The organism is Micromonospora echinospora, assembly GCF_900091495.1.
Lineage (GTDB): Bacteria > Actinomycetota > Actinomycetes > Mycobacteriales > Micromonosporaceae > Micromonospora > Micromonospora echinospora.
In genome coordinates this window covers 2,566,505-2,622,604 of sequence record NZ_LT607413.1, presented here as the reverse complement: position 1 = coordinate 2,622,604, position 56,100 = coordinate 2,566,505, and the positions used below count along the sequence as shown (strand labels likewise).

54 protein-coding genes, 2 tRNA genes, 1 other RNA gene and 2 pseudogenes (2 of these 59 only partly in view) are annotated in these 56,100 nt (G+C 70.6%); 30 read left to right on the top strand and 29 right to left on the bottom strand.

Translation table 11 applies throughout. The annotated features are described in order from the left end of the window. On the top strand, positions 1-249 hold the end of the coding sequence (locus tag GA0070618_RS11980) for a metallophosphoesterase (protein ID WP_088981700.1). It extends 645 nt beyond the left edge of the window; the window shows 249 of its 894 coding nt (coding positions 646-894); its start codon lies off the left edge, out of view; the stop codon is at positions 247-249. A gap of 98 nt (positions 250-347) precedes the next feature. Beyond that, positions 348-424 (top strand) — tRNA-Pro (locus tag GA0070618_RS11975). 71 nt (positions 425-495) lie between these two features. Here the strand turns inward: GA0070618_RS11975 and GA0070618_RS11970 are convergent. The 3 genes and pseudogenes from GA0070618_RS11970 to GA0070618_RS11960 all read right to left on the bottom strand — a co-directional run. Beyond that, positions 496-675, bottom strand: a pseudogene (locus GA0070618_RS11970) (site-specific integrase); the annotation flags it as partial. Positions 676-897: 222 nt separating this feature from the next. Beyond that, complete coding sequence (locus tag GA0070618_RS11965) at positions 898-1,128, bottom strand: hypothetical protein (RefSeq protein ID WP_088981698.1); 231 nt, start codon at positions 1,126-1,128, stop codon at positions 898-900. A gap of 469 nt (positions 1,129-1,597) precedes the next feature. Next, on the bottom strand, positions 1,598-2,677 hold the full coding sequence (locus GA0070618_RS11960) for a helix-turn-helix domain-containing protein (RefSeq protein ID WP_088981697.1): 1,080 nt from the start codon (positions 2,675-2,677) through the stop codon (positions 1,598-1,600). 343 nt (positions 2,678-3,020) lie between these two features. Between GA0070618_RS11960 and GA0070618_RS11955 the strand changes: the two genes are divergently transcribed. Beyond that, entirely contained in the window at positions 3,021-4,223 is a 1,203-nt protein-coding gene (locus GA0070618_RS11955) for a helix-turn-helix domain-containing protein (RefSeq protein ID WP_231931714.1), read from the top strand. A 2-nt stretch (positions 4,224-4,225) separates the two neighbouring features. After that, a complete protein-coding gene (locus GA0070618_RS11950; protein ID WP_088981696.1) occupies positions 4,226-4,465 on the top strand; it encodes a hypothetical protein in 240 nt (79 codons plus the stop codon). Between the two features lie 154 nt (positions 4,466-4,619). Here the strand turns inward: GA0070618_RS11950 and GA0070618_RS11945 are convergent, their stop codons facing one another. Beyond that, positions 4,620-4,904, bottom strand: a complete 285-nt coding sequence (locus tag GA0070618_RS11945; RefSeq protein ID WP_231931713.1) for a tyrosine-type recombinase/integrase — start codon at positions 4,902-4,904, stop codon at positions 4,620-4,622. Positions 4,905-5,335: 431 nt separating this feature from the next. On the opposite strand from GA0070618_RS11945, the gene GA0070618_RS33445 reads away from it, so the two are divergent. Further along, positions 5,336-6,640, top strand: a complete 1,305-nt coding sequence (locus tag GA0070618_RS33445) for a hypothetical protein (protein WP_143740335.1) — start codon at positions 5,336-5,338, stop codon at positions 6,638-6,640. Positions 6,641-6,803: 163 nt separating this feature from the next. Here GA0070618_RS33445 and GA0070618_RS35525 read toward each other — a convergent pair whose 3' ends face one another. Further along, positions 6,804-7,097 carry a helix-turn-helix domain-containing protein gene (locus GA0070618_RS35525; RefSeq protein WP_197701753.1) on the bottom strand — a complete coding sequence of 98 codons (294 nt, stop codon included), beginning with the start codon at positions 7,095-7,097 and terminating at the stop codon, positions 6,804-6,806. Between the two features lie 407 nt (positions 7,098-7,504). Beyond that, on the bottom strand, positions 7,505-8,497 hold the full coding sequence (locus GA0070618_RS11930; protein WP_088981695.1) for an aldo/keto reductase: 993 nt from the start codon (positions 8,495-8,497) through the stop codon (positions 7,505-7,507). 122 nt (positions 8,498-8,619) lie between these two features. On the opposite strand from GA0070618_RS11930, the gene GA0070618_RS11925 reads away from it, so the two are divergent. Together GA0070618_RS11925 and GA0070618_RS11920 are read left to right on the top strand one after the other, a co-directional pair. Then, the gene (locus GA0070618_RS11925) at positions 8,620-9,240 is read left to right on the top strand and encodes a TetR family transcriptional regulator (protein ID WP_088981694.1); all 621 of its coding nucleotides are present in this window, start codon (positions 8,620-8,622) and stop codon (positions 9,238-9,240) included. A gap of 324 nt (positions 9,241-9,564) precedes the next feature. Beyond that, positions 9,565-10,119, top strand: coding sequence for a hypothetical protein (locus GA0070618_RS11920; protein ID WP_143740334.1), 555 nt, complete (start codon positions 9,565-9,567; stop codon positions 10,117-10,119). A 62-nt stretch (positions 10,120-10,181) separates the two neighbouring features. Here GA0070618_RS11920 and GA0070618_RS11915 read toward each other — a convergent pair whose 3' ends face one another. The 3 genes from GA0070618_RS11915 to GA0070618_RS11905 all read right to left on the bottom strand — a co-directional run bounded on the left by GA0070618_RS11915 (position 10,182) and on the right by GA0070618_RS11905 (position 12,192). After that, complete coding sequence (locus GA0070618_RS11915; protein ID WP_088981692.1) at positions 10,182-10,943, bottom strand: hypothetical protein; 762 nt, start codon at positions 10,941-10,943, stop codon at positions 10,182-10,184. After that, positions 10,940-11,491 (bottom strand): RNA polymerase sigma factor, encoded by a 552-nt coding sequence (locus tag GA0070618_RS11910; protein ID WP_197701752.1) that lies wholly within the window; start codon positions 11,489-11,491, stop codon positions 10,940-10,942. Before GA0070618_RS11910 ends, GA0070618_RS11915 begins: the two co-directional genes overlap by 4 nt. 260 nt (positions 11,492-11,751) lie before the next feature. Continuing rightward, the gene (locus tag GA0070618_RS11905) at positions 11,752-12,192 is read right to left on the bottom strand and encodes a hypothetical protein (protein ID WP_088981691.1); all 441 of its coding nucleotides are present in this window, start codon (positions 12,190-12,192) and stop codon (positions 11,752-11,754) included. A gap of 169 nt (positions 12,193-12,361) precedes the next feature. On the opposite strand from GA0070618_RS11905, the gene GA0070618_RS11900 reads away from it, so the two are divergent. After that, positions 12,362-12,955: a hypothetical protein gene (locus GA0070618_RS11900; protein ID WP_088981690.1), complete on the top strand. Its 594-nt coding sequence runs from the start codon at positions 12,362-12,364 to the stop codon at positions 12,953-12,955. Between the two features lie 130 nt (positions 12,956-13,085). Beyond that, entirely contained in the window at positions 13,086-14,993 is a 1,908-nt protein-coding gene (locus tag GA0070618_RS11895) for a hypothetical protein (RefSeq protein ID WP_088981689.1), read from the top strand. A gap of 114 nt (positions 14,994-15,107) precedes the next feature. On the opposite strand, the gene GA0070618_RS11890 is transcribed toward GA0070618_RS11895, so the two are convergent. Continuing rightward, entirely contained in the window at positions 15,108-16,817 is a 1,710-nt protein-coding gene (locus GA0070618_RS11890) for a bifunctional metallophosphatase/5'-nucleotidase (RefSeq protein ID WP_088981688.1), read from the bottom strand. Between the two features lie 324 nt (positions 16,818-17,141). Between GA0070618_RS11890 and GA0070618_RS11885 the strand changes: the two genes are divergently transcribed. Continuing rightward, entirely contained in the window at positions 17,142-17,939 is a 798-nt protein-coding gene (locus GA0070618_RS11885) for an alpha/beta fold hydrolase (protein WP_197701751.1), read from the top strand. 131 nt (positions 17,940-18,070) lie between these two features. Here the strand turns inward: GA0070618_RS11885 and GA0070618_RS11880 are convergent, their stop codons facing one another. Beyond that, the gene (locus tag GA0070618_RS11880; RefSeq protein WP_088981687.1) at positions 18,071-18,271 is read right to left on the bottom strand and encodes a hypothetical protein; all 201 of its coding nucleotides are present in this window, start codon (positions 18,269-18,271) and stop codon (positions 18,071-18,073) included. Between the two features lie 483 nt (positions 18,272-18,754). After that, positions 18,755-19,417 (bottom strand): histone deacetylase, encoded by a 663-nt coding sequence (locus GA0070618_RS11875; RefSeq protein WP_231931712.1) that lies wholly within the window; start codon positions 19,415-19,417, stop codon positions 18,755-18,757. 156 nt (positions 19,418-19,573) lie between these two features. On the opposite strand from GA0070618_RS11875, the gene GA0070618_RS11870 reads away from it, so the two are divergent. Then, positions 19,574-20,995 carry a GGDEF domain-containing protein gene (locus GA0070618_RS11870; RefSeq protein WP_088985469.1) on the top strand — a complete coding sequence of 474 codons (1,422 nt, stop codon included), beginning with the start codon at positions 19,574-19,576 and terminating at the stop codon, positions 20,993-20,995. 192 nt (positions 20,996-21,187) lie between these two features. Here the strand turns inward: GA0070618_RS11870 and GA0070618_RS11865 are convergent, their stop codons facing one another. Both GA0070618_RS11865 and GA0070618_RS11860 read right to left on the bottom strand, forming a co-directional pair. After that, positions 21,188-22,249 carry an aspartate-semialdehyde dehydrogenase gene (locus tag GA0070618_RS11865; protein ID WP_088981686.1) on the bottom strand — a complete coding sequence of 354 codons (1,062 nt, stop codon included), beginning with the start codon at positions 22,247-22,249 and terminating at the stop codon, positions 21,188-21,190. A gap of 5 nt (positions 22,250-22,254) precedes the next feature. Continuing rightward, positions 22,255-23,520: an aspartate kinase gene (locus GA0070618_RS11860; RefSeq protein WP_088981685.1), complete on the bottom strand. Its 1,266-nt coding sequence runs from the start codon at positions 23,518-23,520 to the stop codon at positions 22,255-22,257. 232 nt (positions 23,521-23,752) lie between these two features. Here GA0070618_RS11860 and GA0070618_RS11855 point away from each other — a divergent pair, with 232 nt between their 5' ends. The 3 genes from GA0070618_RS11855 to leuA all read left to right on the top strand — a co-directional run bounded on the left by GA0070618_RS11855 (position 23,753) and on the right by leuA (position 27,397). Beyond that, complete coding sequence (locus tag GA0070618_RS11855) at positions 23,753-24,571, top strand: hypothetical protein (RefSeq protein WP_231931711.1); 819 nt, start codon at positions 23,753-23,755, stop codon at positions 24,569-24,571. Positions 24,572-24,654: 83 nt separating this feature from the next. Next, positions 24,655-25,314 carry a nitroreductase family protein gene (locus tag GA0070618_RS11850; RefSeq protein ID WP_088981684.1) on the top strand — a complete coding sequence of 220 codons (660 nt, stop codon included), beginning with the start codon at positions 24,655-24,657 and terminating at the stop codon, positions 25,312-25,314. Between the two features lie 391 nt (positions 25,315-25,705). Beyond that, the gene (leuA, locus tag GA0070618_RS11845; RefSeq protein WP_088985467.1) at positions 25,706-27,397 is read left to right on the top strand and encodes a 2-isopropylmalate synthase; all 1,692 of its coding nucleotides are present in this window, start codon (positions 25,706-25,708) and stop codon (positions 27,395-27,397) included. Between the two features lie 226 nt (positions 27,398-27,623). On the opposite strand, the gene GA0070618_RS11840 is transcribed toward leuA, so the two are convergent. After that, positions 27,624-29,099 carry an MFS transporter gene (locus GA0070618_RS11840; RefSeq protein ID WP_088981683.1) on the bottom strand — a complete coding sequence of 492 codons (1,476 nt, stop codon included), beginning with the start codon at positions 29,097-29,099 and terminating at the stop codon, positions 27,624-27,626. Between the two features lie 142 nt (positions 29,100-29,241). Between GA0070618_RS11840 and GA0070618_RS11835 the strand changes: the two genes are divergently transcribed. Continuing rightward, a complete protein-coding gene (locus GA0070618_RS11835; RefSeq protein ID WP_414467578.1) occupies positions 29,242-29,853 on the top strand; it encodes an HNH endonuclease family protein in 612 nt (203 codons plus the stop codon). Further along, positions 29,844-30,233: a hypothetical protein gene (locus GA0070618_RS11830; protein WP_088981681.1), complete on the top strand. Its 390-nt coding sequence runs from the start codon at positions 29,844-29,846 to the stop codon at positions 30,231-30,233. Before GA0070618_RS11835 ends, GA0070618_RS11830 begins: the two co-directional genes overlap by 10 nt. Before the next feature lie 133 nt (positions 30,234-30,366). Here GA0070618_RS11830 and GA0070618_RS11825 read toward each other — a convergent pair whose 3' ends face one another. From GA0070618_RS11825 to GA0070618_RS11795, 7 genes are all read right to left on the bottom strand, one after another. Then, positions 30,367-31,470, bottom strand: a complete 1,104-nt coding sequence (locus GA0070618_RS11825) for an ABC transporter ATP-binding protein (RefSeq protein ID WP_088981680.1) — start codon at positions 31,468-31,470, stop codon at positions 30,367-30,369. Continuing rightward, the gene (locus GA0070618_RS11820; protein ID WP_088981679.1) at positions 31,467-32,489 is read right to left on the bottom strand and encodes an ABC transporter ATP-binding protein; all 1,023 of its coding nucleotides are present in this window, start codon (positions 32,487-32,489) and stop codon (positions 31,467-31,469) included. Before GA0070618_RS11820 ends, GA0070618_RS11825 begins: the two co-directional genes overlap by 4 nt. Before the next feature lie 71 nt (positions 32,490-32,560). Next, a complete protein-coding gene (locus tag GA0070618_RS11815; protein WP_088981678.1) occupies positions 32,561-33,532 on the bottom strand; it encodes an ABC transporter permease in 972 nt (323 codons plus the stop codon). Continuing rightward, a complete protein-coding gene (locus GA0070618_RS11810; RefSeq protein ID WP_088981677.1) occupies positions 33,529-34,533 on the bottom strand; it encodes an ABC transporter permease in 1,005 nt (334 codons plus the stop codon). Before GA0070618_RS11810 ends, GA0070618_RS11815 begins: the two co-directional genes overlap by 4 nt. Before the next feature lie 74 nt (positions 34,534-34,607). Further along, positions 34,608-36,272, bottom strand: coding sequence for an ABC transporter substrate-binding protein (locus tag GA0070618_RS11805; RefSeq protein ID WP_088981676.1), 1,665 nt, complete (start codon positions 36,270-36,272; stop codon positions 34,608-34,610). A 319-nt stretch (positions 36,273-36,591) separates the two neighbouring features. After that, positions 36,592-37,185 (bottom strand): recombination mediator RecR, encoded by a 594-nt coding sequence (gene recR / locus GA0070618_RS11800; protein WP_088981675.1) that lies wholly within the window; start codon positions 37,183-37,185, stop codon positions 36,592-36,594. Between the two features lie 8 nt (positions 37,186-37,193). Next, entirely contained in the window at positions 37,194-37,502 is a 309-nt protein-coding gene (locus GA0070618_RS11795; RefSeq protein WP_222433135.1) for a YbaB/EbfC family nucleoid-associated protein, read from the bottom strand. A gap of 159 nt (positions 37,503-37,661) precedes the next feature. Between GA0070618_RS11795 and GA0070618_RS11790 the strand changes: the two genes are divergently transcribed. Further along, a complete protein-coding gene (locus GA0070618_RS11790; protein ID WP_088981674.1) occupies positions 37,662-38,717 on the top strand; it encodes a DUF2332 domain-containing protein in 1,056 nt (351 codons plus the stop codon). A 63-nt stretch (positions 38,718-38,780) separates the two neighbouring features. Here GA0070618_RS11790 and GA0070618_RS11785 read toward each other — a convergent pair whose 3' ends face one another. Continuing rightward, positions 38,781-41,270 (bottom strand): DNA polymerase III subunit gamma and tau, encoded by a 2,490-nt coding sequence (locus GA0070618_RS11785; protein ID WP_088981673.1) that lies wholly within the window; start codon positions 41,268-41,270, stop codon positions 38,781-38,783. A gap of 111 nt (positions 41,271-41,381) precedes the next feature. Then, an RNA gene (ffs, locus tag GA0070618_RS11780) (signal recognition particle sRNA small type) lies at positions 41,382-41,471 on the bottom strand. An 81-nt stretch (positions 41,472-41,552) separates the two neighbouring features. Between ffs and GA0070618_RS11775 the strand changes: the two genes are divergently transcribed. Next, positions 41,553-41,637: transfer RNA gene (locus GA0070618_RS11775), tRNA-Ser, on the top strand. Between the two features lie 139 nt (positions 41,638-41,776). Here the strand turns inward: GA0070618_RS11775 and GA0070618_RS11770 are convergent. The 3 genes from GA0070618_RS11770 to GA0070618_RS34680 all read right to left on the bottom strand — a co-directional run bounded on the left by GA0070618_RS11770 (position 41,777) and on the right by GA0070618_RS34680 (position 43,743). Next, the gene (locus GA0070618_RS11770) at positions 41,777-42,028 is read right to left on the bottom strand and encodes a hypothetical protein (protein WP_088981672.1); all 252 of its coding nucleotides are present in this window, start codon (positions 42,026-42,028) and stop codon (positions 41,777-41,779) included. After that, positions 42,028-43,215, bottom strand: a complete 1,188-nt coding sequence (locus GA0070618_RS11765) for a helix-turn-helix domain-containing protein (protein WP_088981671.1) — start codon at positions 43,213-43,215, stop codon at positions 42,028-42,030. The genes GA0070618_RS11770 and GA0070618_RS11765 overlap by 1 nt, the downstream gene beginning before the upstream one ends. A 225-nt stretch (positions 43,216-43,440) precedes the next feature. Continuing rightward, positions 43,441-43,743, bottom strand: a complete 303-nt coding sequence (locus tag GA0070618_RS34680) for a DivIVA domain-containing protein (RefSeq protein WP_414467604.1) — start codon at positions 43,741-43,743, stop codon at positions 43,441-43,443. Positions 43,744-43,981: 238 nt separating this feature from the next. On the opposite strand from GA0070618_RS34680, the gene GA0070618_RS11750 reads away from it, so the two are divergent. Together GA0070618_RS11750 and GA0070618_RS35520 are read left to right on the top strand one after the other, a co-directional pair. Beyond that, positions 43,982-44,164 carry a hypothetical protein gene (locus tag GA0070618_RS11750; protein ID WP_088985465.1) on the top strand — a complete coding sequence of 61 codons (183 nt, stop codon included), beginning with the start codon at positions 43,982-43,984 and terminating at the stop codon, positions 44,162-44,164. A 128-nt stretch (positions 44,165-44,292) separates the two neighbouring features. Continuing rightward, positions 44,293-44,759: pseudogene (locus tag GA0070618_RS35520) on the top strand (DUF5956 family protein). 328 nt (positions 44,760-45,087) lie between these two features. On the opposite strand, the gene GA0070618_RS11740 reads toward GA0070618_RS35520, so the two are convergent. Further along, complete coding sequence (locus tag GA0070618_RS11740; RefSeq protein WP_231931709.1) at positions 45,088-46,368, bottom strand: DUF418 domain-containing protein; 1,281 nt, start codon at positions 46,366-46,368, stop codon at positions 45,088-45,090. A 106-nt stretch (positions 46,369-46,474) separates the two neighbouring features. Here GA0070618_RS11740 and GA0070618_RS11735 point away from each other — a divergent pair, with 106 nt between their 5' ends. Beyond that, entirely contained in the window at positions 46,475-47,212 is a 738-nt protein-coding gene (locus tag GA0070618_RS11735; protein ID WP_197701750.1) for a TetR/AcrR family transcriptional regulator, read from the top strand. Positions 47,213-47,346: 134 nt separating this feature from the next. Here the strand turns inward: GA0070618_RS11735 and GA0070618_RS11730 are convergent, their stop codons facing one another. Next, the gene (locus tag GA0070618_RS11730; RefSeq protein ID WP_088981666.1) at positions 47,347-49,116 is read right to left on the bottom strand and encodes an NAD(P)/FAD-dependent oxidoreductase; all 1,770 of its coding nucleotides are present in this window, start codon (positions 49,114-49,116) and stop codon (positions 47,347-47,349) included. Positions 49,117-49,461: 345 nt separating this feature from the next. On the opposite strand from GA0070618_RS11730, the gene GA0070618_RS11725 reads away from it, so the two are divergent. The 9 genes from GA0070618_RS11725 to GA0070618_RS11685 all read left to right on the top strand — a co-directional run. Next, positions 49,462-50,430, top strand: coding sequence for an NAD-dependent epimerase/dehydratase family protein (locus GA0070618_RS11725; protein WP_088981665.1), 969 nt, complete (start codon positions 49,462-49,464; stop codon positions 50,428-50,430). Between the two features lie 207 nt (positions 50,431-50,637). Next, positions 50,638-51,252, top strand: a complete 615-nt coding sequence (locus GA0070618_RS11720; RefSeq protein ID WP_088981664.1) for a hypothetical protein — start codon at positions 50,638-50,640, stop codon at positions 51,250-51,252. Positions 51,253-51,284: 32 nt separating this feature from the next. Beyond that, on the top strand, positions 51,285-51,785 hold the full coding sequence (locus GA0070618_RS11715) for a hypothetical protein (protein ID WP_088985463.1): 501 nt from the start codon (positions 51,285-51,287) through the stop codon (positions 51,783-51,785). 208 nt (positions 51,786-51,993) lie between these two features. Continuing rightward, the gene (locus tag GA0070618_RS11710) at positions 51,994-52,605 is read left to right on the top strand and encodes a GNAT family N-acetyltransferase (RefSeq protein ID WP_088985462.1); all 612 of its coding nucleotides are present in this window, start codon (positions 51,994-51,996) and stop codon (positions 52,603-52,605) included. Positions 52,606-52,710: 105 nt separating this feature from the next. Continuing rightward, the gene (locus tag GA0070618_RS11705; RefSeq protein WP_088981663.1) at positions 52,711-53,229 is read left to right on the top strand and encodes a ribbon-helix-helix protein, CopG family; all 519 of its coding nucleotides are present in this window, start codon (positions 52,711-52,713) and stop codon (positions 53,227-53,229) included. 76 nt (positions 53,230-53,305) lie between these two features. Beyond that, entirely contained in the window at positions 53,306-54,154 is an 849-nt protein-coding gene (locus GA0070618_RS11700) for a DUF4097 family beta strand repeat-containing protein (protein ID WP_088981662.1), read from the top strand. 23 nt (positions 54,155-54,177) lie between these two features. Next, complete coding sequence (locus GA0070618_RS11695; protein WP_088981661.1) at positions 54,178-55,134, top strand: ATP-binding cassette domain-containing protein; 957 nt, start codon at positions 54,178-54,180, stop codon at positions 55,132-55,134. Further along, positions 55,131-55,922: an ABC transporter permease gene (locus tag GA0070618_RS11690; RefSeq protein WP_088981660.1), complete on the top strand. Its 792-nt coding sequence runs from the start codon at positions 55,131-55,133 to the stop codon at positions 55,920-55,922. The genes GA0070618_RS11695 and GA0070618_RS11690 overlap by 4 nt, the downstream gene beginning before the upstream one ends. Before the next feature lie 145 nt (positions 55,923-56,067). After that, on the top strand, positions 56,068-56,100 hold the beginning of the coding sequence (locus GA0070618_RS11685) for a hypothetical protein (RefSeq protein ID WP_088981659.1). It continues 675 nt past the right edge of the window; 33 of the gene's 708 nt are visible here — the first part of the coding sequence; its start codon is at positions 56,068-56,070; its stop codon lies beyond the right edge, outside the window.

The following is a 56,100-nucleotide window of genomic DNA, read 5'->3' as shown; positions in this document are numbered from 1 at the left end:
GAGATGGCCGCCGACGGCTTCGACCTGCTGCTGGCCGGACACACCCACGGCGGGCAGGTCTGCGTACCGGGAGTGGGGGCTCTGGTGACCAACTGCGAGCTGCCCCGCAGCATGGCCAAGGGCCTGCACCGCTGGCCCGGCTCCGACTCGTGGCTGCACGTCTCGGCCGGTCTGGGCACCCACCCGACCGCCCCGGTCCGGTTCGCCTGCCGCCCGGAGGCGAGCATCCTCACCCTGATTCCCCGCTGATCCGACACCTGCGCCGACGCTGACCGGAGGCCGAGGCGGGCACGGGGGTACCGAGTTTGATCCCCGGGGCGGGTGGGCTAGTATTTGTCCGCACGCCTCGGGGTGTGGCGCAGCTTGGTAGCGCGCTTCGTTCGGGACGAAGAGGTCGTCGGTTCGAATCCGGCCACCCCGACCAGGTAAGAGGGCACATCCTATCGACGGATGTGCCCTCAGTGCATTGGTACAGCAGTCGAGTACAGCAACGGGTCAGCGCAGGCTCTCACCGAGGCGCTTGAGCGCGTCGCGGGTGGCGTCCGAGGACGCCTGCGAGTAGATCTCCATCGTCACCGACACCTCCGCGTGCCGGAGCACCTGCATGATGACGCGCGGGTGCACGTCCAGGTCGACGAGCAGGGTCGCGCAGGTACGCCGGGCATCGTGCACGGACCCCGACACGCCCGGTCTGGTCGCGGTCGTTCTTCCTCGCGCTCCGCCACTGTGGCGGTGTCCGCCGGGGGCGCGGTCCGTGACACGAGAACCGACTCAGGCTGTTCCGGCAGCGCCCGTACAAGCGTCAAGGTCCGCTTGACGTGGCGGACCGGGCGGCCCGCTCCGCGTAGGGCGGGTCGGCGGCAGGCAGTGAGGATGGCAGCAGAAAGCGGGAGGCGGTCAGGCCCACCACTTCGGATACCACCTCAGAACCTCTTCCGCAGACTTCGGCGGCTTAGACTCCCTTTCCCGCCAAGCGGCAATGGCAGTCGGGCCCTGAAACACCAGCAGCCCGGCGAGGAGGAGTAGCGACGTGGCCGTATCGGGCCAGCCCAGCAACAACCCGACACCCGACGCAAGCCAGAGCAGGAACCCCACGATCTGCGTCATCCGGAGAAGCGGGCGCTTCATGCCTGCAAGTCTACGTTTGATCGACAAGGAGGCCGAGTCCCCGGCGCCGGCAGCGGCGTACGGGATGGCAGCAGACGCAGGGGGCGCGTGCAGCGAACGTGCAACCAACGACGGCGATCAAGGCTCAAGAGCGGCGGCTTAGGGGTTCAAGCCCCAGCCTGACTGGGAGCCGTGCCCGATCCGTGCCCGATACAGCGGTCAGCATCGGCCAGCGGAGGTCCGCCGCAGCGCTTGGCCGCCGCGTCCATGCTCCCGTGACCAGGTGGCACGACGCCCGTAGGCCCCGACTGAAACCGATTCCCAAGCTGACAGTCGGGGTGGGTAGCCGCGAGGCAGCGAGAAGGCAGCGCGAGCGTCAACGAGGGTCGGCCTTGAACGTGAACGGATGACGCCCGGTGCCTGCTCATCGACGTTGGTCGCCACCAGTTGGCAGCAGTCGACAGGGCGAGACCGCATCCCCCCAGCGGGGTCAGGCTGGCTTGCGTGCCGCCCTCTCGACTTCTTGCAGCACCAGTCCGAGGGTTTGCGAGCGGCGGTCTGCTGGCAGTGTTGCCCAGGCCCGTCGGGCATACGCGAGTCCTCCGGATCGGTCCCCGGACTTGGCCATCATGAGGGCGCGGTGTAGCTCGATGTGGGTGGCGAACCGGGTCAGTGCTGGCGGTCGGAGTCGGTCGGCGTCGGTCTGGGCGTGCTCGCCGGGGCCGATCATGCCGAGTCGGGCGTAGAGCATCGAGCGAAAGGTGGCCATGCGCCAGGCGGGTACGGCGGCGTCGGAGATTTCGCCGTCTGGTGAGGCTGTCTGGTCAAAGACGCGTCGTGCGTCTTCGTCGGCGGCGACAGCACCGGCGATGTCGCTTCGCCCGGCGGCGACGTGTGCGCGGGCCATCAGCGCCTGAAGGCGTCCGAGCGACGGCCGGTCGGACAGGGCGATTGCCTCGTCGGCGTACCGTTTGGCGACGGGTAGGGCCGCGCCTTCGTAGGCCAGGGCGATGGCGGCCCGGCCGCGTACCCAGACCCGTACAGCGAGGTCGTCGGAGCGGTCGGCGGCGATCCGGGCGGTGTCGTACCAGCCGATCGCCTCGGTCGGATCCTTGGTCGTCTTGCCGTAGGTAGTGAGTGCGCGGGCGGCGGTCGCCCACATCGTCGGTGAGTCGAGCTGCTGTTGCAGGACGACGAGGTCACCGGCGAGCCTGGTCTGAAGGCTGTCCGCGCCGATCTCCATGTAGTCGCGGCCGTACTGGTCGACCCGGTCGCGCCAGCGGTCCTCGCTGTCCCGTCGGCCGGCGAGGGCGGCGGTGAATCCGGATCGGATCAGCTCGTTGGCGGCGATCGGGCCGATGGTGGCGGCTTGGAGAAGGTGCCTGCGTCTCACGTCCGGGTCTCCCAACGCTCGCGCGTAGGCGAGCACGATGTCCGGCGTCGCGGTCCGGCGTCCCGCCTCGACGTTGCTCAGGTGCGATGCCGAGTAGCAGGTACGGGCCGCGATGGAGGCCAGCGTTACGCCGGCTTCAGTACGAGCCTGCCTCAGTTGTGCGCTGAGGTCATCCATCGGAGCCCCCGTGAAAGGTCCTGAAAGCATCGAGCCACTTCCGAGCGTAGTCGTGGGGTCACAAGAGTAGATCCCAGACGCGGCCGGCGCGGCTGGTGTGACACCGGGCCTGGTTGCGTCGACAGCCGGGCGTGGCGGCATCGGTCCTTCCAAGAGCAGTGTCGCCGCGCCCCCTCTTCGGCGGAGGCGGGAATGAGCGACGACGTTCCGGACCAACCTAGGGGCGAGCAGATCCAGCGGGCGGAACGGGAAGCGGCACGGCAGCGGATCCTCGCGCAGGCCGAGGCGGATCGAATACCGGCCGAGGAGACGGATCGGGCGGTGCCGGATCGGCGGTGGCGTCGTGGACAGAAGTGATCTTCTGCCGGTCGGTCGTCGGGTGGCGTACTGGCGGGGGCGGCGGAAGCTCTCCCAGCAGGTATTGGCTGATCGGCTGGGTAAGTCGAAGAGTTGGGTGGACAAGGTCGAGCGGGGTGTTCGCTCGCTGGACAAGGTGTCGACACTCCAGCACATCGCCGCCGTCCTGCGGATCGACACGGCGGTGCTCCTCGGCCGGGACGTCCAGCCAGCCGGGGTGACCAAGCGCGTCGAGGGTGTGGAGCGGATCCGGGCGGCTCTGTCGACGTACGAGATCGCATTGGAACGACCGGCAGCCCGCCGCCCTGTGCTGCCGGCCGACGGGCTGGCGCGGGAGGTCGCCCATGCGTGGACCACCTTCCAGCACGCCCGCTACCCACAGGTCGTCGACCTCGTGCCGCAGTTGTTGGCCGACGCGCAGCGCATCCACGCCCAGAATCCCGGCGTGGGTCGGGTGCCGCTGGTGGAGGCTTACCGGGTAACGGCATCGCTGCTGGTGAAGCTCGGTGCCCCCGACGTGGCCTGGCTGGCGGTCGACCGGGCCATGATTGCCGCTACCGGTGATCGGGCGTCGGTGGCTGCCGGAGCGGTGCAGCTCGGTCAGGTGCTGCGCGAGTCCGGGCGGGCAAGGGTGGCGAAGTCGGTGGTGCTGGCCGCCGCGTACCGGATCGCCCCGCCCGTGATCGAGTACGGCACCCCGGCTGAGCTGTCCCTCTGCGGGACCCTGCTGGTTCAGGCCGCCTTGGCCGCCGCCTGCGTCGGGGATGACCGAACCGCCGTCGAGCTGATCGACGAGGCCGCCGAGATGGCGGCGCGAGTGGGGGAAGGCCACGATCACTACCGCACCGGGTTTGGGCCGACGGCGGTGGAGCTGGCCCGGATAACCGCAGCGGTGGAACTGGGCGACGCAGGGGAGGCCAGGGCCCGGCACGAGAAGGCGATCACGCGGGACGGGTGGCGGTGGCTGCCTGCCGAGCACCGCGCCGCCCACCTGATCGACGCCGCCCGCGCTTACCTCTACGCCGACGACCCGATCAACGCCGGCCGGATCCTGATGGAAGCCGACCGGATCGCGCCGGCCGAGATCCGCCACCGACCAGCCGGCCGGGACATCCTCGCCCAGGTCGCCAAAGAGCCCACCGCCCCGACAACGCTCACCCACCTCGCCGCCACCCTCCGAGTGGGTTGAGGATGACCGCGCCGTTCCTGTCCCTGGCCCAGATCCGCAACCGGCTGATCCTCACCGCCCGCGCGATCCTTCGCGACCACCGGCCCGGACCCGACGGCCGCTGCCCGATCTGCCGGACCGCAGACTGTCCGGTGTCCACCGCCGCCCGGAACGTCCTGCATGCCGCGGAGGAAGTACCGCAGCGAAGTACAGCAACCCGGCCGACCGAACCGGACCGGGACGACCCGCAGCAGGCCGGATGACCTCGGACGACACCCCATCCGACCGGCCTGCCGGCAGTTCGGGACGAAGGGTCGTCGGTTCGAATCCGGCCACCCCGACCGAGGTAGATCGGGCCAGGTGAGACACCATCTCACCTGGCCCGATACTGCAAGTGGCGCGATCCAACTCAGCGGATCACATCGATCCCTGCCGGCCTTCCGCGCCCTCGATCTGCTCGGTCGTCAGCGAAAAGCCAGCGAAGGATTCCCGGACCCGTTCGGCACCCGCCGCGAACGTGTACGTGTACGTGTACCGATCGAGTGTGGTCGAGATCTGCTCGTGCCCCATCACGCGGGCCACATCGCTGCCGTCCGTGATCAGCCAGGTTGCGTACGAGTGGCGCAGGTCGTGGAACGCGCTGAGGTGCGATGGCCGTGGGCCAATCGAAGAGGCGGAGGTGCGTGTCGCCGACCGGTTCATGCGGCGGAGTCATGTGCGACCGCCGGGCAGTTCGTGGAAGGACTGCTGTCGGGCGTGGAGCCCAAGACCTGCTGGTCCCTCGCGGAACGGGCAGGCCACGCCGACCCGCAGGCGCTCCATCGTGGGCGCTGGCCGGCTGAGGTGGAACAGGCCCACCTCCCGGTTGGCGGAGATTGAGGTTGTCTCATAGGACAGCTCGACGGCGTGCAGAGCGGCACGCTCAGCCCGCTCCTCGCGCATGACGACGGTGTCTTCGTCGCGCCCGAGAGCGGCGGCCTTGGCCGCGAGGCGATCGGCGGTAGACGGCGAACCAGGCGGGCCAATCGAAGGATTGACTGGCCACTCAGTCAGTGGTGATGATCACATCACCGGTGCTCACCTGATGCGCCAACCTTCGCCTCCCACTCGCTTCTCTCGAAGGGCGGCCCGGCATGGATACCTACTCCGAGCAAATCTCCCGCTGGACTCTCGATCATCTACCGGCGCGCATAACCGAAGCGCTCAACAGCCCTGCCGCGTTCGAGCGGCTCGCCGCCGACATGAGCCATTGCCTCGCTGCGCTGCCAGCCCGCCCGGACCACATGCCCACGCCGACATGTCGGCGACTACTCGTCGATCTCGGCTTCTGGGGCAGCGCCCTGGTGCGACTCGCACTAGTCCACAGCCGCACCGACGCTGTGCTCGATAGTACGACGGCTGGCGACCTTTCTTTCCGCCACTATTACGCCCGGCTCGCCGCCCAATCTGCTTCTGGGCACCCACCGTGGCAGTCGTTTACGTCGATCGTCATCTGGAACGTTCCTACGGTCGAGGTCCGCCTCGATGGTGACCTGCACAGCCGGTCCGAGGGCATATTCGACGGCCCACGGGTGCGTACGTGGACCGGCACTGCCAGCGAAGTGATGCTGTGGGAACTATTCAAAGTCGGCGCGACGCTCGGCTCCGCCGCCAACAGATCGCTGGACCCGATCGTTTCTGGCGCGGTGTCAGCGCTTTCGGAAGAGTCACTGTCGCGCCTGCTCGCTAGTCACGCGTTCCTACGGAGCTTTCGCCAGCGGATGGTGAACTTTGCCCGAGGGCAAGATCCACGGGGCGAATTCTCCATCGACGTTTTTGTGAACCAGATCCGGCAGTTCGGTGTTCCGTGGCAATCCAATGCGGAGGCTCCAAGCGGCCCACATGAAGTGGAGTCGCTGGCACGGGACGCCATATTCGGTATGCCACAAATCCGACACGAACAATGGCGACGAGATCGGTCCGGGTCGATGATGTCCGCTGAAGGAAAGCGCTTGGAACGGGCGGCTGACGCGCCGACACTCGCCGAGGTAATTCAGCAGAGCGTGGCCAAGACACGACCATTCGACGACCTGACCGTGTCCGTCCTGGTCGCGGCGCACGACAGTTACGATGAACGACGGAAGCTATCCGCAGCTCACTACGGGATAGCTCGCAAAATGCTGTACCGCCCGCAACGTGCGCCATCGTCGGGCCGTGCTGGCATGCCCACGCTCGCGGTCGACAACTCTCAAGGCATCACAGGAATGTCGGATCATGACGTTCAGAGGTTCGACCACGCGCGCCGCGTGAATCCGCTGGAGACCGTCTTGGCCGCGCTGCCATCCGACCAGATCAGCCATGCCCGCAGCCTTATTAAGGAGTCGTTGTCCACCCACTCTGTATCAGTCACCTTGCGGCACCCCGGCACCGCGGCATCGTGCGCCCCAGGCTTAGCCTAGGCGCTCGCTCCCGGGTGACCGCCTACACCTGGTCGTGGCGACTGGCGTGCCGCTCGATGATCCTCGCCGGTCACCACATGTGCGTGCGCCGGGTCGATGCCGGTTCGTGCTTCGGTGCGGCCGAACACGCGGGCGTGGTGGACGTCGTAGGCGGCCAAGTAGGTCAGCGCTCCGCCGCGTCCGTAGGTTCGAGCCAGCGACGCACGGTGGAGGCCGACACGAACGTGGCGATGTCTCGCGCCATGGCCTCGCGGGCCAACTCCGGGCACGACCAACGCGACAGTGGCGCGCCGGCCTCGAAGGGAAGCCGACAGGCCAGGGCCTTGACCTGGGCGACCTGCAAGGCGGTGAAGCGGGGCGGACGGCCAGCGCGCTTGCGGTCGGCTAGCCCAGTGAGTCCCAGCGCAGCGAATCGGTTCCGCCAGGTCCGCACGGTGTCCAGGTGTAATCCGGTCACACGGGCGAGCGCGTGTTGGAGCGCCCACGCGCCGCGTGCAGGATCACCTGAGCCCGCGTACGCAGCCGGTGCTCGGTCTTCTGACCGTAGGCCATCCACTTCAGCCGCTCGCGCTCGGCGGGGGTCGGGGCTATCGCACGGGCCAGGGCAACAGACAAGACAGACAGGCCAATCTGTAGAAGTGGATTTTTACCGCCCGCATTCCGGGAAGCCCTGCCTGTCGCACCCCCGGAACCCCGCCGGATCGTCCGTCAGCGGTTGACCTCGAGGTTGATCAGGAGGAGCAGGGCCCGCCGTGGCTGGTGCGCACGTCGGCATGTCCTCCCGGTCACAGCCCCGCCCGGGAGGACATGCCGCCGCTGATCGCCGCCGCTTGCCCGGGACCGCCGAACTTGGAGTACGAGCTGTCAGTCGGTGCGATAGCCGGCGATCATCGAGGCCGGGTAGCGGCTGCCTGCGGAGCCCTGGGGGAGGACCTCCCGGATACGGGCCAGGTCGGCCTCGGTGAGTTCTACGTCGGTGGCGCCGACGTTCTCCTCCAGACGTGTGGCGCTGCGGGTGCCCGGGATCGGGACGACGTCCTCGCCCTGGGCGAGCAGCCAGGCCAGGGCAAGCTGGGCGGGAGTGATGCCCTTGGTGGCGGCGAGCTTCCGGAGCTGCTCGGCGGCGTTCAGGTTGTAGGCGTAGTTCCCGCCCTGCCAGCGCTCGTCCCAGCGGCGCATGTCGCCCTCGGGATACTCGTCGGCGGGCTTGACCACGCCGGAGAGGAAGCCGCGGCCGAGCGGCGAGTACGGCACCAGGCCGATCCCCAACTCTCGCAGGACCGGCAGGATCTCGTCCTCTACTTCGCGTTCGAAGACCGAGTACTCGTACTGAAGGGCTGTGACCGGGGTGACGGCGTGGGCGCGGCGGATGTACTGCGGGCCGACGTTACTCAGGCCGAAGTACTGCACCTTGCCCTCGGTGATCAGGTCACCGACAGTGCCGGCGACCTCCTCGACCGGTACGTCGGGGTCGGAGATGTGCTGGTAGAAGAGGTCGATGCAGTCGGTCTGGAGGTAGCGCAGGCTGTTCTCGGCGACCTTGCGGATGTTCTCCGGGCGGCTGTTGACGCCGCTCCCCAGCGTCTTGCTGGTCATGTCGAAGCCGAACTTGGTGGCCAGGACGACCTCGTCACGGAAGTCCTTGACTGCGCTGCCGAGCAGCGTCTCGTTGCTGCCGGTGCCTTGGCCGTACAGCTCGGCGGTGTCGAAGAAGTCGACTCCGAGTTCGTGGGCGCGGCGGATGGTGGAGATGCCGTCCTCGTCGTTCGAGGGGCCGTAGGCCAGGGACATCCCCATCACGCCCAGTCCGAGCGCGGAGACGCGCAGTCCCTGCTGTCCCAGGGTGCGGTGCTGCATGAGATCGCTCCTCGTGTCATATCGGCAGCCCATAGCTGACCAAACCAAACTGTTCGGTGTGAACCTACGCCTGCCTGGAGTACAACGCAAAACCGAACGGTTCGGTCGCCTATCCTTGGCTCATGCCTCGCTCCACCAACCCTGGCCAGACCTCGGACGCCGCCATCGCGGGCGACTCCACGCGCCAGCGGATCGTCGCCGCAGCCAAGGAGGAGTTCGCCCGGCACGGGATCGCCGGCGCCCGCGTGGACCGCATCGCCAAGCAGGCCAGGACGAGCAAGGAACGTATCTACGCCTACTTCCGCAGCAAGGAGGCCCTTTACGCGCACGTCGCCGAACGCGAGACGACCGCACTCGTCGAGGCCACTCAGCTGGATCCGGCCAACCTGCCCGGTTATGCCGGCATCCTCTTCGACCACTTCACGGCCCGTCCGGACCACTACCGCCTGATCATGTGGGGCCGCCTGGAGCTGGCCGAGCCCGCAGACAACACCACCAACCCCCTCCAGGCCACGATCGCCGGCAAGCTCGACCAACTCCGCGACGCACAGCGCATCGGGCTGCTCGACCCGGCCTGGGACCCGGTCGACGTCCTCGCCCTGATCAACCAGATCGCCATGACCTGGGCAGGTCAGCCCGAAATCGCCGCCGCTGCCGCAGACCAGGCCGTGGACCCCTCCATCGCCGCCCGCCGCGCCGCACTGGTGACCGCCGTCGAGCGCATGTTCCCTCGCTCGAACTGAGAACAACGCCCGCCAGGCGGCGGCGTCACGGTAGCGCCACCAGTACAAGACGGAGAGCTTGAGACTGAGGTGTGCCGCAGTCGTGGCGACAAGATCCGGAACAAGCGCGGAATGATCAAGGTCGCCGCTGAGAGAACGTCAGGTGTATGTCCTGGCAGCAGACCCGCCCGTCGGTTCGAATCCGGCCACCCCGACCAGGTGAGAGGGCACATCCGCTCGATGGATCTGCCCTCTAGTGCTTTGTGCAGCTGCGCAGGCCGAACACCAGGAGCAGGTGGCTGCGGGCCGACCCGGGGGGCTTGACAATGGCGACAGGATGCGACTGTGACCCACCTGTCCTCGGTACGGCCAGACAACCTCGGTGCTCGATCTGCATCAGGCGGGAAGAAGGGCCCAGCGGTATGGGTGATCGCTGTCGCTGCATGCACCGTAGGAGCCTTCAGCATTTTCTGCGCCGGCCTTTGGTCGTACGCGAACCATGACCGCCCGGAGCTGATCGACAACCCGCCGGTCAGAGAGACGGCGGAGAGCGCCTGTGCCACCATGCAAGCTGCCGTGGTAGCGAAGGCCGTACCGCCTAGTGCTGCCCTCGACGTCAGAATCCGCGCTGTCAGGGAGCAGAACGCTGCGGTGGCTGCCATGGTGGCACAGGTGCGAAGCTTGGGAAGCAGCCGGCTGGACGATGACCGTCCGACCGCCGCATGGCTTGCCGACTGGGAAACCCTCGTTGAGACCCGCGACCAGTACGCCAATGACCTGTCCGCCGGCCGCAGACCGCACTTCCTGGTGCCGACCGTCGACGGAGTTCCGATCATTGAACGCATGAACGACGTAGATCTGGTTTGCGAGGTGCCACCGCAGCTTGTGGATCTTCGTTAACCGACCCGGTGCTCCTTAGCGCATGACCGCCGTGCCCGCCTCGTTGACCGGCACTGCCACCCTCAGCGGCCCATCCGGTCGAGGTTCGGAAGGGGCCGCTCGGCCACTACCCTTGCGGCCGCGTCGTAGCCGACGAGCGTCGGCGGGTCGACGCGCTCGTCAGCCAGGTACCAGAAGAAGAACTGGCCCTCGGCGAGCAGTGCCGGCCGCATGGTCCCGTCGGCCAGCCGCAGCTCAGCCCGTGTCGCGCCGCCTGCGGCCGCCCACATGGTGTGTATCCCGCGGACGTCCGACGACCCGCCGATTCTGTGGAACGGCCCACTGCCGCTGCCGCGATCGCGGTCGGACTTCCTTTCACAGCTCCCGCCGGCTAGCCGGAAGTCCGTCGGGGCGGGCCGGTCGAGAGGACCGGGCGACTCGAACATCGGCGCGATGCAGGTGGTGCCGTCCTCGCTCCGGGCGGACCAGACCGACAGGACCGTGCCGTCCGGCCCCGGTGCCTGGGCCACCCGCCGCGCCGTCTGGACGTCCACCGCACCACCGGTCTCCTTGGCCCAGAACGAGAGCGGCCCGATGAACGAGTCCGGCAGCAGCCCGCCCGCCGTGGCGATACCCGCGCCCGACGTGAGAAGCCCGGCGGTCAGCGCGGCGGTGAGCAGCAACCGTCGCCGGCGCGGCCGTACTCGGACTGGCGGTGGCGAGTCGGCGGTGGCCTGCAGCAGGCGTTCCAGCGCCGTGTCTCGCGCGGCGGCGGGCCAGCAGTTGGCGACCGTGGTCGCCGGCCGCAGCTTCTCAAGGGTGGTGAGTTTGCTCTGCCCGGTCATGCGGTGCCTCCTCCGGAGAATGGCAGTGGTCTAGGGGTGGTGTCGGTGTGCGGCGGTGCGTCCGCCTCGCCTACGGCCTGCAACCGTCGCCGCGCGCGGTAGAGGCGTACGTGGAAGGCGGGCAGCGAGCAGCCCGCCACCGTCGCCGCCTGCCTGGGCGTCAGCCCGTCCCAGGCGACCAGCAGCAGCGCCTCCCGTTCCCTGGGTGTCAGTGCCGCCAGCCGGGCCAGCACGGCCGCGCGTTCGGTGGCGAGCACGTCGGCTGCGGCGGCTGGCTCGGCGACCTGCCGGAGCCGTTCCAACTCCGTGGCCAGCCGCACCTGTCGGTGTCCGGACCGGCGCAGATTGCCGATCGTGTTGCGGGCGACCACGATCAACCAGGGCAAGGGGTCGTCCGGGACGCTCGCCAGCCGGCGCCAGGCCACCAGAAACGTCTCCGACACCACGTCCTGGGCGGTGTCGGAGTCGAGATGCCGCAACGCGTACGCCATGACGCGGGGGGCGTACTCGGTCCACAGCGCCACGAACCGCTGTTCGTCTTCGCTCACACCATGTACTGTCCGGCCGGTTCGGAGAACTTACGTGCAGGTGGGCCGCTTACCATCTCCTCGGCTGATGGAGCCAGGCATCGACAGAGGCATGGAACGGCCGGCCGCTGCGCTTCTCGGCCGGGCGAGACGAGATCGGCGGTCGCCACGTTGCTGCCGCGGTTGCGGGCGTACCACTCGGGCAGGCTGCGGGAGAACGTCCTGTCACCGACCATGACCCGCAGTGTCTGGAGCGTTGCGGGGTCACTGTCGTATGACGGTCAGGCGCGCTCGAAGGTGAGGTCGAAATCCTTCCGCCAGGACTTGCCCCCGTCCTCGGAGGCTTCCCAACGGCCGAGGATTCGGTCCTTCTCGACGTCGGCGGCGAAGCGCTGGTGGAAGTCCGGGTCCGCACGGGTCATCGTCCAGTGCTCGCCGTCGAAGGTCATCGAGAACTCGCGGCAGACGCCGCGGTCGTCCTGGTAGAGCACGACAAACCGATCGTTCGCATCGCTGCGTCCGAGGACGAGACTCATCTCGGAATGCGCGTGCCCGCCCCCGCCGAACTCCGACCGCGCGACCAGGAGCGACTCCCCGAGCCACCCGATGGTGGTGGTGCCCGGCACCTCGGCGCCCGGCGGTTCGAGGAACCAGGCGTCCGAGATCGTGTTCGTCCATTCGCCGACAAGCCCGCTGAGCTTCGCCATCTCGGTGTTACGCATCGATTCCTCCGATCAATCCGACGCTACTCGATGCCTCGGCGGCCAGGTCAGCGCACGGCTCTCGGGTGCGAGGGGCCCTCGCGTGCCCGTCCCTGTGCCGGTGATTCCCTCTGTCCACAGGCTGAAGACGACAGAGCCCATCGCCTGCGGGTCTGACACGATCGGAGCCATGCACCCCTTTCAGCACTTTCTTCTTCCCGGATTCAACCAGGTGGCTGCGGACACCTGGGCCAACGACGAGCGGGTCGTGATCCAGCCGGTCTTCTTCAACCTGGTTCCCGACCTCCCCGCCGCCCTCACCGACCTGACCGCACTCCGGAAGGGGTTGGCGAAGATGACCGCCGGCCAGGGTGGCGCGCTGATCGAGGCCGACGTCGTGTCGGTCGGCGGCCAGCCGGCACTCCGCCAGGTCATCAAGGTCAAGCTGCCGAACCAGCCCCACGGCCAGGCCTTCCTGGGCAGCTACATCGTGCCGAAGGCCGCGTGCAGCGCGGTGCTGCGGGTGCAGGCCGCCGAGAGCGGGATGACCGGCCAGCGGGAAGCGCTGGTGATGGCCAAGGTCGGCCCCGCGAGCTACTTCCGGCCCCACCCGTACGGGCCGGAGGGCGAGGGCGGCCTGCCGTCGCACGTCGCCGACGACCCGGCGTACGACGCCCAGTTCCCGCAGCACCCGCTGACCCGGGTACGCCAGGTGCTGGCCCAGCTCGCGCAGCAGGTCGAGCTGCATCCCGGCTTCGCCGCGCTGCCGCCCTTCGCCCCCTGAGGTCACAGTCGGTCCCGTCAAGGTGTCTGACCGATCACCGAAAGTCTGTTGTCCACGGCGCATCCAGCGAGTTTGATATCTGCACCATCGCGCCCGAGTGATGGACAGATACCAGGAGGACCAAATCACGGTGAGGAACGTCCGGCCACCTCGTGGCCCTGTCGGGGCGCTCGCCCTGCTGCTCACTGCCACCGGGCTCGTCGTCACGACGGCCGGTGCCGCCACCGCGGCACCACACTACGAACGGCCCCCGTCGGTCCAGGTCGGTTGGACCGATTCGGCCACGCCGGACAAGGCGTACCAGGTAGGCGAGACGCACTTCCCGCTCGGCGCGTGGCAGGACGAATCGGGTCAGGCCCGGGTGTCCCGCGTCTACGCGACGTTCGACCTGTCCGCGTTCGAGGGTAAGAAGGTCTACGGTGGCTCCGTCTTCATCCAGGAGCAGAGCGCTGCCGACTGCACCAAGCGGGCGATCGAGATCTGGCGTACCAAGCCGGTCGGCGCCACCCCCACCTGGAACACCGCGCCGGCCCCGCTGAGCAAGATCGACGAGGTTCTCACCACGGGCTTCTGCCCTGCCTCGCTCACCTTCGACGTGGGTGCGGCGCTGCGGGACGCGGCGGCCAACCGGCAGCGCCGGGTGACCTTCGAGATCCGGGTGCCCGCGCAGCACGAGGCCGACCCGAGCTACGGCCGGCGGCTGAACTGGTACCGGAGCGTGCTGGCCACCGTGCAGTACAACTCCCTGCCGACGGTGGACAACGCCCGCCTCTACAACGGCGGCTTCCCGTGCACGCAGCTGAAGCCGTATCCCCGCATCGGTGGAACCGCCCACGTCATCCAGGTGGTGGGTAACGACGCGGACGACTCGGACCAGCGCGCGTTGCGTACCGAGGTGGCGCTCTGGCCGACCGGGGACAGCGCGGCCCGCACGGTCTTCACCTCCGAGCACGGCTCCGCCGGCCGGGCGAACACGATCAGGCTGCCCGAGGGCACCCTGGTCGACGGCCAGACGTACGCCTGGCAGGCCCGCGTCGGCGATGGTGCGGACCTCTCCGCCTGGTCGAAGAAGTGCTACTTCCGGTACGACGCCACGAGGCCGCCGACACCGACGGTCACCTCGTCCAACTACCCTCGTTGGGAAGGCTCCGCCCAGACTCCCAAGGGTGTCCCCGGGATCTTCACCTTCTCCGGGAACGGCAAGAAGGACGTCGCCGGATTCGAGTACTCCTGGAGCGGACTCGGTGTCCCGGGGGTCTGTGAGTACAGCGGCGACGCCGGTCAGCTGGTCTGCCGGGACCCGTTCAGCCGACCCAACACCGTCCGGGCGGACACCCCGGGCGGGACGGCGACGGTGTCGCTCAGCCCGACCGGCAGTGGCCCGCAGCGGCTGACCGTCCGTGCCCTCGATTCGGCCGGCAACGCCTCCGCCGAGCACGTGTACGAGGTGTTCGTACCCTCGGCCGAACCCGAGGTCACGGTGGAGAACGGGCCGCCGGTGTGGGGGCAGGAGATCCTGCTCCGGTTCCGGCCGCGCGACGGTGTGACCGGTGTCGTGGAGTACGAGGTCGTCCTGGACTCCGGTGAGGCCGAGACGCGGACGGCCGAGGAGGACGGCACCGCCTACTTCCGCTTCACCGCGACCGACGTGGACGGCCACCAGGTCAAGGTACGCAGCAGGAGCGGCAACGGCTTCGTCTCCCCGTGGACGACCTGGAGCCACGTCTTCCTCCCCTGGCCGGGGGTGAGGTCCGAGGTCTACCCGTCCACCGGCGAACCGTCCGGTGGAGTCGGGGTGCCGGGGTCCTTCACCTTCTCGCGACCGCCGGGCGGCACCGACGTGACGGCGTACCGCTACGCCTTCGACGACGCCGAGCCGACCGAGGTGGCGGCCGACGCGAACGGGGAGGCCACCATCACCTGGACGCCGAGCACCAGTGGTTGGTGCACCCTGACCGTCTACGCGGTCCGGGCGGACGGCTCGCAGTACGACTATGCGAACTGGTACTCGTTCCAGGTGGCGGAGAGCACCCCCTGACCTCGATCGACCGGGCCGGGGCGGGCCGCTGTCGTGGCACCGCTCCCCGTCCGGTCCGGTGACGGCGAACGGGCCCCGGAGCAGCTGCTCCGGGGCCCGTTGTGGTGCCGACGGTCAGGCGACCTCGGCCGTGGTACGGATCCGGTCCAGCGCCGGCGCGGCAATCGGCGAGCTGGCCTTCAGGTACGCGATCAGCGCGTCCAGGTCGATCATGCCGGTGACCGCGTTGGTGCCCTGCGGCAGGACGCTGAACCCGTCACCGCCGCCGGCCAGGAAGCTGTTCACCGTGATCCGGTAGGTAGCGGCGGTGTCGACCGCCGTACCGCCGATGGTGAGGCTGCCCCGGACGACCCGGGTGCCGGCGCACGGGTCGCCGGCCGGCGCGGTGGTGCCGTTCACGTCGACGACGTAGCGGACGGACGCCGACGGGTAGAGGGTGCGGCCCACCGTGAACTGCTGCTCCAGCATGCAGTAGAGCTGCGCACCGGTCAGGTCGAGGGTGGTCAGGTTGTTGGCGAACGGCTGGACCGTGAACGCCTCCTCGTACGTCACCTGACCGGCGTCGATGTCGGCCCGGACACCGCCCGGGTTCATGAACGCGGCGACCGCGTTCTGCTCGGTGTCGGTGGCGGCGAACTGCGCGTCGGCGATCACGTTGCCCATGGTGGACTCGCCCAGGGTCGTGCCGTACAGGGTCTCCTGGGCGCGGGTCAGCGGGCCGCTGGTGGTGCCGACGACCTGGCCGGCGATCGGGCCGAGGACCTCCTTGTAGCGGGTGATCAGCTCGGTCTGCGCCCGGTCCTTGGCGACGTCCCGGGTGACCACGACGTTCTCCGCCTTCATGGTGAGCACGTCACCACTCCGCCGGTCGATCTTCAGGTCGATGTCGGTGACCAGCCGGCCGAACGAGCTGGCGCTGGTGACCAGCTTGCCGTTCACCTCGCAGTTGTACGCCTGGTGGGTGTGACCGCTGACCACGACGTCGATCGACCGGTCCATCCGCTTGGCGATGTCCACGACCGGGCCGCTGAAGTCGACGCAGTCGTTGATGCCGCCGGAACCGGCCTGGTTGCCGCCCTCGTGCAGCAGGACGACGATGGTCTGCACGCCCCGGCGACGCAGCTCGGCGGCGTACCGGTTGGCGGTCAGCGCCTCGTCGGCGAAGGTCAGGCCGGCGGTGCCCTCCCGGCTGACGATGTCCGGGGTGCCCTCCAGCGTCATGCCGATGAAGCCGATCTTCACGCCGTCCACCTTGTGGATGGCGTACGGGGGCAGCAGCGGCTTGCCGGTCGAGGTCTTGAACGCGTTGGCCGACAGGTACTGGAAGCCGGCTCCCTGGTACGGGGTGCCGTCGGCGCAGCCGTCGACCGGGTGGCAGCCGCCGTTCTGGATCCGCAGCAGCTCGGCGGGGCCCTCGTCGAACTCGTGGTTGCCGACGCTGGCGTAGTCGAGCCCGGCCAGCGACAGCGCCTCGATGGTCGGCTCGTCGTGGAACGCGGCGGAGAGCAGCGGCGACGCGCCGATCAGGTCACCGGCGGCGACGGTGACGGTGTTCTTGTGCTTCCTGCTCTCCTGGCGGAGCTGCTTGAGGTAGGTCGCCAGGTATTCGGCACCGCCCGCGGTCTGCCCGGCGATGGTGCCGCTGGAGCCGCTCGGCGGCTCCAGGTTGCCGTGGAAGTCGTTGAGGGCGAGCAACTTGACGTCGACCGGTTTCGGGCCGACCGGGTGGGCCTGGGTGGGGGTCGCGGCAACCGCGCTCAGCGCTGCCGCGGTGAGTGCGGCCAGACCGAGCGCGGTCCGGCGGCGCATCCCGGAGACGGACATGGAACTCCTCGTGAGGGTCGGTGCGTGGGGCCGGGCGCGGTACCGTCCGGCTGCCCTGATCCGTACCGTTGCAGTGATCGCTCGCAGGGTGCGGCGCGGGGGTCGCGGTCCTGCCGGGACAGCCTCTCATCCGCGCCGCGATCGGTCGACCGGACGAGTACAACGGAGCTTCGGATACGTTCGGCAACCTCAGCCGGTCGGACGGACGGTTCCGGCATGACGGCCGGGTGAACGGGTGTCCCGGCGGGGGTGCCCCGCGCCGCGGAAGCGGTGGCCGGCGGGTCGTGACCGACGGTTGTCGTACCGTCGGGGTAGGAATGGTGGGTGACCACGACGAACCGGCCGGTGCAGACGGCGCGTTCCGCCGACGGCACCCCGATTGCCTACGAGCCCTCCGGGGAGGGGCCTCCGATCGTGCTGGTCGGTGGCGCCTTCAACGACCGCACGACCGCGCAGCCGCTGGCCGCCGCCCTGGCCCCGCACTTCACGGCGTACACCTACGACCGTCGGGGGCGCGGCGACAGCGGCGACACCGCGCCGTACTCGGCCGACCGGGAGGTCGACGACCTCGCGGCACTGATCGACGCGGCCGGCGGCTCGGCGTACGTCTACGGGCTCTCCTCGGGAGCGATCCTCGCCGCCCGGGCCGCCGCCCAGGGGCTGGCGATCACCGGTCTCGCCCTCTTCGAGCCGCCGTACGCGGTGGACGGGCGCGCCGGCTCCCGGCCGGACCTCGCCGCCGCGCTGGCCGAGCTGGTCGCGGCGGACCGCCGTACGGAGGCCGTGGAACTCTTCATGACCTCGGCGGTGGGACTGCCCGACGAGGCGGTCGCCGGGATGCGGCACGACCCGAGCTGGTCGTTCCTGGAGCGGATGGCGCACACCCTGGTGTACGACACCACCATCACCGGCGACGGCACCCTCCCCCGGGACGAGCTGGCCGCGATCACGGCACCGACTCTGGTGGTGGACAGCACGGCGAGCCCGGACTGGCTGCGGCAGGCGACCCAGCGCACGGCCGAGGCGGTTCCCGGGGCCCGGCGGCTCAGCATGGCGGGCGGGTATCACGAGGTGCCCCCGGCCGACCTCGCCGTCGAACTACGCCGGTTCTTTCTCGGCTGATCGACGCGAGCGGAGGCGGCCCGACGGTCCGGCGCACAGCCGGCGGTCCGGACGCACGATCGACGCGGTCCGGGTGAGGGCCGCCGCGCCGGCCTCCCGTCAGAGCCGGCGCGGCGGTGGCTTTCGGTCGGTCAGCGGCAGGCGTAGCTGCCGCCCAGGCCGTGGTACGGCCGGGCCGGGTTCTCGATGACGGGATCGCCGCCATCGTCGAACGAGCCGAAGCGGCCGGCGTCCCGCTGGTCGCGGGCTGCCAGGTCGCGCAGCGCCCAACGCCCTGCGGAAGGCATGCGCCTGTTGATGGGAAGGTTCTCGTCGTTCAGGCTGCTGTTCACGATTCCCCCACATTCCGAGAGCCAGCGACGGTCCTGCCGGCACGGGATCCCACGTTTCCGTGAGAATGCCTGAGGCTATCGATGGTGATACCAGTCGTGGACATCGAGAAAGCTGCAAGGGCAAGTAACAACTGGCCGGTTGATCAACCACAACCGAACGGACCACACAACTCAAACGATCGGCGCATGCCTATGCACTGAGGGTGATCGCACAGGTCGGCACCGGTGAACATCAGCGATTCCGCCCACCGGCCAGCGAGAAAGGGCCGATCGGCGGGAGATGTGACCACGCCGACATCCCCGGCAGCGGGATTCGGTGTGCGATTCCGGGAAAATGCACAGGCGGGCACAGCCTCGTCGTTGTTGCGTCCGGGACACGCCCACCACCGGCGCCGATGCGTCGCGCCGTTCCCGCCCGCCGAGTACGCGGCGACCGTCCACCGCGACCACGGGTGTCGACTGTGGACACCCGGCGGTACGACGCTACACCGCGCCACCCGACCCGGTCCACGTTCCCGCCGTCGCGTGTCGGACCGTCGCCGTCAGGTCGGCCGGATCCCACCGTCCGGCCACCCCGGGGCGTGCCGCGAGGTAGTCGACGATCCGGCCGACGGCCCAGCCGTGTGACTCGGCGAGCCCGGCGGCGAGCAGGCCGAGGTAGGCCGCAGCGGGCGGATTCCACGGGACGTCGCCGGCCCGCCAGGGCGCGGTGAACGTCAGCAGCGGGTACCCCTCCCGGTGGCCGGCGCAGACCAGCGTCTCGTACCGACCCGGCCCGACCACCACCGAACCCCGCTCGACGGCGACGGCCAACGCCGCCAGGTCCGCGCCCGGCGGGCGGTACATCTCCTGCGCGGCGACGTCGGCGAACTGCCCGGAGGTGAGCAGGTAGGCCCGGGCCGCGACCATGCCCGGCAGCGCCGGGTCGTAGAAGGCCATCCCGCCGGTCCAGGCCCGCGACTCGCCGGTGAAGTAGACCCCGCCGGGCAGAAACACCGGGACGTCGCGGCGGGGCGGCCGGCGGTCCCGGCAACCCGGGTACGTCCGCAGCCCACCGGGTGGCCGACCACCACCGAGGTAGCAGCCGAGCCGGGCGGCGTGCAGGTTCGAGCCGTAGGCGACATACCACACCAGGTCCGACGACACCGACACCTCCCGGTCGGCCCAGGGTATCCACAGCCCACGTCCACAGCCTGTGGATAGAACGTGTGTACGAGCACCGGGACCCCCGGCTGGGCCTGGGTAACCTTGGTCGTGCGGCTGATGGCCGCTCACCCGCCCCCGACCTGGAACGACGCCCACGTGGACCTGGACCGAGTCATCCGTGACGTCACGGTGCGCCTGCCGATGGCGTCCACCGCGGTCGAGGCGTGCCAGTGGGTCGTCAGCACCCTCTCCCGGTACGCCCCGGCGACCATCTCCGTCCTGCTCCAGGTCCACGACCGGCTGCGCTGCGTCGCGGCGACCGGATCCTGGCAGGTCTACGCCACCGTGCCACCGAAGGCGGGCATCGTCGGCCGGGTCTACGCCTCGGGCACCGGGGTCACCGTGGCCCGGGTCGCCGACGACCCGGACTACCTGCCCGTCCGACCGGACGTGACCGCCGAGATCTGCGTACCGGTGGTCGACCCGGCGGGACGGCCACTGGGTGTGCTGGACCTCCAGTGGTGCGAGCCGGTGGAGCTGGGGCCGTGGCGGGAGACCGCCGAACGGATCGCCACCCGACTCGGCGCGCGGATCGTGGCGTTGGGCGGCCCGCCGGCCGAGACACGCGGCGAGAAGATGCTCCGGCACGCTGCCGCGCTGACCGCCGCACCGACCGAGTGGGACCTGTTGACCACGGCTATCCGCGCGGCCCGGGACGTCTCCACGCTCTCCGCGGCCGTGCTGGTCCTGCCCGGCCCGGACGGCCCCCGGCTCGGAGCCCCGCCCCGCGCGCCCGGCGAACTGGAGGGCCGGGTGCGGGCCGAACTGGTCGAGGCGGGCCCGGAACCGCTGGGCCGGATGATGAGCCGGGCACACCGGTACGGTGCCGGCTACACCCTGGGCGAGGCGGGACACCCGCCGACCGAGGAGCACCAGCCGCTGGCCCGGGCCGGCGTCCGCACGTTGATCACCGTGCCGTTCGGACCGCCCGACGCCGGTGGCGTCCTGCTGGTGGCCGACGAGCGGCTGCTCCAACCGGACCCGACCACGGTCAACCTGATCGAGTTGCTGGCCGGGCAGGCGTGGACCTCCCTGGACCGGCTGCGCACCGTGGCCCGGTTACGCGAGCGGGCCAGCTCCGACCCGCTCACCGGGCTGCGGCACACCGGGCCGTTCGGCGAGCGGATCGCCACGGCCACGCCGGGGCGTACCGCCCTGCTGGCGATCGACGTGGACGGCTTCAAGAGCGTCAACGACACGTACGGCCACCAGGCGGGCGACCAGTTGCTGGTCGGGCTGGCCCGGGCCCTGGAGGCGGCGCTCCGCCAGGGAGACGAGCTGTACCGGATCGGCGGGGACGAGTTCGTGGCGGTGCTCGAGGTGAGCCGCCCGGACGAGGCGGTCCGGATCGCCGAGCGGCTCACCCAGGCGGCCCGGGGCACCGGCCAGACGATCAGCGTCGGAGTGGCCCTCCCCCGGCCCGGCGAGTCCCCCGAGTCGACGCTGCGCCGCGCCGACCAGGCCCTCTACGCGGTCAAGCGCCGGGGGCGCGACGGCGTACAGCTCGCCGCCGCCTAGCGACGGCTCGCCGCCCTGAGGTGGTGGCAGGGTGGTAGCTGAGGTGGTAGCAGGGGACCCCTGCTCATCAAAAAGCGGTAACAGGGGTCCCCTGCTACCACCTGGCGGAGCCCCGGCGGGCGGTGTCCACTGCCCAGCGGTGCAGGGCCCGGCGGGTGCGGCATTCAGCGGGCGCACTCGGCGCTGCGGAACTCAGCGGGCGCGGAACTCGGCGGCGAGCAGCTCGGCGATCTGCGCGGTGTTCAGGGCGGCCCCCTTGCGGAGGTTGTCGCCGGTGACGAAGAGGTCCAGGGCGCGGGGGTCGTCGAGAGCGCGACGGATCCGGCCGACCCAGGAGGGGTCGGTGCCGACCGCGTCGATCGGCATCGGGAACTCGCCCGAGGCCGGATCGTCGACCAGGATCACCCCGGGCGCGTTGCGCAGCGCCTCGCGGGCGCCCTCGGCGTCCACCTCGGCGGCGAAGACGGCGTGCACGGCCACCGAGTGCCCGGTCACCACCGGCACCCGTACGCAGGTGGCGGAGACCTTGAGGTCGGGCAGCCCGAGGATCTTGCGCGACTCGTTGCGCATCTTCATCTCCTCGGAGGACCAGCCGCCGTCGGCGAGCGAGCCGGCCCAGGGGACCACGTTCAGCGCCAGCGGCGCGGGGAACGGGCCCAAGTCGTCCCCCACCGCCTGGCGGACGTTGCCGGGGCGGGAGCCGAGCGCGCGGTCCCCAGCGATCTTGCCGAGCTGGGTGTGCAGAATGTCGACTCCGGCCTGCCCCGCTCCGGACACCGCCTGGTACGAGGAGAGAACCAGTTCGCGCAGGCCGTACTCGCGGTGCAGCGGCGCGACGGCGACGATCATCGCGAGGGTGGTGCAGTTCGCGTTGGCGATGATCCCCTTGGGCCGGTTGCGCACCTGGTCCGGGTTGATCTCGGGCACCACCAGCGGGACGTCGCGGTCCATCCGGAACGCCCCGGAGTTGTCCACCGCGACCGCGCCCCGGCTGACCGCGACCGGCGCCCACTCGGCGGAGACCTCGTCGGGCACGTCGAACATGGCCACGTCCACGCCGTCGAACGCCTCGGGCGTCAGCGCCTGGACGACCAGTTCCTCGCCCCGGCAACGCACCTGCCGCCCGGCCGAGCGCGGGGAGGCGATCAGGCGGATCTCGCCCCAGACGTTCTTGCGGGACGAGAGCAGCTCGCACATCACGGTGCCGACCGCACCGGTCGCCCCGACCACGGCGAGGGTGGGCAGCGGCGCCATCGGCGTTACCGCCCGGTTCCCGCGTAGACCACGGCTTCCTCGTCACCACCGAGTTCGAACGTGTCGTGGATGGCCCGCACGGCCACGTCGAGGTCGGTGTCCCGGCAGACCACGGAGACCCGGATCTCCGAGGTGGAGATCATCTCGATGTTGACCCCGGCCGCGCCGAGCGCGGCGAAGAAGCCGGCGGCCACGCCGGGGTGGGAGCGCATGCCCGCGCCGATCAGCGACACCTTGCCCACGTGGTCGTCGTAGAGCAGGCCCTTGAACTTGACCGACTCCTGGATCTTGTTGAGCGCGGCCATCGCGGTCGGGCCGTCCGTCTTGGGCAGGGTGAACGAGATGTCGGTCCGACCGGTGCCCTCGGTGGAGACGTTCTGCACGATCATGTCGATGTTGATCTCGGCACCGGCCACGGTGTCGAAGATCCGGCCGGCCGCTCCCGGCTCGTCCGGCACCCCGACGATGGTGATCTTCGCCTCGCTACGGTCGTGGGCGACCCCGGTGATCAGTGCTTGCTCCACAGGAAGGTCCTCCATCGATCCGGTGACCATGGTGCCGGTGTTGGTCGAGTATGACGAACGGACGTGGATCGGCAACCCCGCGCGACGGGCGTACTCGACGCTGCGCAGGTGGAGCACCTTCGCCCCACAGGCGGCCAGTTCCAGCATCTCCTCGTAGGTGATCTGCTTGATGTGCCGGGCGTTGGGCACGATCCGCGGGTCAGCGGTGAAGATCCCGTCGACGTCGGTGTAGATCTCGCAGACGTCCGCGTCGAGCGCTGCGGCGAGCGCCACGGCGGTGGTGTCGGAACCGCCCCGGCCCAGCGTGGTGACGTCCTTGGTGTCCTGGGACACGCCCTGGAAACCGGCGACGATCACCACCGCGCCCTCGTCGAGCGCGCCCTTGAGCCGGCCCGGGGTGACGTCGATGATCCGCGCCTTGCCGTGCACCGAGGTGGTGATCACCCCGGCCTGCGAGCCGGTGAACGAGCGGGCTTCGTACCCGAGGTTGTGGATGGCCATGGCGAGCAGCGCCATGGAGATCCGCTCCCCGGCGGTGAGCAGCATGTCCAGTTCCCGCCCCGGCGGCAGCGGGCTGACCTGGTTGGCCAGGTCGAGAAGTTCGTCGGTGGTGTCCCCCATCGCGGAGACCACGACGACCACGTCGTCACCGGCCTTGCGGGCGGCGACGATCCGTTCGGCCACCCGCTTGATCCGCTCCGCGTTGGCGACGGAGGACCCGCCGTACTTCTGCACCACGAGTGCCACGACGGCGCACTCCCTCCCAGCAGCCCTGAGCGTGCCGACGCCGCCGGATGAGTGGCCGGCGGCGCGGGTCAGACTTCCCCAGGGTATCGGGCGGCTCTGTCCGGCAGGTCAGGTGATCCCACGATCCGGCCCGGGAGCGGTCGACGCCACATCGGCCGCCGGTGCGACACGCCGTGCGGGCCATGACCTTCCGGACTCCCACCTGACGGTGCCGGAGGCGGAGAATGGGCGGGTGCCTACCGGTGTCCACCTCCGCGCCGCGCGCCGTCGACCGACCGTCCTGCTCGCGCTCACCGTCCCCTTCCTGCTCGTCGGCGCCTCCCTGGCCGGCTGCACCTCCGAGGAGCCCCCGACCGAACCGCCCGAGCCCGCCGGGGGCAGCCCGACACCTGCCCGCGCGGATGGCGCGCGCGACGACCTGGCCGCCCTCGCGGCAGCCGCGCAGGACCGCCACCTGACCGCCCAGTACACCCTGACCACCGAGGACGGGTCCACCCGGACGATCACCGTGACCAACGCCAACGACGGCAGTTGGCGGGTCGACGTCCCGGGCTGGGCCCTCGGCGGCACCGTGGACGTGTCGCTGGTCAGCACCGCCGAGGGGCTCTTCCAGTGCGCGCTGCCCTCGGCGACCCGCCCCGAGCCGGCCGGCTGCGTACGCCTCGGCGACCCGGACGACACGATCCCCCGCCGGCTGGACCCCCGGGTGCAGCACCCGTTCACCGACTGGCTGGACGTCCTCACCGACCGCCAGGCCCCGCTCGCGGTGTCGGTCAGCCGGCCGTTGCCCGGCGCCACCGGGACCTGCTACTCGGTGGAGTCCACCTCGGCGTCGCTCAATCCCCCGCTCGACGTCGGGATCTACTGCTACGAGGCGGACGGCACGCCGACGGCCGTGCGGACGGCCCTCGGCACGCTCCGGCTCGCTGGCCCGCCCGCCGCCGCCCCGGCGACAGTGCAGCTGGCCGGGCCGGTGACGGAAGGTGAACCGGTCGACGTCGCCGCCCCCACCCCGGGAGAGTCGAGCACCGATCCCAGCCCGACACCCTGAACGCGACACGACACGGGTGCGGTTGATCACAACAGGTCACACTTCCGTTCCGGTGGGTGACGCGGTAGGGAAAGCTCGGATCCATGGCCGAACTCTCCCCGCTGCTCGCCGCACGCTGGAGCCCGCACGCATTCGACCCGTCGGTGGGGCTCACCGACGGTGAGGCCGCCTCCCTGCTGGAGGCGGCCCGCTGGGCACCCTCGGCGGGGAACCGCCAGCCGTGGCGGTTCCTGCTGGGGCGCCGCGCCGACGAGGCGTACAAGCGGCTCTTCGTGCACCTGGCCGCCGAGAACCAGCGCTGGGCGGGACAGGCCTCGGCCCTGCTCCTCGGCGCGTACCTGCTGCCAGCGACACCGACCGTGGCCGCCCGCACCCCGGCCTCCCCCGCGCCGGCCGCCCACGGTTCCGGGCAGGCCGCACACGACCTGGAACAGCCGGGGTACGACCGGGCGCGGGCCACGTACGACCAGGCCCAGGCGGTTTACGACCTGGGGCAGGCGGTGGCGCACCTGACCGTGCAGGCCGGCGCGATCGGCCTGCACGTGCACCAGATGACCGGCTTCGACCGGGCCGGGCTCGCCGTCGACCTGGCGCTGCCCGACGACGTCCGCCCGCACGTCGTGGTGGCGATCGGGCGACTCGGTGATCCGCTCTCCCTCCCCGGGGACCTGCGTCGACGGGAGACCGAGCTGCGCCACCGACACCCCGTCACCGATCTGCTGCTCGGACTGTCGCCGGGCTGAGCTGGAGGTTGTCGGCTTCGTCTCATAGTCCGGAAGGTCATTTCCGTGAGCCATCCTGATCACGTAGGGTCACCAATATCATGTGGCAGGCGAGCCTCCTCCTTCCTTGCCGCGACGAGGCCCATCCGGCCGGCACCTCGTCGCGGGTCTGACGCGCGCCGTCCAGCACACCGAATTCGTCCGGACCGATCCGGGTCCGACTCCACTCGTCGGCACCGACGCCGACCTTTCGACGCTGACGCCACATGATCAACGGGAGCATTCCGCCATGGCCCAGTCCGCCGGCACCAACGATGTCCAACCCGATTCCCGGGTAACGGTCGACCCCGCCACCCACGACACGACCCGTTCGGCCCCTGCCGACCCGATCGCCCGGCAGCAGCCCAGCCGCATGCCGTACCACCGGTACCAGCCGTACCAGCAGCAGTTCCGGATCGACCTGCCGGACCGGCAGTGGCCGAGCCGGCACATCGAGGCCGCCCCCCGCTGGTGCGCGGTCGACCTGCGCGACGGCAACCAGGCGCTGATCGACCCGATGTCCCCGGAGCGCAAGCGCCGGATGTTCCAGCTCCTGGTGCAGATGGGCTACAAGGAGATCGAGGTCGGCTTCCCGTCGGCCAGCCAGACCGACTACGACTTCGTCCGACAGCTCATCGAGCAGGACCTGATCCCGGACGACGTCACCATCCAGGTGCTCACCCAGTGCCGGGAGCACCTGATCGACCGGACCTTCGAGTCGCTGCGCGGCGCGAAGCGGGCCATCGTGCACTTCTACAACTCCACCTCGACGCTCCAGCGTCGGGTGGTCTTCGGGCTGGACCGGGCGGGCATCACCGACATCGCCACCCAGGGCGCCCGGCTGTGCCGGAAGTACGCCGAGATCCACACCCCGGACACCGACGTCTTCTACGAGTACTCCCCCGAGTCGTACACCGGCACGGAGCTGGACTACGCGCTGGAGGTCTGCGCGGCGGTGATCGAGGTGATCGACCCGACGCCGGCCCGGCCGCTGATCATCAACCTGCCGGCCACCGTCGAGATGGCCACCCCGAACCTGTACGCCGACTCGATCGAGTGGATGCACCGGCGGCTGCCCCGCCGGGACAGCCTGGTGCTGAGCCTGCACCCGCACAACGACCGGGGCACCGGCGTGGCCGCCGCCGAGCTGGGCCTGCTGGCCGGGGCGGACCGGGTCGAGGGCTGCCTCTTCGGCAACGGCGAGCGCACCGGCAACGTCGACCTGGTGACGCTGGGGCTGAACCTCTTCTCGCAGGGCGTCGACCCGCAGATCGACTTCTCCCGGATCGACGAGATCAAGCGGGCCGTCGAGTACTGCAACCAACTGCCGGTGCACGAGCGCCACCCGTACGCCGGTGACCTGGTCTACACCGCGTTCTCCGGTTCCCACCAGGACGCGATCAAGAAGGGCTTCGACGCGCTGCACGCCGACGCGGCGGCGGCCGGGGTGCCGGTCGACGAGTTCGCCTGGGCCGTACCCTACCTGCCGATCGACCCGAAGGACCTGGGCCGCACCTACGAGGCGGTCATCCGGGTCAACTCGCAGTCCGGCAAGGGCGGGGTGGCCTACGTGATGAAGACCGAGCATCAGCTCGACCTGCCCCGCCGGCTCCAGATCGAGTTCTCCGGGGTGGTCCAGCAGGTCACCGACCACGGCGGTGGCGAGGTCGACCCGGCCACGATGTGGACGATCTTCGCCAACCAGTACCTGGTCGACCACCAGACCGCGCCGGTGGTGGCGCTGGCCGACTACACGATCGGCACCACCGAGGGCAAGGTCGAGATCTCCGCCCAGGTCGACTTCGGCGGGGAACGCCGGGGCCTGGCCGCGGTCGGCAACGGCCCGATCGACGCGTACGTCAACGCGTTGCAGTCGCTGGGCGTGGCGGTCCGGGTGCTCGACTACCACGAGCACGCCCTCTCCTCCGGCGGTGACGCGCAGGCCGCCGCGTACGTGGAGTGCGAGGTCGACGGCCGGACCGTCTGGGGCGTCGGCATGGACGCGAACATCGTCACCGCCTCGGTGAAGGCGGTGACCAGCGCGGTCAACCGCGCCCGTCGCTGAGCAGTCGGAAGGGTCCCCGCAGTCGCGCGGGGGCCCTTTCGCGCGTCCGGGCCCGATCTGCGCCAGGGCGGACGGCGCGGTCCGCCTGTCCGTCGGCCAGCCCCGCCTCCCGTCCCGCCCGCCGTCAGCTAGCCCCGCCATTTGTCACGCCCGCCGTCAGCCAGCCCCCGCCTTTCGTCACGCCCGCCGTCAGCCAGCCCCCGCCTTTCGTCACGCCCGCCAGCGGTTAGCCCTGCCTCTCGTCCCGGTTTCCCGGGGCGGCGTTCGGGTCGGCGGCCGGGGCACCGGTCAGCAGGAGCCCGGCCAGCAGGGCGGCGGCCACCAGGAGCCCGGCGCACCAGAACAGCGCGCCCCGGTACGCGTGGGTCAGCTCGGCGGCCTGCTCGTAGCCGGTGCCGGAGAGCCCGACCAGCAACGGCAGCGCGGCCACCGCCAGCAGCCCGCCGGCCCGGGAGGCGGCGTTGTTGAAACCGCTGGCCACCCCGGCGAACCGGTCGGCGACCGCGGCCAGCACCGAGGCGGTCAACGGCGCCACCACCAGGGTGAGACCGAGGCCGAACAGGGCCACCCCGGGCAGCACGTCCGTCCAGTACGAGGCACCCGGCCCGACCCCGCGCAGCAGCAACAGGCCGGCGGCGGCGACCACCGGCCCGACGGCCAACGGCAGCCGGGGACCGATCCGCCCGGCGAGCGCTCCGGCTCGGGCCGAGCCGACCAGGAGCAGCAGGGTCATCGGCAGGGTGGCCAGTCCGGTCCGCAGCGCCGACCAGCCGACCACGTTCTGCAAGTAGACGGCGAGGAAGAAGGTGAAGCCGCCGAGCGCCGCGTACACCGCCACGGTGAACGCGTTCAGCACCGTGAAGCGCCGGCTGCGGAACAGGGTGGGCGGCAGCATCGCCCCCTCCCCGCGTCGCCGCTCGACCAGCACGAAGGCCGCCGCCGCGACCACCCCGACCAGCACCGCGCCCAGGACGGGCGGGGCGGTCGCGCCGCGCCCGGGGGCGTCGATCAGGGCGTACGTGATCCCGGCCAGGCCGAGCGCGCCGAGCAGCGCCCCGAGCACGTCGAACCGACGGCGGTGCCCGGGTGCGCCGCGCCGCCCGACGTCCTCGTCCCGGCTCTCCGGCATCCACCGCAGCGCGATCAGCACCAGCGGCACGGCGAGAACCACGTTGACGAAGAAGATCCACCGCCAGGAGAGAGTGTCGATCAGCCAGCCACCGACGAACGGGCCGATCGCGGTGGAGACGCCGGAGAGCCCGGCCCAGGTGCCGATCGCCCGCCCCCGGTCGTCGGGGTGGAAACTCGCCTGGAGCACCGACAGCGACCCGGGGGTGAGCAACGCGCCGCCTGCGCCCTGGAGGATGCGGGCCACGATCAGCCAGCCGGTGCCCTGGGCCAGGCCGCAGAGCACCGAGGCGAGGGCGAACCAGAGCACGCCGTACAGGAAGACCCGGCGTCGACCGAAGCGGTCACCGAGAGCGCCGCCGAGCAGGACGAAGGCGGCCAGCATCAGCGCGTAGCCGTTGATCGTCCATTGAAGATCGGCGACGGTCGCCCCGAGGTCGGCACCGAGCCGGGGCAGTGCCACGTTCACGACGGTCGAGTCCAGGAAGACCATGCCGGAGGCGAGGATCGCGGCGAGCAACGTCCCCCGTCCGGCAGCGGTACCGGTGCGCAGGGTGGCCGAGGCGGCGGTCATAGGCTCCAATCTGCCTTCTCGGATATGAGAGTTGCCACGAAACGCCGAAACCGCACTGCCGTTGCCGTGCGGATCCCCCGGAACCCCGCAAGCTGGAAGGGTGTCGTCTCCACATACCAGAACAGGACCTCGCGCCCTCGCGGTGACCGCGATCGTCGCGGCAGTCGCCCTCGGGGCCACCGGTTGCGTCACCGTTACGGAACCGGACGCCCCGCCCCCGGGCAGCGGCGGCAACGCCAGCGACAAGCTGGAGACCCTGACCGTGGCGAAGGCCGGTTCGATGCGGGGCTACAGTCGGGAACGGTTCCCGCACTGGCGGGACACCGGCAAGAACTGCGACGTCCGGGACAGCGTCCTGGAGCGGGACGGCAGCGACATCAAACGCTCCGGCTGCAACGTGGTCGCCGGCCGCTGGGAGAGCGTGTACGACAACCGCGCCTTCACCGACCCGTCCGACGTGGACGTCGACCACATGGTGCCGTTGGCGAACGCGTGGCGCTCGGGTGCGAACGAGTGGGACGACACGCAGCGGGGCGAGTTCGCCAACGACCTGACCCGACCGCAGCTCATCGCCGTTTCGGCCTCCTCCAACCGGGCAAAGGGTGACCAGGACCCGTCGCAGTGGAAGCCGGCGAACCGTTCGTACTGGTGCCAGTATGCCGAGAGCTGGGTGACGGTCAAACACCACTGGCAGCTCTCGGTGACCAGTGCCGAGAAGGCCGCGCTGGCGGAGATGTTGGAGGAGTGCGCGTGAGCGAGCGGGTCGGTACCGAGGCCGGACGCACGGCGGCCACCTCGGAGGACGGAACGGAACCGGTCCCGGCGGCGGACGGAACGCCGTCAGCCCCGGCCGGGGACACCGCCACGGCGGATCCGGCCGACGGGCCGGAGACCCGGACCGCCGACATCGTGCCCGGTCCCGGCGGGGTGATGACCGACGAGGTGGGCGTGGTGACCGGCGAGTTGACCCTGCGAACCGAGTTCGCCGCCGGTCAGGTAGTCCTCCGGGTGCAGTACCGGGAGGCCGACGAGTGGTACACGGTCACCGGCGGCCGGGTGGCCCTGCCGGACGTCTCCGGCCTGGACGCCGTACACGGCGTCGCCGTCGCGCTGCTCCACCGCCCCGAAGGCTGACCGGCCCCGCGCACCTGCTTCTCTCCCACGTCCAGGGGCTGCTCGCCCGCTGAGGTGGTTGCAGGGGTCCCCTGCTCCGCAAAATGCGGTAACAAGGGTCCCCTGCTACCACCTCACACGTACGCCTGTCACCTCACACGTACGAGCCCGGCTCGGTCGGGGCGGAGACCACTCCGGGTGCCTCGCCCTCGTCGGCCGGGCGGACGAGTTCGGCGTCCACCCGGTGCGGGCGCAGCTCGCCGGTGGAGATCTGCTCCGCCCAGTGGCAGGCCACCCGGCTGCGGCCGATCTGCCGCAGCGCCGGCCGCTCGTCCGCGCAGCGGGTCGGCTGGGCCCACGGGCACCGGGTGTGGAACCGGCAGCCGGACGGCGGGTTGGCCGGTGAGGGCAGGTCACCGGCGAGCAGGATCCGCTCCCGCCGGTCCTCCACGTCCGGGTCGGGCACCGGCACCGCCGACATCAGCGCCCGGGTGTACGGGTGCAGCGGCTCGGTGTAGAGCCGGTCGCTCGGCGCCTCCTCGACCAGCGCGCCCAGGTACATCACGCCCACCACGTCGGAGATGTGCCGCACCACCGCGAGGTCGTGCGCGATCACCAGGTAGGTGAGACCGAGGTTCTCCTGGAGTTCGTCGAGGAGGTTCACCACCTGGGCCTGGATCGAGACGTCCAGGGCGGAGACCGGCTCGTCGGCGACGATCAGCTCGGGGCCGAGCACCAGCGCCCGCGCGATGCCGATGCGCTGCCGCTGGCCGCCGGAGAACTCGTGCGGGTAGCGGGAGAGCGCCCAGCGGGGCAGCCCCACCGCGTCCAGCGTCTCGCTGATGATCCGGCGGCGCTCGTCCCGGCTGTCGCCGATGCCGTGCGCCTGGAGGCCCTCGGTGAGGATCGACTCGACGTTCTGCCGGGGGTCCAGGCTCGACATCGGGTCCTGGAAGATCATCTGCATCCGGCGGCGCATGCCGCGCAGCTTGTTCGGCGGCATCCGGGTCAGGTCGATGCCGTCGAAGGTCACCTTGCCGCCGGTGGGCGGGGTGAGCTGGAGCAGCGCCCGGCCGAGCGTGGACTTGCCGCAGCCGGACTCGCCGACCAGCCCGTACGTCCGGCCCCGGGGGATGTCCAGGTCGACCCCGTCGACCGCCTTGACGTGGCCGACCACCCGGTCGAAGAGCACACCCCGGGTGATCGGGAAGTGCACCTTCAGGTCGCGTACCTCGACGAGGATCTCGTTGTCGGTCACGCCTTGTCCTCCTCACGGCGGGTGCCGGCGGGCGGTTCGCTGCCCGGGACCGGGGCCGGGTTGACGCAGCGGTAGCTGCGGCCGTCGTGGGTCAGCACCAGCTCGGGCGGTTCCCCCACGCAGGCGTCGACCCGGCGGGCGCAGCGTGGGGCGAAGGCGCACCCCTCCGGCCAGGGAAGCAAATCGCGTACCGAGCCGGGGATGGGGGTCAGGCGCTCGCCGCGCCCGGCGTCCAGGCGCGGCACCGAACCGAGCAGACCCACCGTGTACGGGTGCCGGGGCTGGGCGAACAGCGGCCGGCGGCGGGCGGTCTCCACCACCCGACCGCCGTAGAGCACGTTGATCGTGTCGCACATGCCGGCGACCACCCCGAGGTCGTGGGTGATCATCACCAGCGCGGTGCCGGACTCGCGGACCAGCTCCTTGAGCAGTTCCAGGATCTGCGCCTGGATGGTCACGTCGAGGGCGGTGGTGGGCTCGTCGGCGATCAGCAGCCGGGGCTTGCAGGCCACCGCCATGGCGATCAGGGCACGCTGGCGCATGCCGCCGGAGAGCTGGTGGGGGTATTCCTTCAGCCGCCGTCGCGGGTCGGGGATGCCGACCCGGTCGAGCAGGTCGGCGGCCTCCTTCGTCGCGGCGTCGCCCTTCATGCCCCGGTGCCGGACGAGCACCTCGGTCACCTGGAGCCCGATCGGGATGACCGGATTCAGCGAGGAGAGCGGGTCCTGGAAGATCATCGCCACGTCCCGGCCCCGGATGTCGCGCCGGGAGCGGTCGTCGAGCTGGAGCAGGTCGGTGCCGTCGAAGACGGCCTTGCCACCGATCCGGGTGCCCCGGTGCTTCGGCAGCAGGCCCATGATCGCCAGCGAGGTGACGCTCTTGCCGCAGCCGGACTCGCCGACCAGGCCGACCACCTCGCCGGCGTCGACCGAGAAGCTGACCCCGTCGACGGCGTGCGCGGTGCGCTGGCCGCGCCGGGAGAACGTGACGGTGAGGTCGTCCACGTCGAGCAGTGCCATCATCGACCTTCCGTTCGCGACTGCGGGGCTCGCAAGCTCACTCCTCGCGCTTCACACATGTCGACCTCCCGCTACTTCCGGAGCTTCGGGTCGAGAGCCTCGCGCATCGCCTCACCGAGCAGGGTGAAGCCGAGCGCGGTGATGATGATGGCGACCGCCGGGTAGATCGCCAGCGCCGGCCGAATTCCCAGGTACGGCTGCGCGTCGGCGAGCATCACCCCCCACTCGGGGATCGTCGAGTCCGGGTTGCCCAGACCGAGGAAGGAGAGCGCGGCGGCCTCGATGATCGCGGTGGCCAGGGTCAGCGTGGCCTGGACGATCACCGGGGCGAGCGAGTTCGGCACCACGTGGGTCAGCGCGATCCGCGACCGCTTCACCCCGAGGGAGGTCGCCGCCAGCACGTAGTCGCTGTTGGACTGGGAGATCATCGATCCGCGCAGCAGCCGGGCGAAGACCGGCACGGAGACCACGCCGACCGCGATCATCACGGTGGTGAGGCTCGCCCCGAGCAGCGCGGCGACGCTCACCGCGAGCAGCAGGCTGGGCAGGGCCAGCAGCATGTCGACGAAGCGCATCAGGGTGCTGTCCACCCAGCGGCCCCAACGCCCGCCGAGGCCGGCGGCGGCACCGGCGACGCCACCGATCAGCGCGCCGACGGCGAGCCCGATCAGGGTGGAGACGACGCCGACCAGCAACGTCTGCCGGGCTCCGACGATCATCCGGCTGAACACGTCTCGACCCTGGTGGTCGTAGCCGAGCCAGTGGTCGCCGGAGGGGCCGGGGATGATGCCCTGCCCGGACTTGACCACGCCCTCGCGGATGCCGATCGAGTCGGTCGCCCCGTACGGCACGAGGAACGGGCCGACGACCGCCACCAGGACGAAGAGAGCCAGGATCACCGCGCCGACGATGGCGGCCGGGTTGCGGCGGAGCCGCCGGAACGCCTCCTGCCAGAGGCTCACGCCGCGTTCGTCGTCGCGGACGGCGGCGAGTTCGGCGAGCCGGTCGATCTTCTCGCGCTTCTTGCCGGGGGTGATGGTCATCGCACCCTCACCCTCGGGTCGATCAGGCTGTAGGAGAGGTCGACTATCAGGTTCACCAGCACGTACACCACCGCGATGATCAGGATGAAGCCCATGAGTACGGGGTAGTCGCGCTGGCTGATCGACTCGGCGACGAACGCCCCGATGCCGCTGAAGGCGAAGACGGTCTCGGTGAGCACCGCGCCGGAGAGCAGACCGCCGGCGAGCAGGCCGATCGAGGTGGCCACCGGCAGCATGGCGTTGCGCAGCACGTGGCGTCGCCGGACCACGTTCTCGGTCAGGCCCTTGGCCTCGGCGGTCCGGACGAAGTCCTCGCCGAGCACCTCCAGGACGCTGGCCCGGGTGATCCGGACGATGATGGCCAACGGGATGCTCGCCAGCGCGATGCCGGGGAGCACCAGGTGCCAGATGGCGTCGGCGGCGGCGTCCCACTCGCGGGTCATCAGTCCGTCGAGGACGAAGAAATTGGTGATGCGGGTCGCCTCGATGGTCGGGTCCTGCCGGCCGCTGGACGGGAACCAGCCCAGGTTCTCCGCGAAGATCGCCTTGAGCACGTAGGCCAGGAAGAAGACCGGGATGCAGATGCCGATCAGCGAGCCGCCGACCGACAGGTGGTCGAGGAGTTGGCCGCGACGGCGGGCGGCCAGGTAGCCCAGCGGGATGCCGACGCCGATCGCGATGATCATGGCCATCACGGTCAGCTCGACGGTGCCGGGGAAGCGCTGGAGGAACTCCGTGGTGACCTCCCGCTTGGTGGAGGTCGAGGTGCCCAGGTCGAGCCGGACCATCCGGCGGATGAACCGGCCGTACTGCACCAGGATCGGCTCGTCGAGGCCGAGGTTACGGCGGATCGCGGCGCGCATCTCGGGCGTGCCCCGCTCACCGAGGATCGCGGTCTCCGGACCGCCGGGCAGTCGGCGCAACCAGATGAAGAGCAGGATGGAGAGCCCGAACAGGGTGGGTATCAACTGCAACAGGCGTCTGACGATGAACCGGAACACGGCGGCCTCGAAGGGGTGCGGAGGGATGCGGGCGGGCGCTGTGATCAGCGCCCGCCCGCGTTCCTTGCGTCAGGTCAGGACTTGAACTCGGCGGTGGAGTACCGCTCGTCGGTCAGCGGGCTCGCCTTGACGCCCGTCACGTCCTTGCCGAAGACGATCGCCGGCGGCGAGTGCGAGATCGGCACACCCGGCAGGAAGGTCATGATGTCCGCGTTCAGTTCCTTGTACAGCTCGACCCGGGCACCCATGTCGGCGGTGGTGTCGGCCTTCTGGAACTTGTCGAACAGCGGCTTGTTGTTGAAGCCCCACTCGTCCTTCGGCCGGTCGAACATGGTGCCGATGAAGTTGTAGCCGTCGCCGTAGTCACCGGTCCACCCGAGGAAGTGCAGGTCGTGCGCGCTGCCCGAGGTGGTGGCGTTGAGGTAGTCCGGGCTCCACTTCAGCGGGATCGGCTGGACGGTGATGCCGACCGCCTTCAGGTCCGCCGAGAGCAGCTCGAAGATGTCCTTCGGGTTCGGCATGTACGGCCGGGTGACCTCGGTCGGGTAGTGGAACCGCAGGGTCAGGTTCGACGCGCCCGCCTCGGCCAGCAGCGCCTTGGCCTTCTCCGGGTTGTAGTCGTACTTGGTGACGTTGCCGTTCCAGCCCTCGACGGTGTCCGGGAAGAAGTTCTCCGCGACCTTCGCGCCCGGGGGCAGCTTCGAGTCGACCAGCGCCTGCCGGTTCAGGGCGTGCGCGATGGCCTGCCGGACCTTGACGTCGGCCAGCTTCGGGTTCCCCTTCTGGTTGATCGCCAGGTAGAGGATGTTGAAGGCCGGACGGGTGAGGACGTTGAAGCCCTCGCCCTTCAGCGGCTCGACGTCGGCCGGGCCGACCAGGTCGTACCCCTGGATGTCACCGGAGCGCAGCGCCTGCTTGCGCGCGTTCTCGTCGGAGATGGTCTTGAAGATCAGGGTCTTCAGCTTGGCCTTGGTGCCGGCGTAGTCCTCGTTCCGCTCCAGGGTCAGCGTCTTGTTCGCGATGTCCCAGGACTTGAACTTGAACGGACCGGTGCCGGTCGGGTGCTCCGTCGCGTACGGGGGGTACTTGATGTCCTCGGCGGTGCCCCCGACGGTGCTCGCCTGGTACTGCTCCAGCGCCTTGGGGCTGTGCATGGAGAACGACGGCAGCATCAGCGCGGCCGGGATCTTGCTGGAGACCCGGGTGAAGGCCAGGTCGACCGTGGTGGCGTCCTTGGCGGTGCAGGACTTGAAGAGGCTCGGCGGCAGTTCCGGGTCCTCGTTCTTGGCGAAGCCGCCCATGACGTCCTGCCAGTACGGGGTCACGTCCGGGCTCTGCATCAGGCCGGTGGCGTTGTACCAGCGGTTGAAGTTGACGCAGACCGCCTCGGCGTTGAAGTCGGTGCCGTCGTGGAACTTCACGCCCGAGCGGAGCTTGAAGGTCCAGGTCGTGCCGGCCGCGTCCGGCGTCCAGGACTCGGCCAGGCCGGGAGTCACCTTGGTGCCGCCCTCCTCCGGGCGGACCAGGGTCTCGAAGACCTGACGCGCCATGCGCAGCGACTCACCGTCGCTGGCAAAGCTCGGGTCGAGCACCTTCGGGTCTCCGGCGACGCCGAAGACGAGAGTGTCCTTCTTGCTACCGCCGGAATCGTCGCCGCGGTCACTCTCGGCGCAGCCTGCTACCGCGAGGGCCGCGGCCGCGACGGCCGCCAGCGCGACCTTCGACCTGGGTGCACGCATGGGTGCTTCACCTCGTCCTAGGGGGTACGGACAACCTGGTGACAGGGGTCACCGATGGCGGTGACCTTAGCCCCCGTTCGGACTTCCCCGGAACTATTGACGAAGCTGTTGGTACCGGATCGTGTCTTTACCGCTGCGACGCGCGCCGGACGGGCCCGTTTTCCGCCCTGGAATGGGTTGGTTCGCCCCGGTTCACCTATACGAATTTGTTACATCGAATGTCGAGCCCGGTCGGGCCATGTCAGACCTGGACGGACCGGTCCCACCACAGTGGACCGACGTCGCCGGAGTGGGCGACGCCGGTCCACGGCGGACGGTCTCAGACGGCGCGACGCCCCTCGAACGCGCGCCCCAGGGTGATCTCGTCGGCGTACTCCAGGTCGCCGCCGACCGGCAGGCCGCTGGCCAACCGGGTCACCGCGATACCCATCGGCTTGACCATCAGGGCCAGGTACGTCGCGGTCGCCTCGCCCTCGGTGTTCGGGTCGGTCGCCAGGATCAGCTCCCGGACGGTGCCGGTGCCGAGCCGGGCCAGCAGCTCCCGGATGCGGAGATTGTCCGGGCCGATCCCCTCCAGCGGGTTGATCGCCCCGCCGAGCACGTGGTAGCGGCCCCGGAACTCACCGGTCCGCTCGATCGCCACCACGTCCTTCGGCTCCTCGACCACGCAGAGCACCTCGTCGGTACGGCGCGGGTCACGACAGATCCGGCACTGCTCGGACTCGGCGACGTTGTAGCAGCTCGTGCAGAACCGCACCAGCTCCTTGACCTTGCGTAACGCCCCGGCCAGCCGGTTGACGTCGGCCGGATCGGCGGAGAGGACGTGGAAGGCGATCCGCTGGGCGCTCTTCGGGCCGACGCCCGGCAGCCGTCCCAGCTCGTCGATCAGGTCCTGGATGGCACCCTCGTACATGCAGCGACTCAGAACCCGGGCAGGCCGAGGCCACCCATGCCGCCGGCCACCGGGCCCATCTTCTGCTCGGTCAGCTCCCGAGCCGCCTCGGTGGCGTTGTGCACGGCCGCGACCACGAGGTCCTCCAGGGTCTCCACGTCCTCCGGGTCGACCGCCTTCGGGTCGATCCGGATCGCCTTGAGGTCCCCGGAGCCGGAGACGGTCGCGGTGACCAGGCCACCACCGGCGGTTCCGGTCAGCTCCGCCTCGGCCAGCTCGGCCTGTGCCTTGGCGATCTGCTGCTGCATCTTCTGCGCCTGCTTCAGCATCTGCTGCATGTTCGGCTGTCCACCTGGGCGCACGGATGGCTCCTTCTCGCACTCGTCCCACTCGGCCGCCGCCAGCCTAACCGCTGTGAGCAGCCTCGCCCCGCGCGGTGCTTCCCGCCGCGTCGCGTTCCGTCGCACGATCAGGCGAGCCCACCGGAGGGAGCGCCGATGACCCGGGAACAGGCCGCCACGGCCATGGAACAGCAGGCCAGCGCGTGCGCGCGGATGGCCGCCGGACTCTACGCCGACCTGCTCGTCCGGGCTGCGGCCGACGTCCGGGCCGGCGGGCCGTGCGCCACCGTCATCCAGGGGTACGAGGGCACGCCCGCCGATGCGGCCCTGTCGCTGCGCCTGCTCGGCGGAGTGCACGCCCTGACGCTCACCGGGGCCGCCCCGGAGCTGGCCCGCTACTACCCGAGCGCCGGTGGGACGTACCGGCCGACGGACGCGGACGCCTGCTGGGCGGCGTTCCGGGACACCGTCGCCGGTGCACCGGACACCCTGCGGCAGTGGCTGCGCCGCCCGCCGCAGACCAACGAGGTGGGGCGGGCGAACCTGCTGCTCACCGGTCTGCTGTACGCCCTCGCCGAGCTGGGCGACCTGCCGGTACGCCTGGTCGAGCTGGGGGCCAGCGGCGGGCTTAACCTGCGCGCCGACCGGTTCCGGGTCGAGGCGGACGACTTCGGCTGGGGACCAGTCGACTCCCCGGTCCGGCTGCCCGACGCCTGGCGAGGGGCGGTGCCCGGCTGGCTCCGGGACGCCGCCGGGGCGTACCCCGAGATGACCGTGGTGGAGCGGCTCGGCTGCGATCCCGACCCCCTCGACCCGGGTGACCCGGCGGACGCGCTCGCGCTGCGGGCGTACCTCTGGCCGGAGCACACCGACCGTGCGGCCCGGCTGGCCGGAGCGTTGGAGCTGGCCGGACGCCTGCCGGTGCGGGTGCACGCCGCCGGGGCGGCCGATTTCCTCGCCGGCGTCGACTCCCGCCCGGACGTCCTCACCGTGATCTGGCACTCGGTGATGCGGCAGTACGTGCCGGCCGACGAGTGGCGGCGGGTCAACGCCGAGATCGACCGGCTGGCCGGCAGCGGGGCACCGGTCGCGCACGTGTCGTTCGAGCCGATGGAAAACTCCCGCTTCCAGCTGCGGGTCCGGCTCGGGGACCGCCCCGAACGGCTGCTCGCCGAGGCGCATCCGCACGGCCTGCCCGCCTGGCTGCCCTGACCGGCACCGCGCCGCTACCGGCCTGACCGGCACCGCGCCCTAGCGGTCTGACCGGCGCTGCGCCTACCGGGCGTCGACCTCGTCGATCTTCTCGGCGCCGAACACCTCGCGGAGCAGCTGCACCGCCTGCTCCTCGCTGGACTGCCGGGCGGTCTTCTCGTCGATCACGTCGTCGAGCGGCTCGTCCCCTGGGTCGAAGCCCTCGTAGCTCGGGGCGGCCGGCTGCGGGGCGGCAGCCCCCGACGGTCCCCGGCCGGCCGGCGCGTTCGCCCGGCCGCCGCCCAGCGGGCCGTCGTAGTCCGGGTCGTAGGGCGGCTCCCCGGCGAACTCGTCGTCGGCGGTCTTCCGTGCTGGTGCCTCGGTACGCGTACCCCGACCGGCTGCGGCGGCCCGCGCGGCGGCGAGCGCACTGCTCACCGAGGCGGCACCGGTCCCCCCGCCGGCAGGGGCCGGCGGCGGCGTGGACGCGGCGGGCCGGGAGGCCGGTACGGCGCTGTCGGCGGCCCGGGGCGGTGCTGGTGCGGACGACGCGGTTCCGCCCGGGGCGGCCGGTGCGGATCGCCCGTTCGGGGTGTCCGACGAGGTGGCGGTCCCGCCGGGCCGGGCAGGTTCCGGCCAGTCCTCGGCCCCACCGACGGCTGCACCACCACCCGGACGGGCCGGTTCCGGCCAGTCCTCCTCGGCTGCGGCCGATCCGCCGCCGGTCCCCGCAGGGCGGGCGGACGGCGTCGCGCCGGACGGGCCGGACCGCTCCGGAGCAGCCGGTCGGGCCGCCGACGGCGACGGGGTGGGCCGGGTGGGTGGGGGTGCCGCGGCAGCCGGCCGGGACACGGCGGATGCCCGGGAGCCGCCCCGCTCACCGGCCACCTCGCACCGGATCTGCCAGCGCCCGCCAAGTTCCTCGTAGAGCGCGTCGGCGAGCACCTGGGCGTGGTCGGTCAACATCCTGGCCAGGACCGCCGACTTCACGGTCAGCACCAGGGTGTCGCCGTCCAGGTCACGGACGACCGCGTCACGCATCAGCGCGGCGATCTTCTTGTGGCTCCGGTTGACCTTGCCGACGACGTCGCCCCAGACCCGGCGGACCGAGACCGCGTCGACCGTCCCGGAGGGCGGGGCGTCGGGGCGGGGCGGGGCGGGGGTGACCGGATCCGGCATCACCGCCTCCGGCGGCACCGCCCGGTGTGATGCGGCCGGCGGGGAATCGGCGGTCGGCGTCCGCTCCGCGTCGGCGGCCGGAGCGCGCTCCGCAGCGGTGCCCCGCGACGGCGCAGGTGCGCCCCGGTCGGTCACCGGAGCCACCGGGGCGGGTGCGGGTTCCGGGCGGGCCGGAGCGGCGGGCTCGGGATGGGCCGGCGCGACGTCGGCGGCGGGAGCGGCGGCGGGGATGCCCAGGGTGAGCCGACGTTCCATCCGCTCCAGGCGTTGCAGCAGGCCACCGGCGGAGTCGTCGACGCCGGGCAGGAGCATCCGGGCGCAGATCAGCTCCAGCAGCAGCCGGGGGGCGGTGGCGCCGCGCATCTCGACCAGGCCGTTGTGCACGATGTCGGCGCAGCGGGACAGCGTCGCCGGGCCGAGCCGCTGGGCCTGTGCCGTCATCCGCTCGATCTGGTCGGCCGGCCCGTCGATCAGGCCCTTGCCGGCGGCGTCCGGCACCTGCTGGAGCACGATCAGGTCGCGGAGACGTTCGAGCAGGTCGGACGCGAACCGGCGGGGGTCGTGCCCGGCCTCGGCCACCCGGTCGACGGTGGCGTACGCCGCCGCGCCGTCCCCGGCGGCGAGGGCGTCGCACATCTCGTCGATCAGCGCGGCGTCGGTGACGCCGAGCAGGGCGGCGGCCCGGGCGTAGCTGACGCCCTCGGGCCCCGCCCCGGCGATGAGCTGGTCGAGCACGGAGAGGCTGTCCCGGGCGCTGCCACCACCGGCCCGGACCACCAGCGGGAAGACCGCCGGGTCGACCGTGACCCCCTCCGACTCGCACAACTGCTCCAGGTACGGCCGGAGCGTCTTCGGCGGGATCAGCCGGAACGGGTAGTGGTGGGTCCGGGACTTGATCGTCCCGAGGACCTTCTCCGGCTCGGTGGTGGCGAAGATGAACTTGACGTACTCCGGGGGCTCCTCCACCAGCTTGAGCAGGGCGTTGAAGCCGGCCGACGAGACCATGTGCGCCTCGTCGATGACGTAGATCTTGAAACGGCTGTTGGCCGGGGCGAAGAAGGCCTTCTCGCGCAGTTCGCGGGCGTCGTCCACGCCACCGTGGCTGGCCGCGTCGATCTCGATGACGTCGATCGAGCCCGCGCCGTCGCTGGTCAGCGACCGACACGAGGCGCACTGCCCGCACGGCTCCGGTGTGGGTCCCTGCTCGCAGTTGAGCGAGCGGGCCAGGATCCGGGCGCTGGAGGTCTTGCCGCAGCCCCGGGGGCCGGAGAAGAGGTAGGCGTGGTTCAGCCGGCCGCTGCGCAGCGCCTGCGACAGCGGCTCGGTCACGTGCTCCTGCCCGATGACCTCCGCGAACGTGCGCGGCCGGTACTTGCGGTAGAGCGCCAGTGCCACCCGTCCCGCCTCCTCTCGACCGAGCCATTCTGCGCCGGCCTGCCACGGGTGACCACCCACCCCGCCGGCCGGACGCCGACGACGGGAGACGTTATCGGGCACCGAAGACGAAAAGGCCTCCCGTGCACCCGGCAGAGCTCGCTTATCCTTGCTGCCTTCCGGCCCTGGGGAGGTTCACGAGGTACCGCCGCACGGGAGGTGCACCCAGCCTACCCGACCCCGTGACGATCTTCAGGGGGTGGTGGGGTGAACGAGCCGGACGGGACCTGTATCCTGTTCGACGGAGGATTCGCCTAGAGGCCTAGGGCGCACGCTTGGAAAGCGTGTTGGGTTCACACCCTCACGAGTTCGAATCTCGTATCCTCCGCTCTGAGCAGCGCAAACGACAGGGTCGGTCCCACGGGGACCGGCCCTTCGTCGTCCCCAGGCCTGATGATCCACTCGATTTCGGCCAAGTCGGTGTCTCACAGGTCGCGCATACCCCCGTTCGCCACACCCGAGTCGCCTCAGCGCGGCAGCCGGCGGGTGCACTCCCCGTCATGGTCCGGGCGGAGCAGGCAACGCCGACCGTTGGGCAGTTGCCCCGGGCAGAAGGCCGGATGCCGTACGACCGGCTGGTCGACGGTGGCGACCGTGGCCTCGTCGCACGCGACCAGATTGTGGAAGCTCAGCGAACGGGCGATGACCCGGGCGACGCGTACGGCGGTGGTCAGGTCGTCGGCCGCCACCGGCAACTGGATCAGGAAACGGCGGCCCATCAGGCGACCCCGAGGGTGGTGGCCAGGTGCGCGACGCCGGCTGCGGCGGGCCTGCCGCGTACGACGGCGGCGACGACCGTACGGGCTGCCGGTCGTGACCGGGTCTCGGCCGGTGCGGTGCGGTCGGCGTCGACCAGAGCACGGCCGGCAGCGGCCAGGTCACCGACCTGGAGGTACGCGCGGGCGATGTCGATCAGGTACGCGGCGCGGTGTCCGGCCGGGAGTCGTCGCCACTGGTCCCGGCGGACGGCGTGCCCGTGCCGGGTGATCGCGTCCTCGGAGTCGCCCAGGTCGACCGCCGCCACCACCCGAGCCAACTCGACGGTGGTGGGTCCAAAACACGTCCACTGGTGGTCGTGACCTTCACCGACCAGGTCGGCGATCCCACCAGCCCGGTCGGTGAGATCGTGGACGGTGCGTCTGTCGTCGCAGCGGGCAGCGGCCAACGCCGCCTGGAGCAGCAGCGTCCCGAGCACCGACAACTCGCCCAGCGTGCCCTCGTCGTACGGCATTGGCGTGATCCGGGGTGCGGCGGCGAGTGCCGCTGCCATCGCGAGCTGATTCCGGCCGAGGGCTCGTAGCGCCTGGGCGAGGGGAATCGCCGCGACGGCAGAGAGCAGCCGGTCACCTCCAGCAGCCGTCACCGCTCGGTCGGCGGCCAGCCAGGCGAGGTCGGCCTCCCCGAGTTTGACCAGCACCGACGAGGTGACCCGGTACACCTGCACCAGCAGGCCCGCCGCACACTCCGGCTGCGCCGCGTGAGCGCGTTGGGCATCGGCGAGGAGACCCGGCAGCATCCGCAGCAGGCGGAAGTAGTGGGCGTGCTGGTAGGTCAACCAGGCATGCCCCACCCGCCGGCTCAACTCCACGACCGGCGGTGCCGGCCGGCAGTCGGGGTCGTACGGGGTGAAGTCGTAGCGGGCGAGGGCGGCCCGCACCGGATCGACGCCGCCGGCGCCGGTGGCGGTCGACGGCGGTGTGGTGCGGCCGAGCAGCACGACCGGGTCGACGCGAAGCACCTCGGCAAGGTCCTGGATGACCGAGAACCGATCGAGGGCACGCACGCCCCGTTCGACCTTGTCCACCCAACTCTTGGACTTGCCAAGCCGGTCGGCGAGCATCTGCTGCGTCATCCGCCGCCGGATCCGCCACTGTGCGACCCGACGCCCGATCGGCAGCTCATCCACGCTCACGACGCCACCACCGTCCCGTCGTCCGGGCATGTTCGTCGAGCCAGTGCCCACGGTTGACCGGCAGGCGGTACCAAACCTGGCACGGCAGGTCGGCACCACACCGACACACCCGCCGCCACCTGCGCCACGACCACACCGGCCGATGCCGGTCGGCCAGCAGGACCGCCGACGCCACAACGAACCCGTTGGACGGACCGCGTCCCGCCCGGCCGTCGTCGCTCATCGGTGCAGGGCGTAACGGTCGCGGGTACGGGCCTGCTCGGACTGCCAGCGCCGCAGGGCGTCCTTGATCCGTACGGTCTCGCGGCGAGCCCGCTCGGCCGCCTCCTGGGCCTCGGCCAGTTCGAGCGCGACCCGGTCGAGGAAACGCCGCACGTCCTCCGGGTCCAAGCCGCGCCGACCGAACCGGGTACGCCGGAACCGACGGTCACGCACCTGGACTGGGAGCAGCGGCACGCAGTACCGAGAGCGGTACGGCGATCCATCGGGCCGCCGATGCCGGGCGGTACGACGACCGAGCAGCCCCTCAACGAGATGTCTCACGGGAACCTGCCTTTCGACATGCGCCAAGAGGAGGGGCGGGTCCGTCCCCGGGTCGGGCTCCCGAGGACGGACCCGCGACGCCGAACCGCACAGGGGGAAGAAGGCGGTGCGCCAGCACATGCCCTACCTTGACTCATGACTACAGCACCAGTCAGGAGGCCAGAGCATCTTGTCTCACGACCCGCTGACGGGTGCCTACGGTCGAGATGTGAAGTTGATGGGAGCGCATGAGATCCGGATGCGGCTGGGCGGGATCAGCCGCCAGCGGGTCTACGCGATCACGTCACACCGCTCCTTTCCTGCGCCGATCGCCGAGTTGCAACAGGGCAACGTATGGCTCGCCGAGGACGTCGAACGCTGGGTCCGGAAGCACCGGCCCGAGCTGGCCGACGAGGAGTAGGGGCGCTCCGCCTGCCGGGCACCAACCACTGGCACTCTGCCGCAAGTTGCCGTAGCTAGCGCCTGAGCTGCGAAAATGCGGGATGTGGCCAGCGGTATCGCCGGCATTCCGCAGCGTGGAGGAGTCCCATGTCCAACGACCAGCCGGCCACCACCACGCCCGTCTGGGACGACGTGCCCACCCGGGATGACCCGCCCGGCGACGGCTACTACGAGCTGACCGAGAACGGGTGGGGTGCCATCATCGGGTGGCTCAGCGGCGTGGACCGCATGGTGCGCTGCCCGGACCGTCTCCCCCATGTGGTCACCGAGGTGTGCACCGACCGAAGCGGGACGCGGAAGAGGACTCTCCCCGCTCGACGGAGGACCAGCAGATCATCGACGACTACATCAACGAGTACCTGGGCGACGCGGGGATACCCAGCCGCCCGACCGGGTGGCGGTGGTTCCTCAGGCTCCCGTCGGGATACACCGGCCCGCGGATCGAGTCCCTGGTGATTGCGGGCGTGGGGCGTCTGCCGGCCGACCACGTACGTCCCAGTCAGCTCGCCCCGCGCATTCGCGAGACGCTCCAGGGCATCTACGGCAGCAGGTAGCACGGGACGCGGTGTGCCGCCTCCCCAGCCGGCGGCGCCCGGACGCTGCGTCCGGGCACGCCGACCCAAGCTGATCCGCTCGACTTGCGGTATGTCGGGGTCTCCGGGCCGCGCGAGACCCCGACATACCGCAATCGGAGTCGATCAAGGGAGCGCCCCGGGCCGACCGGCCAGCGGTCGGGCCGGAGCAGGCTGCCCCGCCAGCGGAGGCGTCCCTGCGCACCGGTACGACCGGGCGCGCCTGCGACGAGTTTCAGCCGCAGGCCGCAGGGGTTGTCTGCTGGCCAGGGTGTGGCGAGCAGACAACCCCTGCGATACCGACTCCCCGTCAGCGCGGTTCGGGCTGGCGGAGCCCGCCGCCGGACTGCTCCACCGGGGGTACGCCAGCGGCGTGCACAGGATCGACGTGCGACGGCACGGTCGTCCCGCCCGGATCGGTGGGCGGGACGACGAGGGCCGGGCGGCGGGCGTTGGTGAGCCAGCGCAGCGCCCACTCGACCGGGCCGTAGCGGAACCAGCGCAGCCAGAGCTCGCTCACCACCAGTTGAGCCCCGAACACGGCCAGAGCGAAGGCGAAGAGCGCCAGTGGGGAGAACGTGCCGGCGAGCCCGAACCCGATGCCGGTGAAGGTGAGCAGGCCGGCCACCGACTGGCCCAGGTAGTTGGTGAGGGCCATCCGCCCGGCCGGGGCGAGCGCGGCCCGGACCGCCGCCGTACGCGCACTGTGCATGACCCGCAGCAGCGTCGCCACGTACGCGGCGGCCAGCAGTGGAGCTGTCGCGACACTCGCCGCCACCCCGAGGGTGTTGCCGTTACCGCCGCTGGCGGCGTAGACGATCGACCCGAGCAGCCCGACCGGGAAGCCGATCCACTGGATCCGGCGCAGCACGGGCTCGCTGCCGGAGACCCGGCTCAGCCACTGCCGACGACCGGCGACCATACCGAGCAGGAACAGACCCAGCGCGGTCGGGCCCTGTAGGGCCACCGCCTGGATGAGCAGCAGCGGCAGACCCGCGATGTGCTCCTCGATGTTCGACTCCCAGCCGCCGAGCAGCGCCCGCGTCGCCTCCTCGCCGTTGGCCAGCGCCTCGGCCTCGCTGGGCAGGAACGCCGAGCGGTCCACGAGGACCGCACTCGCGACCAGGCTGACCAGCACGAGAGCGTAGAGGCCCACCGCGATCCGGATCGCCGTACGGTCCTGCACGTTGCGCAGCAGGAGCAGCGCGAGACACGCCACGGCGTACGTGGTGAGGATGTCGCCGCCGTAGAGGAAGACGGCGTTCAGGGCACCGAGGACGAAGAGGCCACCGATCCGGCGGAGCATCCGTGCCGGGAAAGCTGCGCCGGCGCGGCTCGCCGCCGCCATCTGGAGGGTGAAGCTGTACCCGAAGAGGAACGAGAAGAGCACGTAGAACTTCATGTCGACGAAGACGGAGGAGAGCGTGCGGACCGCATCGTCGAGCCCCGAGGCGAAGTCGGGGTCGGTCACCAGGTTTCCCGGATAGCCGGAGGCCATGAAGGTGACGTTGACGACGAAGATCCCGAACAGCGCGAAGCCTCGGACCGCGTCGACGTCGAGAAGACGTCTGACTGGATTCGGTGTAGTCACAATCCACCTCCGGTGATCTCTGTATCCCGCACAGTGTATGCAATACAGAGTCGCCAAGATCTAGGGTGAGCACAAGGCCCCTGGGGGTGGAAGCGAGGAGTTGACCGTGACGGAACGCAGACTTCCCCCCGTGGTGGCCCGCCTGTGGGGCCGCGAGGCCAGCCCGAGGTACGGCCCCCGGCCCAGCCTTGACCTGGGAACAATCGTCGACGCCGCGATTCGGATCGCCGACCGCGACGGCCTGGAGGGGGTGAAGATGAGCAGCGTCGCCGCCGAAGTCGGGATGGCGACAATGTCCCTGTACCGCTACGTCGGCAGCAAGGATCAACTGCTGATCGTGATGGCAGACGCGGCCTCGCCCGAACCACCGGCGCTCCACGACCGGGGCTGGCGTACCTACCTGGCCGACTGGACCCGGGCCAACCGGGACTTCCTGCTCAGCCGGCCCTGGTTGCTGGCACTCGGCCAGCACACGCCGCCCGCCGGACCTCGGTCGCTGCGCTGGCTCGACCGCGCGATCGCCGCACTCGCCGACACCGGCCTCGGCTACGGCGAGCGGCTCCACATCGCGGCCACCCTCTCGGGCTACGCCATCCGGCAGGCAGCCCTGGCCCACGCCCTGAACCGCACGACCGACGCCACCGACTCGATGGTGGGGCTGGCCGAGTACGCCGACGTCCTCGGGCAGGTTCTCGACCCGGACGGTTACCCGGAGCTGACCGCCGCCGTACGCGCGAACGCGTTCGGCGTCTCCGAGGAGTGGGTCGACGACGCCGACTTCACCTTCGGGCTCGATCTGCTCCTCGACGGCATCCAGGCACTCATCGCCCGTGGGAGCAGATGAGCCAGCTGGTCCTGGACCTCAGGGTTGCGGCATGTCGGGGCATCCGTGACCCGCGATACCCCGACATGCCGTAACTGGAGTTGATCAGGATCATGCTCGCCCTGGTTCGTGTGCTCGCCCGGGGTTGCCGGTGGTCAGGTGGCTGGGTTGATCTGGAGGAAGCCGGTGACGCACATCCGCTTCACCAGACGCGTCTGCGGCGGGCTGAGGCGGGCAGCGATCTCGCCGTACTTGACCGGGCCGCCGCTCAACAGGGCCCACAGCTCGTCCACCCCGTCCCGCTGCGGGTCGGCGTCGATGGTGGTGCCGTGGGGGTCGTCGGTGGAGTAGATCCGCCGGCACGGGATCGTGTCCCGCAGCGGCGACGGTGCCGAGGCGGCGTTGGTGATGGGGTTGCGCCAGTAGTCCGCCATCCCGTCGAGGATCACGGGCGGGAGCTGGACGTTCGCGGGTGGGTTGGTCGCCTTGAAGCCCGGCACGACGAACGTGACGCTGTCGCGGATCGCCGTGGTGGGGGCCAGCGCGACGACCGCGTCGTCGGTGAGGTCGGCCGGCTCGGCGAGGGCGCTCGCCGCCAGGTACGGGCCGGCCGCGTCCAGGTCCTCGACCTTCCGGCTGCCGTGTGTCATGACCTCCAGCAACGCCGGCTGGAAGGCGGTGTTGAGCAGCGCGTCGAAGGTCTGCTCACGGATACCGAGGTCAGCCCCCGTGCCACGGGTGTTCCAGTAGATGCTGCCCGGGTTGTTCTTCGCGATGGCGTGGTACCACTGGTCGATCATCAGCGCGAACGTCTCTGCGGTGCCGTGCCACTTCGCGTTGTAGTCCAGCCACAGCTGGCGCTGGTCGGTCTCGTCGAGACTGCCGTCGGTCGTCTTCTGCAACAGCAGGGCGGCGGTCGCCGCCTGGGTCAGGGCCACCGCGACGCCCGAGGAGAAGAGCGGGTCCACGAAGAACGCGGCGTCGCCGACGAGCAGGTGCCGCTCGTCGTAGTCGGCGAACTCCTCGCTGACCCGGGAGTAGTTGGTGGCGGTCAACATGTTGTCGGCGACCGGCACGGCATCACCGATCAATTCCTTGAGGTACGGCACCTGGCGCACCGTTTCCAGGAAGGTCTTCTGGTCGGTGAAGTCGCGATCCGGTTCCCGGAGCACGGCCGGGTTCGTCACGATGCCGATCGAGTGGGTCAGGACCCGCCGGCCGTCGATGACCTTCGGCACCGGGATGTACCAGCACCAGCCGTCGCGGAAGGCGAAGCAGCCGATCGGGGAGAGGTTGTCCGCGGTGAAGATGTTCCAGTCCGCGACGAGGTTCTGGGTCTGGCCGCAGTTGGTGAAGTGCTGCCAGATCGCGATGTTCTTGAAGTTGGAGAGCCAGCCGCGCTTGTTGCGGGCCGCCGAGACGCTGCTCTGCCGCCCCGAGGCGTCCACGAAATAACCGGCACGCACCGCCCGGTCGTCGCCCAGCCGCACCAGGCCCCCGCGCCCGTCCGGCTCGTACGCCGTCACCGACACACCCTGGAACACGTCCACGCCCACGTCCGCCGCGTGGTCCAGCAGGATGTGGTCGAACTCGGCCCGGTTGACGTGCATCGTCCACCGGTGCACGCCGTCCCGCTCGAACAGCACGTCGTCGAAGCGGGCGATGCTGGGCCGTTCCGGGTCCCAGGAGAAGATGCCACCGAACTTCTTCACCCAGCAGGGGCTGGCGAGGACCTTGGCCAGCGCGCCGCTCTCCTGTAGCGCGGGAACAACGGGGTGGGCGAAGGACTCGCCGATGTGCTCGCGGGGAAAGACCTCCCGGTCGAAGATCGCAATTCGCAGATCGGTGCGTTGGGCGATCAGGGCGCCGAGGGTGGACCCGGCCGGGCCACCGCCCATGATCACGACGTCGTAGTACTCCCGCACGTGTTTGACCTCTCGTTCGCTGGTACACGGTATGTGCCCGGTGCTGCGGTGCCGGAAGGAGAAATGGTGCGCGAAGTGCATTTTCTTGCAATGCCCAGATTCTGGGACGACGAAATACGCCGCCGCCAATATATCAACCTGGACCTATAGGATTGGATTGGATTTCAACAAATTACATGCGCCGCCAAACCGGCCAGATCTGCTCGAATCCGCACCTGTTCCAGTGGATCAATTGCGGCTCCGGCAGCGCCGCCGTCCCGCCCGGCCCGATTCGCCGGGGCGGCCGGCGTTCTGCCCTGCGCCAATCGGCGGACACGACCCCGGCCCACGTGCTCGGCTGGTCACATGCGGGTCGTGGTGCTGGGTGGTACGGAGTTCATCGGGCGGCGGGTGGTCGAGCGGCTGGTCGGGCGGCACGACGAGGTCGTGGTGGTCCACCGGGGCCGGACGGAGCCCGAGGACCTCCCCGACTGCGGGCACCTGCACGTCGACCGGCGCGACTTCGCCGAGGTCGCCGACCGGGTGCGCGGGTTCGCGCCGGACGCCGTGGTCGACTCGTACGCCCTCACCCGGGCGGACGCCGACTCGGTCCTGCCGTACCTGCCCGACGTGCCCCTGGTGCTGCTCTCCAGCGTGGACGTCTACCGAGTCTGGGAGTTGCTCCTCGCCGACGACGACACCCCGCTGCCGGCGCCGGTCACCGAGGACGCGCCGCTGCGGCGGGGGCGCTTCCCGTACCGGGGGCAGGGCACCGGGCTGGACGACTACGACAAGCTCGACGTCGAGCCGGCGTACCTGGCCCGGGGCGGCACCGTACTCCGCCTCGGCATGGTCTACGGCCGGCACGACCAGCAGCGACGGGAGGAGTTCGTGCTGCGACGGGTCCGGGCGGGGCGTGCCCGGATCCCGGTCGGCGCGGGCGACGCCCTGATCACCCGCCTGCACGTCGACGACGTGGCCGGGGCGGTGCTCGCCGCTCTCGACCGGCCGGAGTCGGCCCGGGGCGAGCTGTTCAACCTGGGTGAGGCGGTCACCTATCCGGTACGGGGCTGGCTGCGGCTGATCCTGGACGCGGCCGGGCACGATGCCGAACTGGTTCGGGTGCCCGACGAGCGGGTGCCGGACGACCTGTGGTTGACCCGGCGGCTGGCCCAGCACGTGCTCGTCGACAGCGGCAAGGCCGGTCGGCTGCTGGGCTGGCGACCGGCGGATCCGGCGACGGCGGTGGCCCGTTCGGTGCGCTGGCACCTGGACCATCCGCCGGCGGACGCTCCGGCCGACTTCACCGCCGACGATCGCGCACTCGCCGGTTGACCCGGGCCTCCGGTCGGTCACCACCTTGCTCCGCAGGTGGCCGCTTCCGCCCCGCCCCGTCGGTAGCACGAACGGGGCAGCTCCAAAGCGACTCCGAAGCGACCCTCCCCCGCCGCCGACATCACGCTGGGTCACCGGGTACGCCCGGATGCGGTTTACTGACGACGTGATCATCGACGCCTCCGGGCCGGCCGTGCGCCGTACCGCATGAGCTACCAGCTCAGTGCGGTCGTCGCCGACGTCGAGTTGCTCGCGGAGCAGACCGGCGAACTCGACCACGCCGTCCTCGCCGCGCTCCGGCAGGACTTCGCCCTGCTGCCGGTCACCCCGCAGTTGGTGGAGGAGCTGACCGGGTCGCTGCCCGACTTCGCCGTCGAGGAACTGGGCCCGCAGCGACCGTTCCGACTCGTGCTCTCGGCCGCGCTAGCCGAGGTGTTCGCCCGCTGGTCGCGGCGGGGTCCGGTGGCGTACCTGGAGGCGGAGTTCTCCGGCGGGACCGGACGACAGTCGGCGGTGGTGTGGCTGGACGGAGCGGTCACCTGGGGGCCGTGTTTCGACGCCCTCCTCGACCGGCCCCGCGCCGAGTGGCCGATCAACACCGCGCTGGTCCGGATCGGGGCGGAGCCCGGTCGCTGGATCGATCCCTTCGCCGAGCTGGGCCTGCATCTGGAGGGGAGCACCGACGGTTGGTTGGCACACGGGCGACGACGCCTCTCCGCCGATTACTGGGATGATCTGGCCGAAGAGTGGGAATACCGGCAAAACGCCCCAGACCAGCAACCTTGGCGGCCCGGTGCCGTTGGGGACTGGGGGATTTCATGACTTTGCGGCAGTTCTTGTTCATCGCGGCATTACTGACGGCGGCCTCGATCGCCGGAAGCGGTAGCCGTCCACATGCGCCGATCGGCCCGGCGGAACCGATCGGACCGGTCGCCGACGAGGTGATCGACCTGCACGGCCTCGCCGGGGTCGAGTTCGGCGACAGCCAGCGGGAACTGGCCGAGCGGGGGATGCTCCAGGAGACGGCCGAGTCCTGCGGCCCGACCCTGGTCGGCCACGAGACGGTCAGCCCGGTCTTCTACGACGACCGGCTGGTGCTGCTCTGGGTCAGCGCCCCTGTCCGGACCCCGGAGGGGGTCACCGTCGGCACGCCGCTCGGCGAGCTGCGGTCCCGCTTCCCGTCACTGACCCGGCTCGACGCTCCAGAGGGGACGTACCGCTTCGACGGCCTGCTCGCCCAGCGGGGCGACCGCGCGTACCTCTTCCTCCACGACGGACGGACGGTCCGCAAGACGATCGCCGGTTACGCCGACTACGCCCAGCGCCTCTTCGACGAGGGCCACGGCCCCTGCTGAGACGCCGGTAGTCCCGGCCTCCGACCGGCAGCTCACCGCGACCGCCGGCCCGTGGCGTGGCCCTCGACCGGCCTGACCTCGATATTCCGGGTGCGGGCCCGGGGCGTCATGCGACGATCGCGCACTACGCGGAGGGCGCCGCCGACCCGGCCGGCCCGGCCGGAGCTCGTGCCGCGCCGAGACCGCCGAGATGCACGGGGAGGACGGCATGGAGTTTGAGGTACGCCGGATCGGACCGGAGTCGACCGCCGAAGCGGCGTCCGTGCTCGCGGACGCCTTCGACGGCTACCCCTGGACCGCCTGGACGGTGGCCGCGGACCGGCACCGGGAGCGGCTGGAGGCGATGTTCGCACTGACCGTCGACGCGGTCGGGTTGCCCTACGGTGACGTCTGGGGGGCGATGGGGTCCGACGGCAGGCTGGTCGCGGTGGCGGTCTGGCTGCGCCCGGACCGGCCGGTGCCGGACGAGGTCTGGGCCGGTGTCGCCGCCCGGGACGCGGAACTGGCCGGCGACCGGCACCCGGCGATGCTCGCCGCCGACGCGGTCTGCGCCTCGCTACGGTCGACCGAGCCGGCGTTCCTGCTGGCCACCGTCGGGGTGCGCCGGACCTGTCAGGGTCGAGGGCTGGGCAGCCGGGTGCTGCGGCCCGGCCTGGCGGAGGCGGACCAGGCTCACCTGCCGGCGGTGCTGGAGACGTCGTCGACGCAGAACGTGCAGCTCTACCAGCGGCTCGGCTTCACCGTGACGGGGGAGGCCCAGGTTCCTGGCGGCGGCCCCCGGGTCTGGGCGATGCGCCGCCCGGCCAGCCAATCGGAGTGAAGCAGCCGGGCGACCCGAGCAGCGTGCCGCCAGACTGGCGCCACCCTGAGCCAAACTGAGCCAGATTGAGTTGTCCATGGCACCACTATGTGCCATAGTGGTGCCATGGACTTGAACCCGTACGTGGCATCTCTCGGTCGTGAGCTGCTGACGGCTGTGGAGACCGGCGGTGACGACGGCACCGCGTTGATCGAGCGGTTGACTGTGTCGATGGAGTCGGCGATCCGGCTCGCCCTGCTCGAAGCACTGTCGGCCGCCGCCGACGAGATCACCAGGGAGTTGGCTCCCGGTTCGGTCCAGGTTCGCCTGCGCGGCCGTGACCCGGAGTTCGTCGTGACGCCTCACCTCGTGGCGCAGCCGATGGAACACACCACCGACCGGGGCGCGGTGCCGGCCGACGATGCCGTGACGGGCTTCGAAGACGGTGCCACGGCGCGCATCAACGTCCGTCTTCCGGAACAGCTCAAGGCCGCGGTCGAGGAAGCGGCTGGCAAGGAGGGCCGGTCGGTCAACGCGTGGCTGGTGCGTGCCGCCTCGGCCGCACTGCGAGCCTCGGAGCGCGACCACGGCTCCGGCCGGCGCGACAAGCCCAGCGCGCAGCGCTACACCGGTTGGGCGCGTTAGCCGAGTCCGGCCCCACTTTCCTGTCACGTCCCCCACCAGCGGGGATGTTCTTCCGACTCATTCTGAGGGGACAGCCATGCCTGTTTTCGCCACCCCGGATCCGATTTCCGTCACGATCGAACTCTCTGCCGGCGACGTGCGGCTCGTCGCCAGCGACCGCACCGACACCGTCGTCGAGGTACGGCCGAGCGACGAGTCCCACGACTCCGACGTGAAGGCCGCGCAGCAGACCCGCGTCGAGTACGCCGACGGCGCGTTGACCGTGCGCGGGCCGAAGTCCCGGGTGTTCGACTTCTCCAAGAGAACCAGGTCGGTATCCGTACTCGTCGAACTTCCCGCTGGCTCGTCGGTGCACGGTGACGTGTCGGCCGGCGACTTCCACAGCACCGGCGTGCTGGGGGAATGCCGGATCAAGACGTCACTCGGACACTTCCGGCTCGACCGGACCGGCCAGCTCCGCCTGGACACCTCCGCCGGTCACGTCACGGTCGACACGGTCGTCGGGGACGCCGAGGTCGCCACCGGCAGCGGACACGTCCGCCTCGGCGAGATCGGCGGAGCCGCGGTCATCAAGAACTCCAACGGCAACACCGACGTCGGCACCGTCACCGGCGAACTGCGTGCGCGTGCGGCGAACGGCGACATCTCCGTCGGACGGGCCGATGCCGGAGTGGAGGCCAAGACCTCCAACGGAACCATCCGCATCGGCAGGGCCGCGCGCGACTCGGTGACGCTGACCACCGCGGCCGGCGACCTGGAGATCGGCGTCGCCGCCGGCACCGCCGCGTGGCTCGACCTGAAGACCGGGTACGGGCGGGTGCACAACGCCCTGGACGACCTCGGCCCGGGACCGGAGAAGTCCGAGGAGACCGTCGAGGTCCGCGCGCACACCACCTTCGGCGACATCACCGTCCGCCGTTCCTGACCTGACCTCTCGAAGGGGCCTCCATGACCACGCCATCCCAGTCGGCGATCTCGGTGAGCGGCCTGCGCAGGTCGTTCGGCGACCACGTCGTGCTCGACGGAATCGACCTGAACGTCCCACGGGGCACCGTCTTCTCGCTGCTCGGCGCGAACGGAGCGGGCAAGACCACCACGGTCAAGATCTTGTCCACGCTGATCCGTGCCGACGGGGGCAGCGCGTTGATCGCAGGTCACGACCTGGCCACCGAGCCCGACGCGGTCCGCGCTGCGATCGGGGTCACCGGCCAGTTCTCCGCAGTCGACAACCTGCTGACCGGCCAGGAGAACCTGACCCTGATGGCCGATCTGCACCACCTGGGCCGGGCGGCGGGCCGGCGCAGGGTCGCCGAACTGCTCGACCAGTTCGACCTGGTCGACGCGGCCAGGAAACCGGCCGTGACGTACTCCGGCGGCATGCGCAGACGGCTCGACCTCGCGATGACCCTGGTCGGCACACCCCAGGTGATCTTCCTGGACGAGCCGACCACCGGGTTGGACCCGCGCAGCCGCCGTGGCATGTGGCAGATCGTGCGGAGGTTGGTCGCGGACGGCGTCACCATCTTCCTCACCACGCAGTACCTGGAGGAGGCCGACGAACTCGCCGACCGTATCGCCGTCCTGGACCACGGCCGGATCGTCGCCGAAGGCACCCCGGACGAGCTCAAGCGTCGCATCTCCGGCGGTCACGTCCTGCTGCGGTTCGCCGGCCTCCGCGATCTCGAGTCCGCCGCGCGTGCTGTAGGCCAGGCGTCCCGCGACAGCGACGCGCTCGCCCTGCGGGTGCCGCACGACGGCAGCCTCCGTGCGCTGAAGGCCCTGCTCGACCGGCTCGACGAGAACGCGGTCGAGGTCGACTCGCTGAGCGTGCACACCCCCGACCTCGACGACGTCTTCCTCGCCCTCACCGGCAAGCCCGAGAACGAGAAGGTGGCCACCCGATGAGCACCATGTCGTACGCACTGACCGACTCGGCGACGATGCTGCGCCGCAACCTCCGGCGCATGGTGCGCTACCCGTCCATGACGGTGACGCTCGTCGGCATGCCGGTCGTCTTCCTGCTGCTGTTCGTCTACGTCTTCGGCGGCACACTCGGCGCCGGACTCGGCGGCCCCTCCGGCGGACGGGCGGAGTACGTCAACTACGTCACCCCCGCGATCATCCTGATGACGATCACCGCCGCGGTTCAGGGCACCTCCATCTCGGTCACCATGGACATGACCGAGGGCATCGTCGACCGGTTCCGCACCATGGCCATCGCCCGCGTCTCCGTCCTGACCGGACACGTCATCGGCAGCCTCGTCCAGACGATGCTCAGCATCGCGGTGGTCGTCGGCGTCGCACTGCTCGTCGGGTTCCGACCGTCGGCAGGTCCCGGCGAGTGGCTCGCCCTCACCGGCGTCCTGGTGATGATGGCCTTCGCCTTCATCTGGCTGTCGGTCGCGTTCGGGCTGGCCAGCAAGACCGTCGAGTCGTCGAGCAACGTCGGCCTGCCCCTGGTGCTGCTTCCGTTCCTCGGCAGCGGGTTCGTCCCGACCGACTCGATGCCCACCGCACTGCGCTGGTTCGCCGAGTACCAGCCGTTCACCCCGCTCATCGAGACCATCCGCGGTCTCCTGATGGGCACTCCGATCGGGAACAGTGCCGTCGTCGCCATCGGCTGGTGCGTCGTCATCACCCTCGGCGGCTACCTCTGGTCGAAGAAGCTGTTCAACCGCGAGTCCACCCGATGACGCGATCGGTCCGTCACGGAGGCCCGGGCTCCGGCACGGACTGAGAACGGGACCCGGACGAGGATGCGCCCGGCGGCTCCGCGTGGAGCTGCCGGCGCTCTCGCTGCCACTAGCGCCAATCGGTTTGCTATGGAAACCTATTGGCATGACTTCCGAAGCGGTTCATGCCGGCGGTGAC

Excerpts from the sequence above, each read along its gene's own strand:
- GA0070618_RS11965 (WP_088981698.1), bottom strand. The coding sequence starts at position 1,128 with ATGAAGCGCCCGCTTCTCCGGATGACGCAGATCGTGGGGTTCCTGCTC.
- GA0070618_RS11960 (WP_088981697.1), bottom strand. The coding sequence starts at position 2,677 with ATGGATGACCTCAGCGCACAACTGAGGCAGGCTCGTACTGAAGCCGGC.
- GA0070618_RS11950 (WP_088981696.1), top strand. The coding sequence starts at position 4,226 with ATGACCGCGCCGTTCCTGTCCCTGGCCCAGATCCGCAACCGGCTGATC.
- GA0070618_RS11945 (WP_231931713.1), bottom strand. The coding sequence starts at position 4,904 with ATGAACCGGTCGGCGACACGCACCTCCGCCTCTTCGATTGGCCCACGG.
- GA0070618_RS33445 (WP_143740335.1), top strand. The coding sequence starts at position 5,336 with ATGGATACCTACTCCGAGCAAATCTCCCGCTGGACTCTCGATCATCTA.
- GA0070618_RS11930 (WP_088981695.1), bottom strand. The coding sequence starts at position 8,497 with ATGCAGCACCGCACCCTGGGACAGCAGGGACTGCGCGTCTCCGCGCTC.
- GA0070618_RS11925 (WP_088981694.1), top strand. The coding sequence starts at position 8,620 with ATGCCTCGCTCCACCAACCCTGGCCAGACCTCGGACGCCGCCATCGCG.
- GA0070618_RS11915 (WP_088981692.1), bottom strand. The coding sequence starts at position 10,943 with ATGACCGGGCAGAGCAAACTCACCACCCTTGAGAAGCTGCGGCCGGCG.
- GA0070618_RS11905 (WP_088981691.1), bottom strand. The coding sequence starts at position 12,192 with ATGCGTAACACCGAGATGGCGAAGCTCAGCGGGCTTGTCGGCGAATGG.
- GA0070618_RS11900 (WP_088981690.1), top strand. The coding sequence starts at position 12,362 with ATGCACCCCTTTCAGCACTTTCTTCTTCCCGGATTCAACCAGGTGGCT.
- GA0070618_RS11890 (WP_088981688.1), bottom strand. The coding sequence starts at position 16,817 with ATGTCCGTCTCCGGGATGCGCCGCCGGACCGCGCTCGGTCTGGCCGCA.
- GA0070618_RS11865 (WP_088981686.1), bottom strand. The coding sequence starts at position 22,249 with ATGGCGCCGCTGCCCACCCTCGCCGTGGTCGGGGCGACCGGTGCGGTC.
- GA0070618_RS11850 (WP_088981684.1), top strand. The coding sequence starts at position 24,655 with ATGGCCGAACTCTCCCCGCTGCTCGCCGCACGCTGGAGCCCGCACGCA.
- leuA (WP_088985467.1), top strand. The coding sequence starts at position 25,706 with ATGCCGTACCACCGGTACCAGCCGTACCAGCAGCAGTTCCGGATCGAC.
- GA0070618_RS11840 (WP_088981683.1), bottom strand. The coding sequence starts at position 29,099 with ATGACCGCCGCCTCGGCCACCCTGCGCACCGGTACCGCTGCCGGACGG.
- GA0070618_RS11820 (WP_088981679.1), bottom strand. The coding sequence starts at position 32,489 with ATGGCACTGCTCGACGTGGACGACCTCACCGTCACGTTCTCCCGGCGC.
- GA0070618_RS11815 (WP_088981678.1), bottom strand. The coding sequence starts at position 33,532 with ATGACCATCACCCCCGGCAAGAAGCGCGAGAAGATCGACCGGCTCGCC.
- GA0070618_RS11805 (WP_088981676.1), bottom strand. The coding sequence starts at position 36,272 with ATGCGTGCACCCAGGTCGAAGGTCGCGCTGGCGGCCGTCGCGGCCGCG.
- recR (WP_088981675.1), bottom strand. The coding sequence starts at position 37,185 with ATGTACGAGGGTGCCATCCAGGACCTGATCGACGAGCTGGGACGGCTG.
- GA0070618_RS11795 (WP_222433135.1), bottom strand. The coding sequence starts at position 37,502 with ATGCAGCAGATGCTGAAGCAGGCGCAGAAGATGCAGCAGCAGATCGCC.
- GA0070618_RS11790 (WP_088981674.1), top strand. The coding sequence starts at position 37,662 with ATGACCCGGGAACAGGCCGCCACGGCCATGGAACAGCAGGCCAGCGCG.
- GA0070618_RS11770 (WP_088981672.1), bottom strand. The coding sequence starts at position 42,028 with ATGGGCCGCCGTTTCCTGATCCAGTTGCCGGTGGCGGCCGACGACCTG.
- GA0070618_RS11750 (WP_088985465.1), top strand. The coding sequence starts at position 43,982 with ATGGGAGCGCATGAGATCCGGATGCGGCTGGGCGGGATCAGCCGCCAG.
- GA0070618_RS11725 (WP_088981665.1), top strand. The coding sequence starts at position 49,462 with ATGCGGGTCGTGGTGCTGGGTGGTACGGAGTTCATCGGGCGGCGGGTG.
- GA0070618_RS11720 (WP_088981664.1), top strand. The coding sequence starts at position 50,638 with ATGAGCTACCAGCTCAGTGCGGTCGTCGCCGACGTCGAGTTGCTCGCG.
- GA0070618_RS11710 (WP_088985462.1), top strand. The coding sequence starts at position 51,994 with ATGGAGTTTGAGGTACGCCGGATCGGACCGGAGTCGACCGCCGAAGCG.
- GA0070618_RS11705 (WP_088981663.1), top strand. The coding sequence starts at position 52,711 with ATGGACTTGAACCCGTACGTGGCATCTCTCGGTCGTGAGCTGCTGACG.
- GA0070618_RS11700 (WP_088981662.1), top strand. The coding sequence starts at position 53,306 with ATGCCTGTTTTCGCCACCCCGGATCCGATTTCCGTCACGATCGAACTC.
- GA0070618_RS11695 (WP_088981661.1), top strand. The coding sequence starts at position 54,178 with ATGACCACGCCATCCCAGTCGGCGATCTCGGTGAGCGGCCTGCGCAGG.
- GA0070618_RS11690 (WP_088981660.1), top strand. The coding sequence starts at position 55,131 with ATGAGCACCATGTCGTACGCACTGACCGACTCGGCGACGATGCTGCGC.